Origin of the sequence: Kitasatospora sp. NPDC097691 (genome assembly GCF_040302665.1) — a bacterium.
Taxonomy (GTDB): Bacteria; Actinomycetota; Actinomycetes; order Streptomycetales; family Streptomycetaceae; genus Kitasatospora.
The window spans coordinates 1-56,595 of sequence record NZ_JBEORY010000028.1; the positions used below are offsets into that span (position 1 = coordinate 1).

At 74.5% G+C, this 56,595-nt stretch carries 50 protein-coding genes and 2 pseudogenes; 33 read left to right on the top strand and 19 right to left on the bottom strand.

Translation table 11 applies throughout. The annotated features are described in order from the left end of the window. The coding region (locus tag ABTY56_RS20615; protein WP_350630385.1) for a putative bifunctional diguanylate cyclase/phosphodiesterase at positions 1 to 2,804 on the bottom strand (2,804 nt) is incomplete at its 3' end. Positions 2,805 to 3,090: 286 nt separating this feature from the next. On the opposite strand from ABTY56_RS20615, the gene ABTY56_RS20620 reads away from it, so the two are divergent. The 9 genes from ABTY56_RS20620 to ABTY56_RS20660 all read left to right on the top strand — a co-directional run bounded on the left by ABTY56_RS20620 (position 3,091) and on the right by ABTY56_RS20660 (position 14,245). Next, the gene (locus tag ABTY56_RS20620; RefSeq protein WP_350630386.1) at positions 3,091 to 6,630 is read left to right on the top strand and encodes a thioester reductase domain-containing protein; all 3,540 of its coding nucleotides are present in this window, start codon (positions 3,091 to 3,093) and stop codon (positions 6,628 to 6,630) included. After that, complete coding sequence (locus ABTY56_RS20625) at positions 6,627 to 7,622, top strand: leucyl/phenylalanyl-tRNA--protein transferase (RefSeq protein ID WP_350630387.1); 996 nt, start codon at positions 6,627 to 6,629, stop codon at positions 7,620 to 7,622. The genes ABTY56_RS20620 and ABTY56_RS20625 overlap by 4 nt, the downstream gene beginning before the upstream one ends. Before the next feature lie 100 nt (positions 7,623 to 7,722). Then, positions 7,723 to 9,261, top strand: coding sequence for a hypothetical protein (locus tag ABTY56_RS20630; RefSeq protein ID WP_350630388.1), 1,539 nt, complete (start codon positions 7,723 to 7,725; stop codon positions 9,259 to 9,261). A 110-nt stretch (positions 9,262 to 9,371) separates the two neighbouring features. Continuing rightward, on the top strand, positions 9,372 to 9,833 hold the full coding sequence (locus tag ABTY56_RS20635; protein WP_350630389.1) for a hypothetical protein: 462 nt from the start codon (positions 9,372 to 9,374) through the stop codon (positions 9,831 to 9,833). Next, positions 9,830 to 10,345: a hypothetical protein gene (locus ABTY56_RS20640; protein WP_350630390.1), complete on the top strand. Its 516-nt coding sequence runs from the start codon at positions 9,830 to 9,832 to the stop codon at positions 10,343 to 10,345. Before ABTY56_RS20635 ends, ABTY56_RS20640 begins: the two co-directional genes overlap by 4 nt. Before the next feature lie 71 nt (positions 10,346 to 10,416). Continuing rightward, on the top strand, positions 10,417 to 11,832 hold the full coding sequence (locus tag ABTY56_RS20645; RefSeq protein ID WP_350630391.1) for a hypothetical protein: 1,416 nt from the start codon (positions 10,417 to 10,419) through the stop codon (positions 11,830 to 11,832). Between the two features lie 112 nt (positions 11,833 to 11,944). Beyond that, positions 11,945 to 12,367: a hypothetical protein gene (locus ABTY56_RS20650; RefSeq protein WP_350630392.1), complete on the top strand. Its 423-nt coding sequence runs from the start codon at positions 11,945 to 11,947 to the stop codon at positions 12,365 to 12,367. Between the two features lie 103 nt (positions 12,368 to 12,470). Then, a complete protein-coding gene (locus ABTY56_RS20655) occupies positions 12,471 to 13,190 on the top strand; it encodes a DUF1707 SHOCT-like domain-containing protein (protein ID WP_350630393.1) in 720 nt (239 codons plus the stop codon). Positions 13,191 to 13,471: 281 nt separating this feature from the next. Further along, the gene (locus tag ABTY56_RS20660; protein ID WP_350630394.1) at positions 13,472 to 14,245 is read left to right on the top strand and encodes a serine hydrolase; all 774 of its coding nucleotides are present in this window, start codon (positions 13,472 to 13,474) and stop codon (positions 14,243 to 14,245) included. 23 nt (positions 14,246 to 14,268) lie between these two features. Here ABTY56_RS20660 and ABTY56_RS20665 read toward each other — a convergent pair whose 3' ends face one another. Then, positions 14,269 to 14,736, bottom strand: coding sequence for a nuclear transport factor 2 family protein (locus ABTY56_RS20665; RefSeq protein ID WP_350630395.1), 468 nt, complete (start codon positions 14,734 to 14,736; stop codon positions 14,269 to 14,271). Positions 14,737 to 14,920: 184 nt separating this feature from the next. Between ABTY56_RS20665 and ABTY56_RS20670 the strand changes: the two genes are divergently transcribed. From ABTY56_RS20670 to ABTY56_RS20680, 3 genes are all read left to right on the top strand, one after another. Next, positions 14,921 to 15,328: a VOC family protein gene (locus ABTY56_RS20670; protein WP_350630396.1), complete on the top strand. Its 408-nt coding sequence runs from the start codon at positions 14,921 to 14,923 to the stop codon at positions 15,326 to 15,328. Between the two features lie 173 nt (positions 15,329 to 15,501). Further along, a complete protein-coding gene (locus ABTY56_RS20675; RefSeq protein ID WP_350630397.1) occupies positions 15,502 to 15,900 on the top strand; it encodes a hypothetical protein in 399 nt (132 codons plus the stop codon). Continuing rightward, complete coding sequence (locus ABTY56_RS20680; protein ID WP_350630398.1) at positions 15,897 to 16,694, top strand: hypothetical protein; 798 nt, start codon at positions 15,897 to 15,899, stop codon at positions 16,692 to 16,694. The genes ABTY56_RS20675 and ABTY56_RS20680 overlap by 4 nt, the downstream gene beginning before the upstream one ends. A gap of 1 nt (position 16,695) precedes the next feature. On the opposite strand, the gene ABTY56_RS20685 is transcribed toward ABTY56_RS20680, so the two are convergent. The 6 genes from ABTY56_RS20685 to ABTY56_RS20710 form a co-directional block, all read right to left on the bottom strand. After that, entirely contained in the window at positions 16,696 to 17,829 is a 1,134-nt protein-coding gene (locus tag ABTY56_RS20685; protein WP_350630399.1) for an FAD-dependent monooxygenase, read from the bottom strand. 169 nt (positions 17,830 to 17,998) lie between these two features. After that, positions 17,999 to 18,607 carry a GTP-binding protein gene (locus tag ABTY56_RS20690; RefSeq protein WP_350630400.1) on the bottom strand — a complete coding sequence of 203 codons (609 nt, stop codon included), beginning with the start codon at positions 18,605 to 18,607 and terminating at the stop codon, positions 17,999 to 18,001. Positions 18,608 to 18,609: 2 nt separating this feature from the next. Beyond that, positions 18,610 to 18,975 (bottom strand): DUF742 domain-containing protein, encoded by a 366-nt coding sequence (locus ABTY56_RS20695; protein ID WP_350630453.1) that lies wholly within the window; start codon positions 18,973 to 18,975, stop codon positions 18,610 to 18,612. A gap of 122 nt (positions 18,976 to 19,097) precedes the next feature. Then, complete coding sequence (locus tag ABTY56_RS20700) at positions 19,098 to 19,562, bottom strand: roadblock/LC7 domain-containing protein (protein ID WP_350630401.1); 465 nt, start codon at positions 19,560 to 19,562, stop codon at positions 19,098 to 19,100. Then, positions 19,562 to 22,567 carry a sensor histidine kinase gene (locus ABTY56_RS20705; RefSeq protein ID WP_350630402.1) on the bottom strand — a complete coding sequence of 1,002 codons (3,006 nt, stop codon included), beginning with the start codon at positions 22,565 to 22,567 and terminating at the stop codon, positions 19,562 to 19,564. The genes ABTY56_RS20700 and ABTY56_RS20705 overlap by 1 nt, the downstream gene beginning before the upstream one ends. A gap of 259 nt (positions 22,568 to 22,826) precedes the next feature. Next, complete coding sequence (locus ABTY56_RS20710; protein ID WP_350630403.1) at positions 22,827 to 23,510, bottom strand: FadR/GntR family transcriptional regulator; 684 nt, start codon at positions 23,508 to 23,510, stop codon at positions 22,827 to 22,829. A gap of 180 nt (positions 23,511 to 23,690) precedes the next feature. Here ABTY56_RS20710 and ABTY56_RS20715 point away from each other — a divergent pair, with 180 nt between their 5' ends. Next, positions 23,691 to 25,457 carry a 2-isopropylmalate synthase gene (locus tag ABTY56_RS20715; protein WP_350630404.1) on the top strand — a complete coding sequence of 589 codons (1,767 nt, stop codon included), beginning with the start codon at positions 23,691 to 23,693 and terminating at the stop codon, positions 25,455 to 25,457. Positions 25,458 to 25,988: 531 nt separating this feature from the next. Here ABTY56_RS20715 and ABTY56_RS20720 read toward each other — a convergent pair. Continuing rightward, a complete protein-coding gene (locus ABTY56_RS20720) occupies positions 25,989 to 26,801 on the bottom strand; it encodes a nucleotidyltransferase domain-containing protein (RefSeq protein ID WP_350630405.1) in 813 nt (270 codons plus the stop codon). Positions 26,802 to 26,994: 193 nt separating this feature from the next. Here ABTY56_RS20720 and ABTY56_RS20725 point away from each other — a divergent pair, with 193 nt between their 5' ends. After that, on the top strand, positions 26,995 to 28,212 hold the full coding sequence (locus tag ABTY56_RS20725; RefSeq protein ID WP_350630406.1) for a glycosyltransferase: 1,218 nt from the start codon (positions 26,995 to 26,997) through the stop codon (positions 28,210 to 28,212). 404 nt (positions 28,213 to 28,616) lie between these two features. On the opposite strand, the gene ABTY56_RS20730 is transcribed toward ABTY56_RS20725, so the two are convergent. After that, positions 28,617 to 29,522: a hypothetical protein gene (locus ABTY56_RS20730; protein ID WP_350630407.1), complete on the bottom strand. Its 906-nt coding sequence runs from the start codon at positions 29,520 to 29,522 to the stop codon at positions 28,617 to 28,619. Next, positions 29,519 to 30,052 (bottom strand): SigE family RNA polymerase sigma factor, encoded by a 534-nt coding sequence (locus tag ABTY56_RS20735; RefSeq protein ID WP_350630408.1) that lies wholly within the window; start codon positions 30,050 to 30,052, stop codon positions 29,519 to 29,521. Before ABTY56_RS20735 ends, ABTY56_RS20730 begins: the two co-directional genes overlap by 4 nt. Positions 30,053 to 30,258: 206 nt before the next feature. Between ABTY56_RS20735 and ABTY56_RS20740 the strand changes: the two genes are divergently transcribed. From ABTY56_RS20740 to ABTY56_RS20785, 10 genes are all read left to right on the top strand, one after another. Then, positions 30,259 to 31,017 (top strand): alpha/beta fold hydrolase, encoded by a 759-nt coding sequence (locus ABTY56_RS20740; protein ID WP_350630409.1) that lies wholly within the window; start codon positions 30,259 to 30,261, stop codon positions 31,015 to 31,017. A 195-nt stretch (positions 31,018 to 31,212) separates the two neighbouring features. Then, on the top strand, positions 31,213 to 31,974 hold the full coding sequence (locus ABTY56_RS20745) for a dienelactone hydrolase family protein (protein WP_350630410.1): 762 nt from the start codon (positions 31,213 to 31,215) through the stop codon (positions 31,972 to 31,974). Between the two features lie 222 nt (positions 31,975 to 32,196). Then, entirely contained in the window at positions 32,197 to 33,156 is a 960-nt protein-coding gene (locus ABTY56_RS20750; protein ID WP_350630454.1) for an urea transporter, read from the top strand. A gap of 57 nt (positions 33,157 to 33,213) precedes the next feature. Continuing rightward, positions 33,214 to 33,519, top strand: a complete 306-nt coding sequence (locus ABTY56_RS20755; RefSeq protein ID WP_350630411.1) for an urease subunit gamma — start codon at positions 33,214 to 33,216, stop codon at positions 33,517 to 33,519. 3 nt (positions 33,520 to 33,522) lie between these two features. Beyond that, positions 33,523 to 34,464 (top strand): sirohydrochlorin chelatase, encoded by a 942-nt coding sequence (locus tag ABTY56_RS20760; RefSeq protein WP_350630412.1) that lies wholly within the window; start codon positions 33,523 to 33,525, stop codon positions 34,462 to 34,464. A 23-nt stretch (positions 34,465 to 34,487) separates the two neighbouring features. Then, positions 34,488 to 35,021, top strand: coding sequence for an urease subunit beta (locus tag ABTY56_RS20765; RefSeq protein WP_350630413.1), 534 nt, complete (start codon positions 34,488 to 34,490; stop codon positions 35,019 to 35,021). Then, complete coding sequence (gene ureC, locus ABTY56_RS20770) at positions 35,021 to 36,745, top strand: urease subunit alpha (protein WP_350630414.1); 1,725 nt, start codon at positions 35,021 to 35,023, stop codon at positions 36,743 to 36,745. Before ABTY56_RS20765 ends, ureC begins: the two co-directional genes overlap by 1 nt. Next, positions 36,742 to 37,467 (top strand): urease accessory protein UreF, encoded by a 726-nt coding sequence (locus ABTY56_RS20775; protein WP_350630415.1) that lies wholly within the window; start codon positions 36,742 to 36,744, stop codon positions 37,465 to 37,467. The genes ureC and ABTY56_RS20775 overlap by 4 nt, the downstream gene beginning before the upstream one ends. A gap of 127 nt (positions 37,468 to 37,594) precedes the next feature. After that, complete coding sequence (gene ureG, locus ABTY56_RS20780) at positions 37,595 to 38,215, top strand: urease accessory protein UreG (protein ID WP_350630416.1); 621 nt, start codon at positions 37,595 to 37,597, stop codon at positions 38,213 to 38,215. Further along, positions 38,212 to 39,225 carry an urease accessory protein UreD gene (locus tag ABTY56_RS20785; RefSeq protein ID WP_350630417.1) on the top strand — a complete coding sequence of 338 codons (1,014 nt, stop codon included), beginning with the start codon at positions 38,212 to 38,214 and terminating at the stop codon, positions 39,223 to 39,225. The genes ureG and ABTY56_RS20785 overlap by 4 nt, the downstream gene beginning before the upstream one ends. On the opposite strand, the gene ABTY56_RS20790 is transcribed toward ABTY56_RS20785, so the two are convergent. Next, entirely contained in the window at positions 39,222 to 39,692 is a 471-nt protein-coding gene (locus ABTY56_RS20790; protein WP_350630418.1) for a MarR family winged helix-turn-helix transcriptional regulator, read from the bottom strand. The two genes, ABTY56_RS20785 and ABTY56_RS20790, sit on opposite strands and share 4 nt — an antisense overlap. Positions 39,693 to 39,771: 79 nt before the next feature. On the opposite strand from ABTY56_RS20790, the gene ABTY56_RS20795 reads away from it, so the two are divergent. The 4 genes from ABTY56_RS20795 (at position 39,772) to ABTY56_RS20810 (ending at position 42,226) form a co-directional block, all read left to right on the top strand. Further along, positions 39,772 to 40,641, top strand: coding sequence for an NmrA family NAD(P)-binding protein (locus tag ABTY56_RS20795; protein ID WP_350630419.1), 870 nt, complete (start codon positions 39,772 to 39,774; stop codon positions 40,639 to 40,641). A 16-nt stretch (positions 40,642 to 40,657) separates the two neighbouring features. Then, a complete protein-coding gene (locus tag ABTY56_RS20800) occupies positions 40,658 to 41,074 on the top strand; it encodes a hypothetical protein (protein ID WP_350630420.1) in 417 nt (138 codons plus the stop codon). A 235-nt stretch (positions 41,075 to 41,309) separates the two neighbouring features. Then, positions 41,310 to 41,597: a hypothetical protein gene (locus ABTY56_RS20805; protein WP_350630421.1), complete on the top strand. Its 288-nt coding sequence runs from the start codon at positions 41,310 to 41,312 to the stop codon at positions 41,595 to 41,597. Then, positions 41,594 to 42,226 (top strand): restriction endonuclease, encoded by a 633-nt coding sequence (locus ABTY56_RS20810; RefSeq protein ID WP_502893158.1) that lies wholly within the window; start codon positions 41,594 to 41,596, stop codon positions 42,224 to 42,226. The genes ABTY56_RS20805 and ABTY56_RS20810 overlap by 4 nt, the downstream gene beginning before the upstream one ends. On the opposite strand, the gene ABTY56_RS20815 is transcribed toward ABTY56_RS20810, so the two are convergent. The 3 genes from ABTY56_RS20815 to ABTY56_RS20825 form a co-directional block, all read right to left on the bottom strand. Beyond that, positions 42,207 to 45,170, bottom strand: coding sequence for an NACHT domain-containing protein (locus ABTY56_RS20815; protein ID WP_350630423.1), 2,964 nt, complete (start codon positions 45,168 to 45,170; stop codon positions 42,207 to 42,209). The two genes, ABTY56_RS20810 and ABTY56_RS20815, sit on opposite strands and share 20 nt — an antisense overlap. 4 nt (positions 45,171 to 45,174) lie before the next feature. Further along, entirely contained in the window at positions 45,175 to 45,684 is a 510-nt protein-coding gene (locus tag ABTY56_RS20820) for a protein-tyrosine phosphatase family protein (protein WP_350630424.1), read from the bottom strand. A gap of 140 nt (positions 45,685 to 45,824) precedes the next feature. Next, on the bottom strand, positions 45,825 to 47,360 hold the full coding sequence (locus tag ABTY56_RS20825) for a helix-turn-helix transcriptional regulator (protein ID WP_350630425.1): 1,536 nt from the start codon (positions 47,358 to 47,360) through the stop codon (positions 45,825 to 45,827). Positions 47,361 to 47,508: 148 nt separating this feature from the next. On the opposite strand from ABTY56_RS20825, the gene ABTY56_RS20830 reads away from it, so the two are divergent. Beyond that, positions 47,509 to 48,438 (top strand): NADP-dependent oxidoreductase, encoded by a 930-nt coding sequence (locus ABTY56_RS20830; protein WP_350630426.1) that lies wholly within the window; start codon positions 47,509 to 47,511, stop codon positions 48,436 to 48,438. Between the two features lie 293 nt (positions 48,439 to 48,731). Continuing rightward, a complete protein-coding gene (locus tag ABTY56_RS20835) occupies positions 48,732 to 49,523 on the top strand; it encodes an SDR family NAD(P)-dependent oxidoreductase (protein ID WP_350630427.1) in 792 nt (263 codons plus the stop codon). Positions 49,524 to 49,563: 40 nt separating this feature from the next. Here the strand turns inward: ABTY56_RS20835 and ABTY56_RS20840 are convergent. Further along, a pseudogene (locus tag ABTY56_RS20840) lies at positions 49,564 to 49,884 on the bottom strand (imine reductase family protein); the annotation flags it as partial. A gap of 395 nt (positions 49,885 to 50,279) precedes the next feature. Between ABTY56_RS20840 and ABTY56_RS20845 the strand changes: the two are divergent. The 3 genes and pseudogenes from ABTY56_RS20845 to ABTY56_RS20850 all read left to right on the top strand — a co-directional run bounded on the left by ABTY56_RS20845 (position 50,280) and on the right by ABTY56_RS20850 (position 51,627). Beyond that, positions 50,280 to 51,056 (top strand): GNAT family N-acetyltransferase, encoded by a 777-nt coding sequence (locus ABTY56_RS20845; RefSeq protein ID WP_350630428.1) that lies wholly within the window; start codon positions 50,280 to 50,282, stop codon positions 51,054 to 51,056. 137 nt (positions 51,057 to 51,193) lie between these two features. Then, a pseudogene (locus tag ABTY56_RS38870) lies at positions 51,194 to 51,247 on the top strand (hypothetical protein); the annotation flags it as partial. A 29-nt stretch (positions 51,248 to 51,276) separates the two neighbouring features. Then, entirely contained in the window at positions 51,277 to 51,627 is a 351-nt protein-coding gene (locus ABTY56_RS20850) for a hypothetical protein (RefSeq protein WP_350630429.1), read from the top strand. 344 nt (positions 51,628 to 51,971) lie between these two features. Here the strand turns inward: ABTY56_RS20850 and ABTY56_RS20855 are convergent, their stop codons facing one another. From ABTY56_RS20855 to ABTY56_RS20860, 3 genes are all read right to left on the bottom strand, one after another. Next, a complete protein-coding gene (locus ABTY56_RS20855; protein ID WP_350630430.1) occupies positions 51,972 to 52,643 on the bottom strand; it encodes an ABC transporter ATP-binding protein in 672 nt (223 codons plus the stop codon). After that, a complete protein-coding gene (locus ABTY56_RS38875) occupies positions 52,643 to 53,422 on the bottom strand; it encodes an ABC transporter ATP-binding protein (protein ID WP_502893153.1) in 780 nt (259 codons plus the stop codon). Before ABTY56_RS38875 ends, ABTY56_RS20855 begins: the two co-directional genes overlap by 1 nt. A 197-nt stretch (positions 53,423 to 53,619) precedes the next feature. Continuing rightward, entirely contained in the window at positions 53,620 to 55,626 is a 2,007-nt protein-coding gene (locus ABTY56_RS20860; RefSeq protein ID WP_502893154.1) for a branched-chain amino acid ABC transporter permease, read from the bottom strand. Between the last annotated feature and the right edge of the window lie 969 nt (positions 55,627 to 56,595).

Below are 56,595 nucleotides of genomic sequence, written 5' to 3' on the forward strand. Positions count from 1 at the left end.
TCGGCGTGGATGCGGTCGTCGCGGCGCATCAGGACGGACTCGGTGAGCTCCAGCACGAGGGTGTGCGGGTCGATGCCCGAGGTGGCGATGGCCTGGCGGACGACGTCGACGAACCCGGCGTCGCGGAACTGCCGGGCGGAGACGTTGACGTTGACCCGCAACGAGGGACGGCCGGCCCCGGTGCGGGTGGTGGAGCTCACGGCGTGCCAGGCGGCGGCCTCCTGGGCGGCCCGGTCCAGGACCCAGGCGCCGAGCGGGACGATCTGTCCGCTCTCCTCGGCGAGGGCGATGAACTCGTCGGGCAGCACCATGCCGCGCCGGTCGTGCGGCCAGCGGACCAGGGCCTCGAAGGCCACCAGGTCACCGGTGCGCAGGTCGACGATCGGCTGGTAGTACAGCTGGAACGCCGATTCCGCGATCGCGGAGTCGAGGTGCTCGTTCAGCTCGTGCCGCTCCACCAGCCCGGCCTGCAGGGCCGGCCGGTAGTGGCACCACTGGCGGCGGCCGGCCGCCTTGGCCGAGTAGAGCGCGAGATCGGCGTGGGTGAGCAGTTCGGCGGAGTCGACGCTGTCCTCGGTGGTCGCCACGCCGATGCTGGCGCTGACCCGGACCGCGCCCGCCCTGAGCTTGAACGGCTCGTTGAAGACCTCCAGCACGCCGGCCGCGATGGTGTCCACGTCGGCCGGGGCCAGCGCGTCCTCGACCAGCACGGCGAACTCGTCGCCGCCGAGCCGCGCGGCGGTGTCGGAGGAGCGCAGCGCGGTGGAGATCCGCAGTGAGACCGCGACCAGAAGTTCGTCGCCGACCGCGTGCCCCTGGGTGTCGTTGACCACCTTGAAGTCGTCCAGGTCGAGGAAGAGCACCCCGGTGACGGACCCGCTGCGCTCGCCGCGCGACAGCGCGTGGCCGACCCGGTCCTGGAACAGCACCCGGTTGGCGAGGCCGGTGAGGGAGTCGTGGAAGGCCCGGTGGGTCAGCTCTCGCTCCATCTGCCGCTGCTCGGTGACGTCGCGCAGGGTGAGCACCAGGGCGCCGACGGTCGGGTCCGCACGCAGGTCGTCGAAGCGGACCTCGGCCTCGATCGGGGTGCGGTCCTGGCGCAGCAGCCGCCAGTGCTCGCGGGGCTGCTCGCCGGCGGCCGGGGACGCGGCGTCGCGCATCCGGGCGAGCGCCTTGCCGACCGCCCGGATGTCCTCGGGCGGGACGAGCTCGGTGAGGTGGGTGCCCTCCACCGCGGGGTGGCCCAGCACGGACGCGGCGGAGGGGGATGCGTAGCGCACGCCGTCGTCGGCGTCGAGGATCAGGATGACGTCGCTGGCGTTCTGGACGAGCGTGCGGAAGTACAGCTCGCTGTTGCGACGGTTGACCTCCCTGCTCAGCACGACCCGCTCGACGGCGAGGGCGGCCTGAGCGGCGAGGATCTCCAGCGAGCTCCAGAGGCTGGCCAGCTCCTGCTCGGTGCCGGTGACGATGAGCGCACCGATCAGCGGGTCGCCGGAGGGTCGTTCGGCGAGGGTCAGCGGGCAGATCAGGGCGTACGACATGCCGTCGAGGTGCCCGGTCAGCTCGCTGGCGGGCAGGTCGACGGCGTCGACGGGCAGCAGCCGGCTCTCGCGGTAGGCGGCGAGCGCCAGCACCTGGTCGGAGTCGGAGGCCGTGCCCAGCCGGTGCTGGGCCGCGCCGTGCTCGGCGTGCCGGACGTGCAGCACGCCCGCCTCGGCGACGGCGAGCAGGGCGACGTGCCCGGGCTCGGCGGGCATCAGGGCCGAGGCGGCGGACTGGACGGCGTCCGCGACCTCCTCCACGGTGACGGCCGCGGTCAGCCGGGCGCCCGCCTCGCGCAGCGCCCGCTCGCGGGCGATGGCCTGTCTGCGGGCGGAGACGACGACCGCGAGGCGGGCCAGCACGAGTAGGTAGAGCACCGCGGAGAAGGCGCCGATCACGCCCGCGTTGTCGGTGTTCCCGGCCAGCGCCTCGATGATCAGGATCGCCGGGGCGATCAGCGAGGCGAGGGTGAGCAGCACCAGCCGGGCGGTGCTCAGGTCCGGCTCCTGGGTGGGGACGGGCTTGGTCAGCTCGACCATCGACGGATGCAGCGCGGCCGCGCCCCACGCGGTGTAGTAGGCGGCCCAGCCGAGTTCGACGGGCGTGCCGATGCGCCAGGTGCCGTGCAGTTGGATCAGCCCGTACAGCACGTCGGAGACCAGCAGGCCGACGGTGCCGACGGCGAGCAGCTGCAGCGAGCGGGAGCTGCCGCCGCGTGGGGTCAGCAGGCGCAGCAGCAGGGCGAGCACGACCACGTCGCCGAGGGGGTAGGCGATCGAGACGGCCCGCTGGAACCAGGTGAGGTCGGGGTTCTGGGTGTACGGGACGATCAGGTAGATCCAGGAGAGCAGGGCCAGCCCGATGGTGAGGATCAGCGCGTCGAGCAGCCCGGCGCGGTCCTGACGGGCCGTGCGCCAGCGGATGAAGCCGAGCAGGCCGATCGCGTACAGGACGTACTCGGCGAGGTAGAAGCCGTCCGCGATGGAGGGGAAGGGATTGGCCAGGTGCAGGATGTCCAGCTGGATGGCCTGCACCACCTCGCCCGCGGTGAAACTCAGGTTGGCGAGCGCAAGCACGTACCAGAAGCGTGCGTGCGCGGGGCGGTTGAGGCGGACACCGAGCACGATGGCGGCGACGCCGCCGAGGCCGATGCCCGTCCACCAGATGATCCGCTGGCCGGGATTGGCGTAGTAGATGCCGGTGAACAGCACCATCCAGAGCAGGTAACAGACCATCAGGCGTTGTCGCCGGCGTGTCAACGAGGCTACCTCCTCCGCGACATCACCCCGCCGGTCGGGCGGGGGAGTTCGGGCGAGGGTGGGGTCCGGGAGCTCGGGGTGTCACCGGGCGTCTCCGGACGGGGGACTTGGCGCGGGTCGGAGCCCGGGGCCGGTCGCGCGACCGCGTTCGGGACGGGCGCTTCCTCGCGTGCGTGTGCGGCGTCCGGTCGGTGTGCGACCGGACGTTCTCAATGTGCCCTGAGTGCGTATAGTCGGAAATGTCGCACTCCCAAGCATTCTGCCGCCACAGCACGAGGTCAAGCCGGTGGACGACGCACCAGACAGCGCACAGGGCGTACCAGCGGATGTGAGCTCCGGGCGTCACGCCGTGGTCCGCAACGACAACGGTCAGTACGCGCTCTGGCCCGGGGACTTGACCGTTCCGGCAGGTTGGCGGCAGGTGTACGGGCCGGCCGCGCGGGCCGACTGCCGGGCGTGGGTGGAGCGGGAGTGGCGGCCGACCGGGCTGGGGTTCGCCGGCCCCGCGAGCCCCCGCCGGGTCTCGGCCGGGTTCGCCGACACGGTGCACGGACTGTTCCGCACACGGGCGGCGCACGACCCGCAGGCGCTCGCCGTCGTCGCCGAGGACGCCACGCTGAGTTACCGCGAACTCGACCTGCGCAGCGACCGGTTGGCAGCGGCGCTGCGGGCGCACGGGACCGGGCCGGAGCAGGTGGTGCCGGTCTGCCTGGAGCGCGGGGGCGGGCTGGTGACCGCCTGGCTGGGCGTGCTCAAGGCGGGCGGGGCCTTCCTGCCGCTGGACCCGGCGCACCCGGAACAGCGCCTGGCGCGACTGGTGGAGGACTGCGGAGCGCGCGTGGTGGTCACCGACGGTCACGGGTTTCCCGGGGTGGAGGTGGTGCGGCCGGCCGGTCGGCCCGGCCCCGGAGAATTCGGGCCGGGGGGCCGGGGCGGGGAGATCCCGCCGGAGGGCGGGGTCGGGGCCGGGGTCGGGGGCGGGGCCGGGGCCGGGGCCGGGGAGTTCCCGCCGGGGGGCGGGGCCGCGGATGGGGGGATACCGCAGGACGAGGGCGCCGGCCCACGGGAGTTCCGGCTGGACGACGGCGCCGTGCCGGACGACCTCGCGTACCTGATCTACACCTCCGGCACGACCGGCCGCCCCAAGGGCGTCCCGGTCACCCACCGTGCGCTGGTGTTCACCCTCGACCGGATCGTCCACGCGTACCGGCTGGCGCCCGGCGAGCGCGTCCTGCAACTGGCCGCGCTGGGCTCCGACACCGCGCTGGAACAGATACTGGGCGCGCTGCTGGCGGGCGCGACGGTCGTCCTGGGCGGCGGGCACGGCGGCGGCGGCACCTGGGCGCCCACCGAGCTGGTCGGCCGGCTGCCCGGGCTCGGCCTGGCCGTCGCCGACCTCACCCCCGCCTACTGGCACCACGTGCTCGACCTGCTCCCGCCCGGCGGCCCCGGCCCGGACGGGCTGCGCCTGCTGGTGGTCGGCGGGGACGTCGTGCACACCGGCGACTGCCGCAGCTGCCTGGAACGGCTGCCGGGCGCGCGGCTGCTCAACGCGTACGGGGTCACCGAGGCGGCCGTCACCTCCACGCTCTGCGAGGTCACGGCGGAGCTGCTGGACGGCGGGAGCGCCGGCGGGAGCGCGGCCGCCGCCCCGGTGCCGATCGGGCGGCCGCTGCCGGGCGTGCGGGTGCACGTGCTGGACGCGCTGCTGCGCCCGGTCCGGCCCGGCGAGAAGGGGCAGATCCACCTCGGCGGGCCCGGCCTCGCCCGGGGCTACTGGCGGCAGGCCGGACTCACCGCCGAAACCTTCCTGCCCGACCCGTACGCGCCGCTGCCCGGTGAGCGGATGTATCGCACCGGCGACGCCGGACGCTGGCGGGCGGACGGGCAGCTGGAGATCCTCGGCCGCTTCGACGACCAGGTGAAGGTGCGCGGCCACCGGGTCGACCCGGCGGAGATCGAGGCGGTGCTGGCCGCGCACCCGGACGTCCGGCAGGCCCGGGTCGCCGCCGACGGGTCGGCGGCGGACGGCAGCCGGGTGCTCACCGCGTACTACACGCTCGCGGCCGGGGCGGACGGCGGCGCCGAGGGGATCCGGGCGTTCCTGGCCGAGCGGCTGCCGGAGTACCTGGTGCCGGCCGATTTCGTGCCGGTGGAGGCGATGCCGCTCACCCCGGCCGGGAAGATCGACCGGCGCCGACTGCCGCACGCCCCGGTGCGCCGGGCGCCCCGGACGCCCGGCGGGGCGCCCGGCGGAGCGCCGGCCGGTCCGACGCCCGGACGCCGGGCCTCGGACCGGGTCGGGCAGGACGCGCTCCAGGCGGCGGTCGGGCACCTGTGGGCGGAGCTGCTCGGCGTCGAGACCGTGGGCCCCGACGCCGACTTCTTCGCCCTCGGCGGCACCTCGCTGCTGGCGATGGAGATGCTGGCGCGCGCCCGGATCATGTTCGGCATCGACGTCGGCCGGGTGCGGACGCTCACCCGGGCGCTGCTGCGCGAGCCCGTGCTGCGGGCCTTCGCGGGGGCGCTGCAGGAGGCGCGCACGGGCGCGGCGCCCGGTACGGCCACCGGGGCCCGCACCGAACCCGGCCCCGGTGCGTACGCGGCCCGCGGCGAAGCACCGGTCGACTGGTTCGAGGAGGCCCGGCTCACCGACCCCGTCGGGCAGTCCTGGAGCCCCGCGCCCTCCCGGGCGGAACCCGCCGAGATCCTGCTCACCGGCGCCACCGGCTTCTGCGGCGCGCACCTGCTGCACGCGCTGCTCGCCACCACCCGAGCCCGGATCCACTGCCTGGTCCGGGCCCCCGACGAGGAACACGCGCTGGAGCGGCTGAGAGCCACCCAGCAGCGCTTCCTGCGGCACGACCTCGCCGACAGCCGGGTGGTGCCGCTGGTGGGCGACCTCACCGAGGCCCGAATCGGCCTGACTGACCGTCAGTTCGACTGGATGGCGGGCAACCTGGACGCGATCCACCACCTCGGCGGGCAGGTCAACTTCCTCTACCCGTACCACCAGCTGCGCGACGCCAACGTCGGCGGCACCCGGGAGGTCGTCCGCCTCGCCGGGCACAGCCGGGGCATACCCGTGCACTACCTCTCCAGCCTCGCCGTGCTGGCCGGCTTCGGCGCGGCGGGCGTCGACAAGGTCACCGAACGGACCCCGCTCGCCTACCCCGAACGGATCGGCGTCGGCTACGTCGAGAGCAAGTGGGTGGCCGAGCAGCTGCTGCACAACGCCGCCGCGGCCGGGCTGCCGGTCACGGTGCTGCGCACCAACGACGTCACCGGGGACCTGGCGAACGGCGTGATGAACACCGGCACCGAGCTGTGCGCGCTGATCAAGTACCTGGCGGACAGCGGTACCTGCCCGGACGTGCGACTGCTGCTCGACTTCGTGCCGGCCGACCGCTTCACCCGCGCCATCGCCCACATCGCCGCCCACGCACCCGCCGACGGCGAGGTCTACCACCTCACCTCGCCGCAGCCGGGCATCCTCGCCGACCTGGCCGACCGGCTGCGGGAGCGCGGCCACCGGATCGACCGGCTGCCGTACGAGGACTGGGTGCAGGGGCTGGTCCGGTTCGCGGCCGGGAACCCGACGCACCCGATCGCGCCGTTCGTCCCGCTGTTCGTGGACCGCGCACCGGGATCGGAGCTGTCGATCAGCGAGATGTACTTCCGGCCGACGTTCCCGCTCTTCGACCGGGCGAACACGGACGCCGCGCTGACCGGGAGCGGGATCGAACTGCCCGCCGTGGACGCGGTGTTGATCGACCACTACCTGGCCGAGCTGGAACGGGAGGGGTTCCTGGGGGCGGCCCGGTGAGCGCCCTCGACCCGGCCGGCGGCCGCGACGGCCGCGACGGCCTCGACCCGGCACCGGCGCTCGACGGTCGCGACCCGGCCCCGGTCTTCGAAGCGGCACCGGCCCTCGAAGGGGCGCCGGTCTTCGAAGGGGTATCGGCCTTCGAAGGGGCGCCGGTCTTCGAAGGGGCATCGGCCTTCGAGTCCCTCGGCGGCGAACTCGCCCCCGGCGACGGTCCGGTGGCGTTCGGCGGCACCCTCGGGCCGGGGGAGCTGCTGGCGGCGTACCGGCGCGGGCTGTTCCCGCTGCCGGCGGCGGACGTGTACGCGAGCGCGTACAACGAGGCGGTGTACGGGGACGCCGTCGAGGCCGGGCAGGTGCCGCTGCTGCCGGGCGGGGAGGACCCGTACGCACTGGCGTGGTGGTCGCCCGACCCCCGGCCGGTGATCGCGGCCGACGGCGTACGGATCGGGAGCCGGCTGGCCCGGCGGCTGCGCAACCGGTCGGCGTGGTGGACGAGCGCGGACCGGGCCTTCGGGCAGGTGCTGGCGGCCTGCGCCGAGCGACGTCAACCGGTATGGCTCACCCGGGAGTTGGCGGCGGCGCTGACCCGGCTGCACGCGCTCGGAGCGGCCCACAGCGGGGAGGTGTGGGAGGGGGAGGAGCTGATCGGCGGAGTGTTCGGGGTCGCGGTCGGTGCGGTGCTGAGCCTCGACTCGATGTTCCACCGCCGTCCGGACGCCGCCCGGGTCGCCGTCGCCGACCTCGGCGCCCGGTTCGGCGCGGTGGGCGGGCGGCTGCTCGACGTGCAGTGGGACGGTCCGCACGTGCGCAGCCTGGGGGCGCAGCCGATGCCGCGCTCGCGGTACCTCGCGGAGCTGGCCGGCGCGGCGGGGGCGATGGGGGCGACGGCGGCGGCGGGGGCGACCCGGGTGGCTGACGGGGCCGGGGCCGGCCCGCGGTCGGCGGGGCTGCTGCCGACCGAGCCGCTGCCGGTGTCGCGGCTCGGGTGACCTGTGGTTGACGATCAGGTGTCCTGCGGTTGAACAGGCGCCGGCCGACAGGTTGGCCTGTCTTCGACAAACTTATTCCTCGTCAGTAACATGACGCGGCGTGCTCAAGAGTTCGATAGGCAGGGCCGCGGGCCCCGCCGTCCTCACCCTCATCCTCGCCGGGGCCGCCGCGTGCGGGCCGACCAGCCCCGGCCCCTCCCAGACCGGCGCCGCCCCGGCGGCCGCCACCACCGCCGACGCCGGCACGCCCGCCGCCGGGGGCAGCCCGGCCGCAGTCGCGTCCGCCGCCGGCACCCCGCGCGCCAAGGCGGCCTCGCCCGCCGCGGGCCGCCCGACCACGGCTGCGTCGGTGCCCGTCACCGCCGCACCCGCCGGGGACAAGCAGGCCGCGATCGGCAGCCCCGGCAAGGACGGCGCCGCCGTCACCGCGGCGACGAAGAGCCTGCAGCTGACCGCGTACGACCCGGCGGGCGGCACGGCCGTCCTGACGGCGGCCGGCGCTCCGGCCCCGACGGCCCCGACGGCCACGACTGCCCCGGCCTCCCCGAGCGCCGCGCCCAGCGCCTCCGTCCCGGCCGCGGCCGCCGCCGTCCAGCCCGGCCAGCTGATCGCCAGCCCGCCCACCGCGGCCGCGCCGCAGGGCGCGCTGGTCGCCGTCACCGGCGTCCACCCCGGTGCGGGCAACACCGTCAACCTGACCACCCGTCCCGCCACCATCGCCGAACTCCTCGGCGGCACCGAGGCCGACGGCAACGTGCCCGTCGACCCGCACGGCATCACGGTCACCCCGCTGGTCAAGGACCTCAAGGCGACCGTCGGCGCCGACCTCAACGGTGTCAAGGCCGACGCCTCCGGCACCCTGGAGGTGAACGTCAAGGCCCCCGTGCCGCTGCCCGAGGGCGCCAGCCTGGACGCCTCCGGCTCGCTCCAGCTCCACCCCGCCGTCCACTTCGCCTACCACGGCGCCGCCGCGGGCAGCCCGCGCACCGCGTCGATCGGCTTCGACCTGGGCGCCCACGCCCAGTGGAAGGTCACCGGCGACGTCGCCCGCAACACCGGCGCGGCGCCCATCCGGGTGCCCTTCGCCAAGCTGCAGGCCAGCCCCGTACTGACCGTCGCCGGCCTGCCGGTGGTCGTCAACCTCGGCCTGACCTGCTACCTGGAGGTCAGCGCCGACGGCCAGGTCCACCTGGAAACGGAGCAGGACGCCGCCGGCACCTGGTCCGTGCGCGCCGACTACACCGGCGGCAAGGGCTGGACCCCGGTCACCAACGCCGAGACCAAGGTCACCCCGGTCCACGTGCGCCTCAACGGCAAGGCCGGCGTGCGGGCCGCGCTCGGCGCCGAGATCAGCGTCGGCCTGTACGACACCGTCGGTGTGGAGACCACCGTCGCCCCCTACCTGAAGGCCCAGGCCGAAGGCTCGCTGATCGCCGACTCCTCCGGCAACCCGCCGCAGGTGCAGGGCAGTTGGTCGCTGCTCGGCGGCGTCGACCTGAACGGGGCGCTCACCGCTCACCTGAAGATCTTCGGCACCCCGATCATCGAGGGCAAGCTGCCACTGCCGCCGTTCCACCGCGAATGGCCGCTGATCGGCGGCTCGGCGACCCTGCCGGCGCCGAAGCCCAGCGCCGGCTGACGCGACGTCATGTGTGCCCCCTGGCCGGTTCCCCGGTCAGGGGGCCTTTTCATGGGTACTCTCTGATCCGACCGGAGGAGGTGAGGGGCATCAGGCGGGTCCTGGGAATCGTGGCTTCACTGATCCTGCTGGTGGCCGTGCTGCTGATGCTCGTCAAGGCGGCCGGCTGGGCGACGGCGGCGGCGTGCCTGGGGGGCGGAGCGGTGGCGGTGGTGGGCATGGCGGCCACGGTCTTGTCCGGCGAGCGCAGTCGGCGGGGCCGGGTCGACCGCTGGTCGCGTCGACGTGATTCCCCCGACCCCGCGGCTTTCGGCTCGGGCGGTCTGCCGATGTCCCGGGGCGGGATCGTCATCGGGTCGATGAGCGGCGGTGCCGTGGCTGCCAGGAGCGCGGCGACCGCGGCACCCCCGCACCGCCAACTGCACGAGTATGCCGAGGACCCGCTCACCCCCGCGGCCGCCGAGACCCTCACCCAGGGGCTGGAGCGGCTCTTCCTGCGCCTCGGCCCGCCGCCGACTCCGATGCCCGACCCAGACGGATCCGCGCCCACGCCCAGAGGTGACGACAGGTGAGCACCCCCGAGGAGAGCCGCACCCGGCGCCCCACGGCGCTGGAGATCGCCACCCAGTGGGCCCAACTCCCGCCCGACCACCTGCGGGTGGCGCTGGAGCACCTCGAACTGGAACTCCAGCGCGAACACGCGCGGGACACGGCCCGCGAGCGCCACCAGGCAGGCCTCGACGCGGACCGGATGCGCCAGGAGCACATGACCGAGCGGGCCCGGATCGAGGCCCAGGACCGCAGCGACCAGCGCGCCCACCAGCTCTACCTCGGCGGCCTGGTCGCCGGCTTCGTGCTGGCCGCCGGGATGCTCGCCGGCTCGGTGATCGTCGGCCTCGACGGACGCCAGTGGCTGGCCGGCCTGCTCGCTGGGCCGAGCCTGGTCGCGCTGCCGGTCGTCTTCGTCCTGCGCCGCAACGACCGCCTCGGCACCCGCGCGCGCATCCCCGCGCCGCCGGCTCCGGGCGGGCTGCCCCCGGATCGACGGCCGTCCGACCAACAGCCCGCCGACCAACCGGCGTAGCTGCGCGGGGCTCTTCCCTTCGCCGCCGTCCGCCTGCATCCTGATGGCCGCAGCGGCCTGACGGGGTGGGGATGGGCGAGCGGGGCGAGCGGTACCGGGTCGAGAGCACGATCCACGACGGGACGTTCCACGGTCCCGTGGTCCAGGCCGGGAAGGTGTGGATGCTGTTCGGCTCCGGGCGGGGGCCGTTGGTGGTCCTGGCGACGGTGATGGCGCTGATCGCCGCCGTCACCACCTACCTGGTGCTGGGCCGGGACGACGGCGCCGAGCCGACCCTCACCGCCCGCTACGACTCGGCCCGGACGGAGACGGCGGCGATGATGCTGCCCCGTCCGTTCGGTCCGACCGCCATCCCGGCCTCGGTCTCCGGCTGCCCGGCCACCTGGGCCTGGCTGCACACCCAGGGCGGCCTCGACGTGGGCACCTCGCACCTGGTGGTCGAGGCGACCGGTGGCCGCGGCCACACCGTGGCGATCCAGTCCGTGAAGGCCACCGTGGTCGGCACGCCGCAGGACCCACCGGCCGGCACGATCGCCTACTGCCCCCCGCAGGGGTTGGGCACCGCGCTGGAGCTGGGCATCGATCTGGACTCCGCCGACCGGGCCGCCCTGATCGGCACGACCACGGGCGAGACCTCGTACGCGCCGTTCTTCACGGACAAGTACCTGTACCTGGAGGACCGGAAGCCCGAAGAGGTGAAGCTCGGCGTCCTCGCGGCGAGCAAGAGCTACGAGTACGTCCTCACGGTCGAGGGCTCGGTGGACGGCAAGCACCGGACCTGGACCCTCAAGGACGGCGACCGGCCGTTCCGGGTCACCGGAATCCGCACCGACCTCCCGTCCGGCCTGCGGGGCGAAGCCACGGTCTGGGTCACCGAGTACGGCGTGCACGTCGCTCCGCCGGTCCGCTGCAACCCGTGCTCCAACGAGGGCGCGCCGCTCCCGGGCACCTCGGTGCCCGGGGCGCCGAAGGGACCGGCCCCGCCGCCGGGCTCCCCGTGGGCCGCTACGGACGGACGCCCGAGCGCGTCCGCACCCCCGCTCACCGTGATCCCGCAGGACCCTGAGTCCGTCGCCCTCGCCTGGATCGTCACCGTCAACAGCTTCGACGTGCGGCGCGGCGACACCGGGCTGGGTGCCGTCCTGCCCCGGCTGCGGCCGTACATGACGCCGAAGGCGGCGCAGGAGGCACAGGCGGAGGCGGCCGGCGGCTCGGAGCCGGACAACCCGGACTGGCCGCCGGAGGTGACCGCCCGCCGGGGCTGGTCGGCGGTCGCCTCGGCCTCGGCGGCCCTGGTGGTGGCGGACAGGCACCTCGCCGGGCAGCAGCCGGGGCAGACCGCGACCGTGCGCGTGTCGGTGGAGGTCACGTACCGGGCCGACGACGGCTGGTCACATCGCGGCCCGGGCCTGTTCGTCGGGCAACTGATCCTGCAGCGGCAGTCCGACGGCACCTACCTGGTGGACGCCTTCCGGCGCGGCGGGTAGGCCGCGCGCCTCCGGCCTCCCCGCCGCGTCGGTGCGTGGCCGTGCCGCCGCCAGACGCCCGGCGCCCGGTGACCTGTCGGGCTTGTCGGACCGGTCGGGCAGAATCGGCGGTATGAGCCACCACTACGAGGTCGTCCTCAGCTGCTTCCTCCGGGACGACACTCCCGGTGAGGTCCTGGACGCCCTGCGGTGGCACCTCGGCCTCGCCGACGAGCGACCGGCCGGGCTCGACCCGGAGGATCACGAGTACCGGATGCTCGCCCCGGACCCGGAAAGCCGCCAGCCCGGAGGGGACTTCGCCGCCCTCCGGCTCCAGGGCCGGGGCTTCACGGCCGACGGCCCGCAGGAAGCCTGGGGCCTGTTCAGCCGCAACCTCTGGCTCGACGACATGATGGGCGACCTCGCCACCCTGCTGGACCTGATCGCGCCGCACGTCAGGGAACCCGGCCACGGCGGCCACGTCCGTGAGGAGTTCGACACCGAGCCGCACGCCATCACCTTCCGGGACGGCACGTACGGGCCACTGACGTTCTGAGCCGGTCCGTGGCGCCCCACCTCGGCGCCCACCGGCTGGACAGACGGTCTGTCAGATGTACGGCTCGGCGGGCGTGTTTGCTTGCCGCCGGGGGTGTGGGCGGATGGAGCGGGTCGTAAGGTACGTGACCATGGGCATCGAGGAGTCGGGCGGCCGAGTCGAGCGGGATCCGAATCTGCTGCGGGTCTCGCACGCGGACCGGGACCGGATGGTGGAGATCCTGCGGGACGCGGCGGCGGACGGCCGGTTGGACGCCGAGGAGTTGGAGGAGCGGGTGGAGCGCGCGCTCACCGCGCGCACCTTCGCGGACCTGGCACCGCTGACGGAGGACCTGCCGGTCGCGCCGCCCGTCCCGCCGACGCTGCCGACGGCGCCGCCCGCCCGGCCCCACGCGCCGCAGTTCCACGCCTCGCTTCCCGCGCCGCTGCAGACGATGCCGGTGCCCGTGCCGGCTGCGGCGGGCGGGGACGCGGAGCGGTGGCAGGTGACCGGTCACCGGTTGCGCCGGGAGGGCGCTTGGGTGGTGCCGCGCATCATCGAGCTGGAGGTGTACGGGGGTTCGGCGCGGCTGGACTACACCCTGGCACGGCTGCCCGAGGGCGGGTACAGCGCGATCCGCATCGACCTGCACGGCGGGAACGTGCGACTGCTGCTGCCGCCGGGCGTCGCGGTGGACCTGAGCGGCATCTCGACGTTCGGCGGCAAGGTCCGCGACCACGCCTCCCGGCACGCGCTGCCGGGGGTGGCGGTGACGCACGTGATCACCGTGACGGGGTCGACGTACGGCGGGAGCCTGCGGGTGGAGGCCTCGCACGCCAAGTAGTCGATGGTGCGCCGGCGGCCATGAGTTCGTCTCATCCATCGTGTACGGCGCAGGCTGGATATCATCACTACAGCTGAGACGTGGAGACGGCAGGGATCATGTCGACCCGCGCGGCATCGGTTCGCCTCATACAGGTCCTTCCATGAGTCCGGCTCATGTCGGCACCCATGAGCTCGACTCATGTCGGCACCCATGAGTTCGCCTCATGTCGCCCGCCCATGAGCCCGACTCATGTCGGGCGGGCGGCCGAGGTGAGACGGAATCTCCCCTACCCTTCCTCCATGCTGTCTGTGGTGGTGGCCCCCTGGGCGGGTGTGGCAGAGCCGGTGTTCATGCGTAACCCGGACGTCCTGCACGACGCTGCGAGCACGATGAAGGTCGCCGTGCTCGCAGCGCTCTGTCGTAGTGGTGTGAACCTCGGCGCCGAGGTCCCGGTGGTGAACCGCTTCACGTCCGCTGTGGGCGGGGAGTTCCGCAACGACCCGGAGTACGACAGCGACCCCCTCCCCTGGGAGTTGCTGGGCGCGCACGTCCCCCTCAGCCTGCTCGCCGAGCGGATGATCACCCATTCCTCCAATCTCGCGACCAACCTCTGCCTGGCTCGTACCACCCCTCAGTCCGTCGCCGAGGTGTGGCGCCGCGCCGGGGCCACCCGCAGCGCCACCCCGCGCGGAATCGAGGACTATGCGGCGCGGGCCGCAGGCGTCAACAACCTGGTCAGCGCCCGTGACCTCGTTCGGCTGCTGTACTCGCTCGCCGGCGAGCCCGAACTCCTCGCCCTCCTCGAAGACAACGACTTCCGGGTGGACCTCGCGGCCGGCCTCCCGCCGAGCACCCGGATCGCCTTCAAGAACGGCTGGATTCCCGGCGCCCGTCACTGCGTCGGCCTCGTCCACCCCTACGACTGCCCGCCCTACCTGCTCGCCGTCTGCTACACCGGCCCGCTCGCCACCGGCGCCGACCGGACCGACCCGGCCGCCCGCCTGCTGGCGCGGGTCTCGGCGGCGGTATGGCGTCGGCGTCATGAGATTCCCTCATCCCCGCACCGGGTGTGACGAGTGGCCAGGCGTGCGAGTGGTCAGGCGCCGGTCCGGCGCAGGTGGCGGCTCACGTCGCCGACCAGGGTGATGCGGATCCGGCGCTCCGCGAACCGCCACCGACCGTCCCGGAGTTCGAACCGGTCGTGGTAGCGGCCGGCGGCGATGGTCTGCAGGGGGAAGTCGGGCAGGGCCTGCAGCACGGTGACGTATGAACGCGCGAACGCCGTGCGTGCCGGTTCGTCGACCTCGACGGCGGTGTTGGTGGTGACGTGCTGGGTGCGCGGGGTGCCGTCGGCGTAGACGATCAGGGCGTCCCGGAACATCCGCTCGATCGCCTCGCGCCCGCGTACGGGTGCGCCGCTGCCGGTGAGGACGGCGTCGGCGAGGAGGGCGCCGAGTCCCGAGAAGTCGCCGTCGTCGACGAGTTCGGCGTAGCGGGCGATCAGGTTCCCGATGGCGCGGTGGCTCGCCGCCGGATCGGTGGACGGGCCGGCGGATGCGGACATCGGTCCTCCTCGGGTGGACGGCTGGTACCACCCTCCCGTGGCCAGGACACCGGCCGCATCGGTCATCTGACTGTCGACGGTCGGCAGAAGGGCCCCCGGCCGGCGGGGGCGCTGCGCTCGTCACACTTCCCGCCCGGGATCCGTCGGTGGAGCAACGCACACCGACACGCGGAAGGACAGCGCGATGCTGACCACCATCATGTACGTCACGCTCTACGTCACCGACCAGGACCGCGCGCTGAGGTTCTACACGGAGCAGCTCGGCCTGGAGAAGCGCGTCGACTTTCCGAACCCGGGCGGACGGTTCCTCACCGTCGGCGTCCCCGGCAGCCCGGTCGAGATCATCCTGTGGGCGCACGCTCCGGCGGCGGGCCGGCCGGCGGAGGTGGGTCCGGGTGGCACGCCCGGTCCGGTCATCCTCGAATCGGATGACCTGCGGGCGGACTTCGAGGTCTTCCGCGAGCGCGGTGTGGTCTTCGACGCGGACGAGCCGGAGGAGTACGGGTTCGGCATCCGCATCGAGGCCGTGGACCCGGACGGCAACCGCATCTCGCTGCGCGAACGCGGCCGGGCGGGCCGCGGCGAGGGCTGACGGGAGGAGTGGGAAGTCGGGTCGGCCGACTTCCCACTCCGTGGTCCCGGGCCGTCGGGGCTCCGAGCCCGACGCCACCGGGACACCCGTGAGTTCGAGAAACCCTCCGTCGGATTCGTGGGCGATCTGCGAGACTCATGGGCCGGCGACCACGATGCGCGGAGGGGCGGCGAGTGGACCTGGTGTCGGCGGCCGGATGGGGAGCGGCCGGCGGGCTGATCGCGGAGTTGTGCATCGGCTTCCAACGTGTGTTGACCTGGCAGCGCAAGCGGCACGCGGCGCGGGTGGCGGGTCGTAGACTCCCGCCGTTCAAACGGTACTTCGATCCGGTGGCGGATCCGCTGGCGGCCGCGCTGCGTGCGCTGATCGGGGCCGGGGCCGGCCTGCTGGTGCACGGGCAGGTGAACGGGGTCCTGCCGATCGTGGCGACCGGCTACGCGGGGATGGAGTTCCTGCAACGGCTGCCGTTGCTCTTCGGGCACGGGCTCACGGAGAGCGAGGAGACGGAGCGGCCCGCGGTCGGGGCCGACGGTCAGGAGCCGCAGAAGGCCGTGGAGCGGAGGAACGCGTGATCGGCTCGCTGGCGACGCGCTGCCTGGCCGCGCTGGCCGGCCGGGGCGCCGGCGTGCCCGAACGGCGGTGGCAGGGCTACTCGCTGGGCTGGCGGCTGCGGGCTTCGCTGTTCAACCTGCCGTTGGGCCCGCTCGCTTCGGCGCCGCCGCAGGCCCGGCCGAGGAAGGAGCGGCCGCAGGCGCCGACGCTGGCGGACCTCGCGGACCGGTGGATGCTCCGGACACCGGTGCAGCGCCTGGCGCACCGTGGGCTGCTCCGCGAGGCCCTGGCGTCGATCCGGCTGCTGGTGGCCGAGGCGACGGGGCTGATCGGTCCGACGATCGCGGGAGGGGACGAGCGGGTCGTGGACTTCGGCCTGTACGCCCGCGCGATGCTGCGGCGGATCCTCGATCCGGGCCTTCCCGCCGGGGAGGGCGTCGCCCTGCTGGAGCGCTTCACGCTCGATGCGCAGGAGATCCTCCGGCGCCGCGGCGTTCCCTGGGGCGTCGTCAACGACCTGTGGTTCGAGCCGGTGGCGGACCAGGCGCGGGCGATGGTGCGGGAGTTCGCGCGGGGGGTCGCCCTCCTGGAGCTGGCGGCCGACGAGTTCCTCGGGGCGGACCTCCAGGCGATGGGGACGCTGGACCACGTCCGGCTCGAAGGCGTGCGGTGGGACGCCGGCACCCGGTGGCCGCCCGGTTGGGCCGGGCGGTTGCACCGGGCGTCGCAGGAGGACCCGGCGGGCTCGGGCGTGTTCGTCGTGGTGGCCGAGCCGTCGGGGGAGCCGGCCATGGCGCCGGGCTCCCCCGACTGACTCAGTACGGCTGGACGAGGACGTGCGCCGCGCCCGGGATGCCGACCTTCAGCAGGTCGTCCTCCTCGGCCGTGGTCGGGGTGCCGGTCTCCTGCTTGAGGACCGCCCGGGACAGTGCCTGGACCCACATGGCGCGGGGGCGGCGCCTGGCCTCCCAGGCGGCGAGCGCGGACGGGACGTCGTCCGCCGCGTCCAGGCTCCGGGCGAGCACCAGGGCGTCCTCGACGGCCATCGCGGCGCCCTGGGCCAGGTGCGGGGTGGAGGCGTGGGCGGCGTCGCCCGCCAGCGCGATCCGGCCGACGTGCCAGGGCGCCTCGACGGTGACCTGGGAGATCCGCGAGTAGACCACGGCGGCCGGGTCGGTGACCTGTGCGAGGGCTTCGGCGATCGGGCCGCCGAAGCCGGCCAGGCGCTCGCGCAGCTGTTCGTGGGCGTGCTCGGGGTCCGGGCGGAAGTCCTCGGCCTCGGCGAACACCGCCCCCAGGTACATGAGTTCCGTGCTGATCGGGGTGAGCAGCGCCTTCGCCCTGAGGTTGCCGGAGGACATCACCACGCCCTGCACCTCGGGCGAACGCGGCAGCGTGACACGCCAGTTGGCGAAGCCGGTGTACTCGGGCGCGTACGCCTCGCCGTACAGGCGCCGGCGCAGCGCGGAGCCGATGCCGTCGAAGCCGACGACCAGGTCGTAGCGGTCGGCGTGGCCGTCGGTGAGGGTGACGTCGACGCCTTCGCCGTCGTCCGCGATAGAGGCGATGGTGGTGCCGAACCGGACGGTGGCGCCGGCCCCGGTGGCCGCGCGGGCGAGGACGCGGGCGAGCGCGGGGCGCGGTATGCCGTTGTTGGCGGGGGCGTCGCCCATCCGGGGCTGCGGGATCGCGGCGAGGGTGGCGCCGGCCGGGTCGCAGATGGTCAGCACCTCCCAGGCGAAGCCGACGGCCAGGCAGTCGTCCAGGACGCCGATCTCGCGCATCACGTGCAGCGCGTTGGAGGGCTGGATGATGCCGACGCCGAGCGCCTCGGGCTGCTCGCGCAGCTCGGCGACGTCGACGTGGTGGCCGCGCCGGGCGAGGGCGGTGGCGAGCGTCAGGCCGCCGATGCCGCCGCCGTGGACGAGGACGCGCAGGGGTGTGGTCATGGTGGTGCTCCCAGGGAAGTGCGGTTCAACCGGGGGACGGGTGAGGCTGGGAAGTCGGGGGCCGCCCGGGAGGGCGGGGTGAGGCCGGGAAACGGGGTTCGGTCGGGAAACGGGGTTCGGTCGGTCCGAGTCGGGCCGAGTCGGAGCGGGCGGGGCGGGGACGGCGGGATCAGCCGGCGGGGGAGACGGTGGCGAGCTCCATCAGGTGGTCGACCAGGGCGAGCAGCAGGTCCCGGCCGAAGGCGCGCTCGCGGACGTCGCCGAGCAGCATCGGGACCTGTGGGTCGAGGTCGAGCGCGGCCCGGATCTCGTCGGGCGTACGGGTGTTGGTGTTGTGGAAGCAGTTGATCGCGACCACGAACGGGATGCCCCGGCTCTCGAAGAAGTCGATGGAGGCGAAGCTGCTCTCGAGCCGGCGGGTGTCGGCGATGACGATCCCGCCGAGGGCCCCGTTGACCAGGTCGTTCCACATGAACCAGAACCGTTCCTGGCCGGGCGTGCCGAACAGGTAGACGACCAGCTCGGGGCTGACGGTGATCCGGCCGAAGTCCAGGGCGACGGTGGTGGTGTCCTTCTGGTCGACGCCGGACAGGTCGTCGACGCCGACGCTGGCCCGGGTCAGGTACTCCTCGGTGCGCAGCGGGGTGACCTCGCTGACCGAGCCGACCAGGGTGGTCTTGCCGACGCCGAAGCCGCCCGCGATCAGGATCTTGACGGCGGCCGGGGCGGTGGCGGCGGTGGGGGTGGGCTCGCCGGTGGCGGAGTGGGGTGTTGCCATGTTCAGAGTCTCCGGAGTCCTTCGCGTACGGCCGTGAGCAGGCCGAGGTCCACGCCCCCGGCGGCGCGGGCCACCGAGAGCGGCGCCCGGGCCTTCAGCAGGCCCTGGGCGACCAGGTCGCCCAGCAGGATCTTGGTGACCGAGACCGGGAGGTCCAGGCCGGCCGCCACCTCGGCGACGGCTGCCGGGCGCCGGCAGCGTTCGAGGATCATGCGGTGCTCGGGCTGGAGGCCGCGGGCACCGGTGCGGCTGCCCCGCGCCGGGGCCGCGGCGGCGGCCTCCTCGACCGTGGTGAGCACGGTGATCAGGGTGAGGTCGTCCCGTTCGGGCGCGGTCCGGCCGCGGGTGATGGTGTACGGGCGCACCATGGTGCCCGTCCCGTCCTCCGCGTCCTCGTCCTCCAGGTCGCTCCAGTGCGGCAGCGCGTCGCGCCGCCGACCGTCGTCGCGGCCGTCCCCCCGGGCGTCGTTCCCGTCCGGGCCCACCCGCGTCAGCCCCGGTTCCGGGCGGCGAAGACGTCGAACCCGGCGGGCGCGGTGGGGGCACCGGACGGGCCCTCGCCGCGGGCCGGGGTGGTGAGCTTCTGGCCGACCTGCTGCACCAGGGTGTGCATCGCGACGGACATCACCTCGGCGTCCACCTCCTGGGAGGCGACCACGGCCAGGTGGGTGCCCTGGGCGGCGGCGATGACGAACAGCCAGCACTCGGAGAGCTCGACGATCACCTGGTGCACCGGCCCGCCGTCGAAGAGCACCCCGACGCCGCGGGCCAGGCTCTGCTGGCCGGTGGCGACGGCGGCCAGACGTTCGGCGTCGGCCCGCTCGATGGTGCGGGAGTGGCTGACCACGAGGCCGTCGTCGGAGAGCAGGACGGCGTTCCTCGTCCCGGGCACGGAGTCGACGAGTCCGTCCAGCAGCCAGTCCAGGTCCTGGTGGGTGGCGATCGTGCGGTTCATCACTGGTCATCCGTTCGTGTGGTTCGGGAGTCCGCGGCAGGCAGGGCCCAGGGCGAGGGGCCGGACGCGGACGCGGGCGCGGGAGCCGGGGGGCCGGCGGGGGCGGCGGGGGTGGGGGGAGCCGGCGGGGTGTGGACGGCGGGCAGCCGGTGCTCGCCGCTGTCCTGGGCTCGGGCGGCACGGGACTGGCGCTGGAAGGCGCCGATCGCCGCACCCGATCGCCGCACCGGGCGGTCGGAGCGCTGGAACGGGCCCGCGGGCGGCGGCACGGCGCCCTCGGCGGGGCGCTCGACCCACTGCGGGCGGGCCGGCGGCACCCGCAGCTCGGCGGCCAGGCTGGCCTGGCGCACGCGCTGCGGCAGCGGGGGCTGCCCGCCCTCGGCGGGGCTGTACGGCACCGAGGTGGGGTACTCGCGGGTGCCGCGGCGCTCGGCCAGCCGGTAGTGGTCGGCCGGGCGGTACTGCTCGTCGGCGTACGGGGCCTCGGCCTCGGTGACCAGGGCGTAGGCGATGTCCGGGTAGACCGGGGTCTCGTGCGCGGTGGCCGGCTCGACCGGGGAGCTGTGCTCGATCGGTTGCTCGGTCCGGCGGGGGCGCCGTCCGGCCGGCCGGACGGGGTGCTGCCCGGTCTGCGGGGCGGGGTGCTGCACGGGGGCGTGCGGCTGGGCCTGCGGGACCGGGGGGTGGGCCTCCTGGAGCGGTGCCGGCAGATACGGGGGCTCCTGGGTCGCCTGGGCCGGCGCCTGCCATGCCTCCGGCGCGGGCGGTACCTGAGCCACCGGCAGCGGCAGCGGCGGGGGCAGCGGCACCGGAACCGTCTGCGGCGCGAAGTCGGCCTGCCCGAAGGACTCCACCGGAGCGACCGGCGGCCCGGCCGGGGCCTGGGCGGGCGCCTCGTCGGAGGCCGAGCGCACCGCCCGGCGCGAGCGCCGGACCAGCGGGATCGGCTCGGCGGGTGTGCCCGTGGCGTCGTCCGGCAGCCCGGTGTCGCCCTCGATGACCAGCTCGTCCGGGACGAGCACGACCACCCGGGTGCCGCCGAAGGCCGACGGGCGGAACTCGATCCTCAGCCCGTGCAGCGCGGCGAGGCGGGCCACCACGTGGAAGCCGAGGCGGATGTCGTCCGCCCGGGCCAGCACGTCGGTGCGCGGCGGACGGCTCATCAGCTCGTTGGCCGCGTCGTACTGCTCCGGGTCCATGCCGAGGCCGCGGTCCTCGATCTCGATCGCGAGCCCGCGGCCGACGATGGCGGCCCGGACCTCGACCGGTGTGGGCGGCTTGGAGAAGGTGGTGGCGTTCTCCATCAGCTCGGCGAGCACGTGGGCGACCGGGCCGACGGCCCGCTCGGACAGCCACGGGTGGCCCTCGACGTCGAGCGTGATCCGGCGGTAGTCCTGCACCTCGCCCTGCGCGGCGCGCAGTACGTCCAGCAGCGGCACCGGCTTGCGCCAGCGGCGCTGCGGCTGGCCGCCGGCCATGATCACGAGGTTCTCCTCGTAGCGGCGCAGGCGGGCGGTGAGGTGGTCGAGGTCGAACAGGCCCTCCAGGACCTCCGGGTCCTCGTGCTTGCGCTCCAGCTCGTCCAGCTTGCGCAGCTGGCGGCCGATCAGCAGCTGGGTGCGGCGGGCGATGCGCTGCAGCAGCCGCTCGAAGCCGCGGTGCTGCTCGGCCTGGCCGACGGCGGCCTGCAGGGCGGAGGAGCGGGCCAGGTTGAGCGCCTGGCCGAGGCGGGCCAGCTCGTCGGTGCCGTTGCCGTGCGGGCCGGCGGTGATGGTGCGGGTCTCGGCCTCGACGTCCACCTGTTCGCCGCGGCCGAGGCGTTCGACCACCTCGGGCAGGGTGCGCTGCATCTCCTCGGCCTGGGTGTGCAGCTCCTTGATGCGGCGGCGCAGCGAGCGGCTGATCCGCCAGGAGGCGATGACCACCGCGACGACCGTGATCAGGCCGATGACGGTGGTCAGCACGACCCGGGTCAGCAGGCCCAGGATCGCTCCTTTGCCGACGTCGACGATGCCGCTGGTGCGGGTCTCGATCGCCTTGACCAGCGGCGGGTTGAGCTGGTCGACGGCCTGGCGCCACTGGTCCTGGGCGGCCGGCAGCTTGACGGTGCCGTTGGAGTCGGCGGCGGTGGGCTTGGTGAGCTGCTGCTCGACGGCGGCCTTGGCCTGCCAGGCCGGGCTGTTCATCAGGTCGTGCCAGGCAGGGGCCTCGGCGTCCGGGACGTACGGGACGACCTGGACGGTGAGCAGGTGGTCCTGCGCGCCGATGGCCTGCTGGACCGCCTGGTAGTCGGCGGTGCTGAGGCGGCCGGTGGGCCAGCCGCGGGCCAGGATGGCGTCCTCGCGGGCGAGCATCTCCTTCGCCCAGAAGGCGTTGACCAGGGTCTTGGAGATCCAGGTGACCTCGCCGGTGTCGACGTGGCTGAGTGCGGTGAACAGCCGGAGGTCCACCGCGATCAGATCGGTGTAGTAGGCGTAGACGGTCTGCTGGTCGATCGAGCCGCGGTCCACGGCGGCGCGCTGTTCGGCCAGCTTGCCCATGGCCTGGCGGGCCTCGGCGACGGCGGTGCGCACCTCCTCGGGTGCGCTGTCGGCGGTCTCGCCGGACAGGACCTGGAACTGGCGCACGGCGTCGTCGGTCGCCTGCCGCTGGCGGCGCAGCTGGTCGGTGCCGGCGCCGGGCCGGGCGAGCGCCTCGGCGCTGAGCCGGCGCTCCTCCTGGAGGTTGTAGTAGACGATGTTCGACGGTTGGCCGGCCTTCTGGGCCAGGAGGCCCTGGTCGGCCAGCCGCTGGAAGTCGAAGACGGTTTCGCCGCTGGTGACCGCCCAGAGGACGGCGAGGGCGAGGCTGGGGACGACGGCCAGGACGAGCAGCGCCGCCCGCAGGGACAGGCGTGGACGCCTGCGGGGGCCCTTCGGCGTCGGGGGCCGCCGATTCGCACGCGCGCGCAGAGCAGACTCCTTGGGGCTGGCGGCCGGCCGGTGAGGGGCGGGCCGTCCGGGCACGGGCTTTTCTGACGAAGCGATACTAGTCATACCGTGTGATTGGAGTGAAAGCCCGTTCGCTGCCTGAGCGGCGCTTGTACACGCCGTGGGCACAATGTCATTCAGTTGTTGACTGTCTGTATGCGGAGCAGGCTGTTCCGGGCTTGCTCGACACAGTGTCAACGAGCCGCGCGGCCACTGGATGGCCCTCGTGTGAAAACTGTGTGATGCCGCCCCATGGGGTCGCCAGGGGGCGGTCGCGGCGGCCCGGGCGCGGTGCTCAGTCCGCCAGGAGGCGGGAGCGGGTGGCCTCCAACTCGGCCGCCAGGACCCGCCCGGCGGCCTCCGGGGTGCCGTCGCGGACGGCGCGGACGAGGGCCGCGTGCGAGTCGTAGCCCTGGTTCGGATCCTCGTCCCGGATGCCGAACAGGCCGACCAGTGCCACCAGTTGCTCCCGCAGGACCGGGGCGAACTGGGCGAAGAGGTCGTCCAGGACGGGGTTGTGGGCGGCCGCCACGACTGCCGTGTGCAGGGCGATGTCGGCGTCCACGAAGGCGGTGTCGTCGGCCCCGCCCGCCGCGCGGCGGGCCGCCAGGGCGGCGTCGAGGGCGGCGAGGTCCGCCTCCGTACGGCGGGTGGCCGCGAGGCGGGCGGCCTGCACCTCGACCATCGTCCGCACCTCGTAGACGTGCGCCAGCTCGGCGCGACGCAACCGGGCGGACCAGTCCCCGGCGGGGCGGTCGGCGGTGACGAACACCCCGGAGCCCTGGCGGCTCTGCACCATTCCGGCCGCGGCGAGCGTGCGCAGCGCCTCCCGGACCGTCGAGCGGCCGACGCCCAACTCCTTGGCCAGCGCCACCTCGCCGGGCAGCTTCCCGCCCACCGGCCACCGGCCGGCCCGGATCTGCTCCTCGATCCGCGCGGCGGCCTGTTCGGCGAGGGGGGAGGGGCGGAGCGGGGTCATCGGGCTCACCTGTCAGGTTGTCTGAGGACTTCTGTCGTGGTTACTCTACCCGGCATGCAGCCGTGGATCCTCCCCGTGGGAGGCCTTCTTCTTGGTGGCCGCAGCGGGGCGTGACCGGACCGGCACCCCGCTGCGGGGCGCCGTCCTGCCGGTCACCGGTACGCGTCATGAGGAACTCGCATGAACTTCCCGACCCTGCACGCCCCCGCCGGGCCCGTCCCGGCCGACGCCCCCGCCTGGAACCCGCAACGCGGCGGCGCCATGCCCTCCCACCGCTACCTCCCCGCCCACCGGCGGGTCCACGTCCCCGCCCTGATGCGGCGCTGGCCCGGCCGGCGCATCGAACGGGCTCCGCTGTGGGTGCCCGTCGACCTGCGGGACGGCAACCAGGCGCTCGCCGAACCGATGGACCCGGCACGCAAGCAGCGCATGTTCGACCTCTTCCTCGCCATGGGCTTCAAGGAGATCGAGGTCGGCTACCCCTCCGCCAGCCGGACCGACTTCGACTTCGTCCGGCAGCTGGCCACCACCCCCGGCGCCGTCCCCGAGGACGTCACGGTCGTCGTCTTCACCGCCGCCCGGGCCGACCTGATCGAGCGCACCTTCGAGGCCGTCGCCGGCCTGCCGCGCGTGGTCGTCCACCTCTACACCGCGACCGCGCCGCTGTGGCGGGACGTCGTCCTCGGCAAGGACCGGGCGCAGCTGCGGGCGCTGATCACCGAGGCCGCCACGCACATGGCCCGACTGGGAGAGGGCCGGGACGGCCTGCGGTTCCAGTTCTCGCCCGAGGTGTTCAACCTGACCGAGCCCGACTACGTCCTGGAGGTGTGCAACGGGCTGACCCGGCTGTGGGACGCCGACCCGGACCGTCCGGTCGTCCACAACCTGCCGGCGACGGTCGAGATCGCCACCCCGAACGTCTACGCCGACCAGATCGAGTACATGGACCGGTACCTGGAGCGGCGCGACTCGGTGATCCTCTCCGTCCACCCGCACAACGACCGGGGCACCGGCGTCGCCTGCGCCGAACTCGCGCTCCTGGCCGGCGCGCAGCGGATCGAGGGCTGCCTGTTCGGCAACGGCGAACGCACCGGCAACGTCGACCTGGTCACCCTGGCGCTCAACCTGCACACCCAGGGCGTCGACCCGATGCTCGACCTGTCCGACATCGACGAGATCCGGCGCACCGTCGAGCACTGCAACCGGCTGCCCGTCCACGAGCGGCACCCCTACGCCGGGGACCTGGTGCACACCGCCTTCTCCGGCACCCACCAGGACGCCATCAGGAAGGGCTTCGCGCAGCACGCCAAGACCGCCGCCGAGCTGGGCATCACCGAACGGGAGGCACCCTGGTCGGTGCCGTACCTGCCGATCGACCCGGCCGAACTCGGCCGGGACTACGAGGCGGTGATCCGGGTCAACAGCCAGTCCGGCAAGGGCGGGATCGCCTACCTGCTGCAGGCCGGCGAGGGGCTGGAGCTGCCCCGGCGGCTGCAGATCGACTTCGCGCGGGTCGTGCAGCGGGCGACGGACGACAGCGGGAGGGAGATGACGGGCGAGGAACTGTACGGGCTGTTCCGGGCGGAGTACCTCGATGAGGGTTCCTCATGGGCCTGGCGGGTGGGCGACGACTGGGCAGAGGTCGACGGACGGCGGGGCACCGGCGCCGGGCCGCTGGACGCGGTCGCGAACGCGGTGGGAGCGGAGATCCTCTCCTTCAGCGAGCACGCGGTGCGCTCCGGGCCGGATGCCGTCGCCTACGTCCAGGCGCGGATCGGGGGAGCCGGCGGCCCGGTCGTCTGGGGCGTCGGCCGGGACGCCTCCGTCCTCACCGCCGGCGTACGGGCGGTCCTGAGCGCGGCCGGTCGGGCGGCGGCGGGCTCCGGTTCCGGCGCCGGCGTCGAGACGGGGGAGGGCATGAGCGGAGTTCATGAGGCGGGGTCATGAGGGCGACTCATGGGGGGGCAGGATCATGAGGGCCACTCATGGGGGCGGGTCATGAGAGGACCTCATGGCGCCCGAGTCATGAGAGGACCTCATGGAGCACGGCGAAGCACGCGTCATGAGTGCGAGTCATGAGCATGAGCATGAGCATGAGTCATGAGTCATGGGCACGGGCCATGAGCGAAAGGCATGATGGGCCGATGACGTCCCCTTCTCTCCCCACTCGAAGCCAGGCGGTCGCCGAGGCGCTGGCAGCGGCCGGCACCTGCGGGTGACGGCCGGCACCGCGTCCTCCGTCACCCCCGACTGGCCCGGGGCGGGCAGCCCGCCGGCGACCGCGGGCAGCCCTCCGACCGGGGAGCGTCCTGGCGCCCGGCCGCGGCGGTAGCGGCGCGAGGAGTCCGGTGCCCGTGTGCGAGGGAGTGGGAAGTCGGCCGGTCCGACGTCCCACTCCCCGGGCGTCGGAGCGGTGGCCTCCGACGATCTCGATCCGGGCCGGCTCAGGCCGGACGGCCGCGGGCGCCCGCGGCAGGCTCAGCGGCCGAGCGCGGCGACGGTCTCCCGGGTCAGCTCCTGCGCCCGGGCGACCGTCGCCGCCAGGTCGTCCGGCGACTCGCCGGGCCCGGCCAGGAGGGCACGGGCACGTCGGCCGAAGTCCGTTGGTGCGGCGGGCAGTTGCGAGGCGACGGCCAGGGCGCCCTTCTCGTTGAGGCACCAGCGCCGGTCATGGGCGTGGAGCGCCTGCACCAGGACGCCGAACGCCCGGGACAGGCAGAGCGAGACGTACAGGGTGTCCGCGCGGGAGGCGCCCTTCGCGGCGACGTCCAGCAGGAACCCGGCCTCCCACGCCGCCGCCGTCAGGGCCGCGCGGAGCGGTTCGGGGTAGGCCGAGGTCTGCTGCTTCAGCGTCGTCAACTCGCCGGTGGGATCGGCGAGTACCTGCCCGCAGGCCACCTCGCCGGCGTAGCAGGGGGACCAGAACCCGAGCGGATGCCCCGGCTGCACCCCCACCTCGTAGCGGCCCTCGCGGCAGTCCGCCCACACCCGCTCGACGCGGTCCAGGTCCCGCAGGATCCAGTCCACGGCGACACCGTCGACCCGCAGCCACGCACCGCCGTTCACCCACGGACCCCACCCGCCCGGCCCGGCCACCTCCGCACCGGGGCCGGCGAGCGCCCGCAGCGCCCCGAGGTCGAGGCCGTCGCCCCGGCTCCGGTAGTACACGCCCAGATCCCAGTCCGAGTCCGCTGCGTGCTCGCCCCGCGCCCGGCTGCCCCCGAGCATCACGCCCACCACGCCCGGTACGGTGGTCAGTTGCTCGGCCATGCCCTCGATGATCGTTCGCATGAGCAGAGCCTGACAGAGAGCCGGAGCCGGCGTGCGGCACGAGGCCCGGAGGAGGAACAGGGGGAAGGGGAGGTGCACTCACTCCCCGCCACGCTCAACGTATAGCGCACGGGGGGCCTTGCCGCAAGGCCCCGGTGATGCCGCAGAATCACCGACTCAACGTCCGGGCCGGCGAACACAGGAGAGTCACGACGTGCGAGTGGTGTTGTCGACGTACGGGTCGCGCGGGGATGTCGAGCCGCTGGCGGGGCTGGCACTGCAGTTGAAGGCGTCGGGTGCCGAGGTTCGGGTGTGCGCCCCGCCGGACGAGGAGTTCGCGGCGCGACTGGCCGAGGCCGGGGTGGACCTGGTGCCGGTCGGGCAGTCGGTGCGCTCGTTGGTGAGCGGGCCGCCCCCGGCGCCGTCGGAGCTCCCCGCGCGGGCGGCCCGGCTGGTCGAGCAGTTCCACGGGGCGGTGCTCGCGGCGGCCGAACCGGGTGGCGTGGTGGTGGCGACCGGGCTGTTCCCGGCCGTGGCCGGTGCGCAGGCGGCCGCCGAGCAGTTGGGCGCGCACTTCGTGTGCGTCGCCCTGCAGCCGACCATGCTGCCCTCCCCGCACCACCGGCCGTTCGAGTACCCGATGCAGCCGTACCCGGCGGGGGTGACCGACAACCGGAAGCTGTGGGAGCTCAACATCGGCGCGATGAACGCGCTGTTCGGCGAACCGGTCAACACTCACCGGGCGGCCGTCGGGCTGCCGGTCGTCGACAACGTCCGCGACCACGTCCTCACCGACCGTCCCTGGCTGGCCACCGACCCGACACTCGACCCGTGGCGGCTCCCGGCCGACAACGAGGTGGTGCAGACCGGCGCGTGGATCCTGCCGGACGACCGGCCGCTCTCCGCCGACCTGGAGGCCTTCCTGACGGCCGGTGAGGCGCCGGTGTACGTCGGCTTCGGCAGCATGCCGCTGCGCGACGCGGCGGGCGCCGCCCGGGTGGCCGTCGACGCCGTCCGCGCCCAGGGCCGCCGGGTCCTGCTCGGGCGGGGCTGGGCCCGACTGGCCGAGGTCGACGGTGCGGACGACTGCTTCGCCGTCGGCGAGGTCAACCAGCAGGCGCTGTTCCCCCGGGTCGCCGCCGTCGTCCACCACGGCGGCGCGGGCACCACCACCACGGCCGCTCGGGCCGGCGTGCCCCAGGTCCTCGTCCCGCAGATCGTCGACCAGCCCTACTGGGCTTCGCGGGTGGCCGAGTTGGGCATCGGCGTCGCCCACGACGGCCCGACCCCGACGACCGGCAGTCTGTCCGCCGCCCTCCGGCAGGCCCTCTCCCCGGAGACCGCCCGCCGGGCCGCCGCCGTCGCGGGCGACATCCGCACGGACGGGGCGGCGGTGGCGGCGAAGCTGCTGCTGGAGGCGGCCGCGCGCTGACAGCGGTCGGCGGGCCGGGCAGGAGCGGGCGGTCGTCGGGTTCGATGGGGCCGACTTCCCGCTCCCGCCCGGGAGTTACCGCCCATCCTGGGAACTACCGCCCAGCCTGGGAGTTACCGCCCAGCCTGGGAGTTACCGCCCCGCCCGCGCCCGGGTGCCGCGGAGGGCGAGGGTGGGCCGGCCACGCCGGCCCGAAGGTGAAGGGCGCGGCGGTGTCCCCGGGCAGGCCGGGGAGCGCGCTGCAGACCAGGGTGACCGCCGGCGATATCCACGGCCGGAGCAGGGCGTGCCGGGCGACCGCGCCCGCCGCCCCTCGGGCGACCGTGCTCGCGGATCCCCGGGCACCGGAACCCCCTGAGCCGTCACCCCGCCAGGACGTCAGCTCCGACGGTAGGCCCGGAAGGTCAGAGCGCCTCCTCGGTGAGGTACGCGGCGCCGCCGTCCGGGATCCGGTTGCCGTTCCTGTCGAAGAACTGCCACGAGGTGGCCCGCAGCGTCCCCGGACGGGCGACCGCCAGGCGGCGGGTGGGGGAGTCGCCGACGGTGACCGGCTGGGGCTCGGTGGTCGTCCCGTCCGTCCAGGTCACCACCACCCGGCCGACGTCGGGGCCGACGGAGATCAGCACCACGTCCACCGGGGGCACGATGCCGTCCTTGCTGCTGCGGCCGACCAGGCCGCCGCCGACGTCGGTCGCGGCGCGCGGGTCGAGCTTGCCCGGGGACGGTGTGGTGCCCTGTGAGTCGTGCGGCAAGCGCACCCCGTCCACGACCAGGTAGGTGTCGACGACGTCGGAGTCCGGGTCCCAGTAGTGGGCGACGAAGTCCGTCGTCGGCTTGGAGACGGCCGAGTCGAAGGGGGCGCGCTCCTGCCACACGGCCAGCGCCTGCTCGTACGCCCGCTCCTTCGGCGCCGTCGGCCAGAGTGCCTGCCAGAGCTCCCAGGTCCGGCCGTTGGCGACGCCCTGCCCGATCCGGACCCGGACCGGCGTGAACGGGTCGCGCACCCCGGGGGTGGGCGCTCCGGCCGTCGGGGCGGGCGCCGGTTCGACGGCGGCCGTGCCGGACCCGGCGGCGGCGAGCCGGCCGGCGACCGCCGGATCCGGGCGCAGCTCCGCCAGCGCCCCGCCCGTCAGGGCCAGCACCGAGGCCAGTGCCACAACGCCGACCACCGCACGGCGGCGGTGCCGCAGGCGGCGGCCGCCCGCCAGGATGTCCGCCACCGGTGCCGGGCCGACCTTCGCGCCCGCTGCGGCCTCGGCCATCCCGAGCCCGATCCACAGGTCCTTGTCGGCGTCCACGTCCGCGCTCATACCGTTCCTCCGATGTGTGTCGTGTCCTTCAGCGCCACCAGCTCGGTGACCTGCCGCAGTCGTGCGATGCCCTTCGCCGCGTGGCTGCGCACCGCGCCCACCGAGCACCCCATGGCGGCCGCGGTCTGGCTGTCGCTGAGGTCCTCCCAGTGCCGCAGCACCACGGCCTCCCGTTGGCGCGGCGGCAGGGTCGCCAGCGCCGCCAGCAGCGCCCCGCGCTGGTCGGACCGGGCGTACCCGTCCTCCGGCCCGGCCGTGTCCGGCACCGCGTCCACCAGCAGCTCCGGCGGGCGGCGCCGCCAGCGGCGGGCGTGCTGGTTGACCAGGATCCGCCGCACGTAGGCGTACGGATCGTCCGCCCGCCGCACCTTCGACCAGGCCGCGCAGGCCTTCTCCGCCGCGGACTGCACCAGGTCCTCCGCCGCGTACTGTTCACCGGCCAGCAGGTACGCGGTGCGGACCAGACGCGGCCAGACCGCGACGATGAACGTCCGGAACTCGTCGTCCCGCCCGCTCTTCGTTTCTCCCATGAGCACCTCCTTCACCCACCAGGAGCCCGCGGGCGGCCGGAAACGCTTACTCCGGTGCGGGCCCCTCCTCCGGAGTCACGGCCGGCGGGGGCCGCGAGGATCGGTCGGCGCGGCGACGGGGCTCCGACGGGCCTCCGTGGAGAGGAGCTGCGCGACCCGGGGGCAAACCTGTTGGGAACGGTGTGAGCGGCCGGTAGCATCCGCCGGTGATCATTTCTCATGACGTATCAGGCAGCGGGCCCGCCGTGGTGCTGCTGCACTCGTCGGTGTGCGACCGACGGATGTGGGACGCCCAGTGGCAACCGCTGGTCGACGCCGGGTACCGGGTGGTGCGGTGCGACTTCCGGGGCTTCGGCGACTCGCCGCTCGCGGACGGCCCGTACAGCGACACCGCGGACGTCCTGGCCCTGCTCGACCACCTGGGCATCGAGTCCGCGGCACTGGTCGGCGCCTCGCACGGCGGCCGGATCGCCCTGACGGCGGCCGCACTGCGTCCGGACGCGGTGCGGGCGCTGCTGCTGCTGGCCCCGGGCATGCCCGGACACCAGCCCAGCGAGACGCTGCGCGCCTTCGGCGGGCGCGAGGACGCGCTGATCGAGGCCGGCGACATCGACGGCGCCGTCGAGCTGAACGTCGAGACCTGGCTCGGGCCGGAGGCGGACGAGACGGTCCGCGCGAGCGTCCGGCGGATGCAGCGGCACGCGTTCGACGTGCAGGAGGAGGCGAAGTTCGGCCCGGACCGGGAGGAGGTCGACCTCTCCCTGATCACGGCCCCCACCCTGGCCGTCGGCGGCGCCCACGACGTGCCGGACTTCCGCGAGATCGCCGCCGCCCTCCCCGGGCTGCTCCCGAACGCCCGTCACCTCGAACTGCCCTGGGCCGGCCACCTGCCGAGCCTGGAGCGGCCGGAGGAGACGACCGCGCTGGTGCTGGACTTCCTGCGGGAGACCGCACCGGCTCGGTAGCGGCCGGGCGGGGAGCGGGCCGGGGCGGACCGGGCCCGCTCCCTTGCGGTTTCCCGCCCGCTCCGGCGCCCCGGGAAGCACCAAGCGGGAAACCGGGAAACCGCAAGGGCTCGCGGCGTCCCGGCGCGGCGGCGACAACCCGCCGACCCGGGGAAACCCGGGACTCGAACGTGTGTCGGGCGCCATCATGGCTGGGTGCACTTCACTTCGGAGACCAGCTCGGACGGCGTCACTCGGCGCGGCTTCACCCTCGAGGGTGTGCCCGGTGTGCTCTGGCAGCCGGACGGACCGCCGCTCGGCGGGCGGCCGTTGGTGCTGCTCGGGCACGGTGGCGGTGGCGACAAGCTGACGGTGGCCGAGCGGGCGCGGCGGTGTGTCGTGCGGTACGGCTTCGCGGCGCTGTCGCTGGACGCGCCGGGGCACGGGGATCGGCCGCGCAGCGCGCAGGACGAGCGGTTCGTCACGGAGATCGGGGAGTTGCTGGCGGCCCGACGGCCGATCAGCGCGTGGGTGGCGCGGCACACGGCGGCCCTCGCGGAGCGGGCGGTGCCGGAGTGGGTGGCCGTGCTGGACGCACTGGACGCCCTGGACGAGCCGGACGTACTGGGCGGGCCGGGGCGGCGCCTCGGGCCGGTCGGGTTCTGGGGGCTGTCGCTGGGGAGCGTGGTCGGCATCCCGCTCACGGCGGCCGAACCGCGCATCGTCGCCGCGGTGTTCGGGTTGACGGGACACACGGCCCAGACCGAGGCGGCGGAGCGGGTGGGCGTGCCGTTGGAGTTCGTCCTGCAGTGGGACGACGAACTGGTCCCGCGCGAGGGGTCATTGGCGCTGTTCGGGGCGTTCGGCTCGCGTGAGAAGACGCTGCACGCCAATCCCGGCGGTCACCTGGAGGTGCCGGACTTCGAGCTGGAGGCCTCGGAACGGTTCCTGGTCCGGCATTTGGGCATCCCTGAGTAAAACTTCGCAAAGAATTCCCCTCTCCGGGGAAGCCGACCCCCACCTCTTTCAACAAAATGTTGCAGTTCAACGACCCTGTGGTCACGCTTCGTCGATTTGACGTAACCCCCCGTAGGTGACCAACTCCGCAATCCGCAGGAGTACGGTTCCGGAGGAATCGCCGGGGGCTGCCTCCAAACCCACCGGCCGTACCGGAAATTGGTGCGAAGCATGGGTCAGCACATGGGTGGGGAGCACGCGGTCGCGCCGGCTCGTCCGATATCCGTCAGAGTGGTCGCCGAAGTCCTGCGCGGCGTCGCTCAGGTCGATTTCATGCCGTCCGCCGTGTGCGGACTCCTCTTCGTGGCCGGACTGTTCGCGGCCGGCCCGCGGTACGGGCTCTACGGTCTGCTCGGCAGTGCCGTCTCCACCGCCGTCGCGTACGGGCTGGGGCTCGACCGGCGGGCCGTCCGCGCCGGGCTGCACGGGTACAACGGGTGCCTGGTGGCGCTGGGTTGCGCCGTCCTCCTCGGGGCCGGGCACCCGGCCACGGTCGCCGTGGCGGTGCTCGGGTCGGCCGTCGCCGTGGTGGTCACGGCGGGGCTCGGGACGGTCCTGGAGACGTGGCGGCTCCCGGCGCTGACCGCGCCGTTCTGCCTGGTCGCGACGGGCGTCACGGTCGCCGCCCCCGGGTTCCGGCGGCTGTGGCGCGGCGCCGAGGCGCCCGCCGCCCTGCCCGCGGCCGCCGTCGGTGAGACCGGGCTGGGCTGGGACGAGCTCTGGCGCGGCTTCTTCGCGAACATCGGTCAGATCTTCTTCATGCCCCAGTGGTACGTCGGCCTGCTGTTCCTGGCGGGCCTGTTCGCGGCGAGCCGCCTCGCGGGTCTGATGGCCTGCGCGGGCAGCGTCACCGGACTGCTCACCGCCTGGGGCCTCGGTGCGCCTGCCGAGGCCGTCGGACAGGGGCTGCTCGGCTACAGCGGTGTGCTGGTGGCGCTCGCGCTGTGCGGGGTCTTCGTCGCCCCGAGCCGCTGGAGCGCGGGCTACGCCCTGCTCGGCGCGGCCACCGCCACCGTCCTGACCCCGGCGCTCGCCGCGATCTGCGCGCCCTTCGGCGGCCACGCCTTCACCTGGCCGTTCGTGCTGACCACGATGCTGTTCCTGGCGGCCGTGCCGGCCGTTCCCCGCCTGCGCCGGGTCTGATTGTCCGTCCAACTCCCTTGCATTTCATCGGATCCTCGGAAAGGAAGAGTGATTCCTGTGAATCTCTCGCCCCGTGAGATGGACAAGCTGTACATCTACGTCGTCGCCGATCTGGCCCGCAAACGCCGGGACCGCGGCGTCAAGCTGAACTACAGCGAGGCCTGCGCACTGATCAGCGAAGCCATCATGGAAGGCGCCCGGGACGGCCGCACCGTCGCCGAATGCATGGAGATCGGCAAGCAGGTCGTCGGCAACGTCGACGTCATGCCCGGCGTGCGCGAGATGCTGCCGCTGCTCCAGGTCGAGGCCGCGTTCCTGGACGGCACCAAGCTCGTCTCCTGCCACGACCCGGTGGGTGCCTGAGCCATGGCACGACCGCAGCCCGCCACCGTGGTGCTGGCCGGTGGGCACGAGAGCGACGGCGGCCGGGACCTCGCCGCGCTGGTGGCGGCCGGGCCCGCCGTCCACGCCGCCGCCCCGGCGGGCCGCCCGCTCGCCGAGGCCGTCCGCTCCGCGCTGGCCGCCGCCGACCGGCCGGTGTGCGTCGTGCCGATGACGCTCGGCCGCGACCCCCGGCTGGTGGCCGACACCGCCCGGGCGCTGCGCCGGCTCGCCGCCGGCGAGGGTCGCGGCCGGCTCGCCCTGGCCGCACCCTTCGGCGCCGCCGAGCACCTCATCGGCTGGCTGCGCGCCGCAGCCCGCACGGCCCCCGACGGCGCCCTGCTGGTCACCGCCCCGGCGGCCGGCCCCTTCGAGGACGCCGAACTGTTCCGGATCGCCCGACTGGTCCGCCAGTACGGACGGCACCGCTGGGTGGAGGTCGCCTTCGAGGGCGGCGATCCCGACCCGGCCGAGGGCGCCGCACGCTGCCGCCTGCTCGGCGCCCGCGAGGTGACGGCCGTTCCGGCCTCCTTCGGCCCGGCCCTGCGGGCGGCGCCGCCCGGCGTCCGGGACGAAGCACGGGACGGTGTTCGGGGCGGCGTCCGGGACACCGGTCGGTCCGTCGTCCGGGACACCGCTCCGGAGGTCGTGCCCGTCGACGGCCGCGGCGGCGTGCGCGACGGAGGCCCGCTGCTGAGGCCGTCGGCGATCGCCGGCGTGATCGCCGCCCGGACGGTAGCCGCGCTGCACCTGCTCGGGCACGGGGAGGACGGCATCCGGGCCGGCCTCGAGGCGGAGCACGGGCACGGCTACCCGCACAGCCACGGACCGGGCGGGGCGCACCACCCCCACGGCCACCCGGACCCCGTTCCGCACCCCCACCGGCACCACCCCCACGCACCCGCACCCGCACACACCCCCCACTGAACCGGCAGAGAGGAAGGCCAGCCATGTCTGGTGGCGCCGCATACCTGTACGGCGACGACCCGGTGGAGATCAACGCCGGCCGCGCCAAGGCCACCGTCACGGTCAGCAACACCGGCGACCGGGCGATCCAGGTCGGTTCCCACTACCACTTCTTCGAGGCCAACCGCGCCCTCGACTTCGACCGCAACGCCGCCTTCGGCAAGCACCTGGACATCCCCGCCGGCACCGCCGTCCGCTTCGAGCCCGGCGACACCAAGGACGTCACGCTCGCCGAGTTCGGCGGCCACCGCCGTCTGGTCGGCTTCAGCAACCTGGTGGACGGCGGCATCACCGCGCCCGCCACCCGGGCCCGTGCCATCGACCGGGCGCTCGCCCTGGGCTTCAAGGGCACCAACCTCGACCTCAAGGAGGACCGGCCCCGGGACCTCCACCCGGACCTCCACCCGGACTTCCTCCCCGACCTCCACGCGGAGATCCACTCCGAGATCCACTCCGAGATCCACTCGGACGTCCACTCGAAGAAGCACTCGGAGCCCCACCAGGAAGGCGCCCGCTGATGGCCATCCTCTCCCGCAGGCAGTACACCGACCTGTTCGGCCCCACCGTCGGCGACCGCTTCCACCTCGCCGACACCAACCTGGTGGTCGAGGTCGAACAGGACTTCAACCAGGGCCACTACGGCGACGAGGCCGTCTACGGCGGCGGCAAGGGCATCCGCGACGGCATGGCCCAGGACCCGGCCGCCACCTCCGTCCAGGGCGCGCTCGACCTGGTCATCACCAACGTCGTCGTCATGGACCCGGTGCTCGGCGTGGTCAAGGGCGACATCGGCGTCAAGGACGGCTTCATCACCGCCGTCGGCAAGGCCGGCAACCCGCACACCCAGAGCGGCGTGCACCCCGAGCTGGTGATCGGCCCCGGCACCGAGGTGGTCTCCGGCGAGCACCTGATCGCCACCGCCGGCGGCATCGACACCCACATCCACTTCATCGCCCCGCAGCAGGTGCAGGAGGCGCTGAGCAACGGCATCACCACCCTCATCGGCGGCGGCACCGGCCCGTCCGACGGCACCAACGGCACCACCTGCACCCCCGGTCCGTGGAACATCGGCCGGATGTACCAGGCCGTCGAGGACCTGCCGGTCAACGTGGGGCTGCTCGGCAAGGGCAACGGCTCGCTGCCCGGCGCGCTGCGCGAACAGGTCGAGGCGGGCGTGTGCGGCCTCAAGGTGCACGAGGACTGGGGCAGCACCCCGGCCGCGATCGACAGCGCGCTGAGTGTCGCCGACGAGTACGACGTCCAGGTGGCCATCCACACGGACACCCTCAACGAGTCCGGCTACTTCGAGGACACCCTGTCGGCGATCGACGGCCGCACCATCCACACCTTCCACACCGAGGGCGCCGGCGGCGGCCACGCCCCCGATATCATGCGGATCGCCGGCGAGCCCAACGTCCTGCCGTCCTCGACCAATCCGACGCTGCCCTACACCGTGAACTCGGTCGACGAACTGCTGGACATGGTGATGGTCTGCCACCACCTCAGCCACGACATCCCCGAGGACGTCTCCTTCGCCGACTCCCGGGTGCGCGCCGAGACCATCGCCGCCGAGACCGTCCTGCACGACGAGGGCGTCATCTCGATCTTCTCCTCCGACTCGCAGGCGATGGGCCGGATCGGCGAGTCCTTCACCCGCGCCTTCCAGACCGCCCACCACTGCAAGGAGCAGCGCGGCAAGCTCGCCGGCGACAGCGAACGCCATGACAACGTCCGGGTGCTGCGCTACCTCGCCAAGCTCACCATCAACCCGGCCCTCGCCTCCGGCACCGCCGACCACATCGGCTCGCTGGAGCCCGGAAAGCTCGCCGACATCGTGCTGTGGCCGATCAACTCCTTCGCCGCCAAGCCCAAGATGGTGATCAAGGGCGGGGTGATCAACTGGGCGCTGATGGGCGACCCCAACGCCTCGCTGCCCACCTCGCAACCGGTCTACTACCGACCGATGTTCGGCGCGTACGGGCGCGCCAGGCAGGCCACCCGGGTCTCCTTCATGTCCCGCGCCGCGGTGGACCTCGGCGTGCCGGACCGGCTCGGGCTGGACAGCCGGGTGCTGCCGGTGCGGCGGTGCCGGACGGTCGGCAAGCAGCACATGGTGCGCAACGACGCGCTGCCGAAGATCGCGGTCGACCCGGAGACGTACCTGGTCACCCTGGACGGCGAGCCCGCGACCATCGAGCCGGCCCGCGAACTGCCGCTCAACCACCTGTTCTACCTCGCGTGAGCGCCGCCTCCGAGGGCTCGGCCGGCGCGTCCGGGGACCGGTTGGACGCCCTGCTGGTCTGCCTCCAGCTGACCGACTCCGCGTTCCCCAGCGGCTTCTACACCCTCTCGCACGGCCTCGAAGGCTATGCGCAGGCCAAGGCCGTCACCCCGGACACGCTGCCCGAACTGCTCGCCGACCTGCTGCGGCACGGCGTCGGACCGTCCGACGCCACGGCACTCGTCCTCGCCCACCGGGCCGCCGCGGCGGGCGACTGGGAGCTGCTCGCCGAGACCGACCAGCGGCTGCACGCCACCAAGCTCAACCGGGAGCTGCGGCTGGCCGCCACCCGGACCGGACGCCAACTCCTGGACATCGCACGGGAATCGGTGGGCGGCGAGCCGCTGGAACGGTACGCGGCGCTGGTCGCGGACAAGCGCGCCCCCGGCTGCCAGGCGGTGGCCGCCGGGGTGGCCTACGCCTCGGCCGCCGTCCCCGTCGAACAGGCCGTCACCGGCGACCTGTTCGCGTTCTGCAGCAGCTTCGTCGGCGCGGCGCTGCGCCTGCGGCTGACCGACCACCGCCGGGCGCAGGTGGTGCTGCGGGCGGTCGCGCCCGTCGTCCGGGAGGTCGTATCGGCCGCCCTGGTACGGGAGTCGGCCGACATGGGCGGCTGCGTACCGGTCGCCGACGCGATGTCCGGACGGCACGAGCGGGCCGATGCCCGGCTGTTCGCGAGCTGAACCCCTGAACCCCTGGCCCTTCGAACCCCTGGCCCTTTGAACCCCTGAACCCCTGACCCCTTGAACCTCTGAATCCCTGACCCCCCTGACCCCTTGACGTACGCAACTTCGCACCAGAGGAGGAGAGTTGACCGAGAACGTGCTCCGCGTGGGCATCGGTGGGCCGGTGGGCTCCGGCAAGACGGCGCTGATCGAGGCGCTCGTCCCGGTGCTGATCGCGCGCGGCCACCGCCCCGCCGTCGTCACCAACGACATCTACACCCAGGAGGACGCCCAGCACGTGCGCCGCACCCTGGCCGGGCTGCTGGACCCCGAGCGGGTGGTCGGCGTGGAGACCGGCGCCTGCCCGCACACCGCCGTCCGGGACGACCCGACGATGAACCTCGCGGCCGGCGCCGAACTCCTGGAACGCTTCCCGGACGTCGACACCCTGCTGTTCGAGTCCGGCGGCGACAACCTCACGCTGACCTTCAGCCCGGTGCTGGTCGACCTCTTCCTCTTCGTCCTCGACACCGCCGAGGGCGAGAAGATGCCCCGCAAGCGCGGACCGGGCATCACCGAGTCGGACCTGCTGGTCATCAACAAGATCGACATCGCCCAGTACGTCCGCGCCGACCTCGGCATCATGGAGTCCGACGCCCGCCGGGTGCGCGAGGGAGGCCCCGTGGTGCTCACCAACTGCCTGACGGGGGAGGGGTTGGAGGAGATCGCGGCGTTCCTGGAGACCTTCCGGAAGGTGCCGGCGTGACCGGGGTGCGGGCACGCGTCGCACCGCCGGCGGTACCCCGGCTCGACCCCCGGCACTACGAGCCCGCCCGCGTCCCGTACGAGGTCCGCCGCCACGCCGGGACGCCCGACACCCTCGCGGTCGGGCGCCCCGGCAAGGTCGGGCTGCTGGAACTGGCCTTCGAGAGGATCGGCGGGCGCACCGAACTCACCGGCCACTACCAGAAGTCGCCGCTGCAGATCATGCGCCCGCTGTACTACGACCCGGCCCGCCCCGACCTCGCCGTCACCTTCCTGATGTCCACCGGCGGCGGCATCCTGCAGGCCGACCGGCTGCGCACGGACGTGCGCTGCGGCGCCGACACGGCCGTCCACCTCACCACCCAGGCGGCCACCAAGGTCTACCGGATGGAGCACGACTACGCGACGCAGCTCCTGTCCCTGGCGGCCGGCCCGGGCGCCTACGTCGAGTACCTGCCCGAGCCGGTGATCCCCTTCGTCGACTCCCGCCTCTACCAGCGCACCGTCCTGACCGTCGACCCGGGCGCGACGGTGTTGGCGAGCGAGACCGTGCTGGCCGGCCGCCTCGCGCGGGGCGAGCGCAACGCCTACCGGGTGTTCGCCTCGGACCTCGAAGTGCGCCGCCCGGACGGCCGGTTGGTGGCCCTGGACACCGTACGGCTGGAGCCCGCGCAGCCCGGGGCCGGTGCCGGGGGCAGGGGCGGAGGCGGGGGCGGAGGCGGGGGTGCCGGTGTCGGCGGTCCGGCCGTGCTGGCCGGCCACGACGTGATGTGCAGCCTCTACGTCCTCACCCCGCTCGCCCCGCCCGCGGCGGTCGCGGACACCCTGCACGAGGCGCTGGCCGGCTGCGGTCTGCTGCACGGCGTCAGCGTGCTCCCCGAGGACAGCGGCGCCTGGCTGCGCCTGCTCGGCTCGGACACCCGCGCCTGCGCGGCCGCCCTGCGCTCGGCCTGGGACGCGGTGCGCCGGCTGCTGATCGGGGCCCCGGCGCCGGAACTCCGCAAGACCTAGCGCCCGTCGCTCCCCGCCAGGCGGGCGATCTGGCGGTGGCTGAGCTCCACCGTGCGGTTCATGTGCCGCAGCAGGAAGGCGAGTTCGTCCTCGCTGTCCTCGGTGAAGGTGGCCGCCCAGTCGGCGCCCAGGGTGCGCCACACCTCCCCGAAGCGCTCCAGCGCCTCGGGGCGGACGGCGACCAGGACGCGGCGGCGGTCGGCCTCGTCGCGTCGGCGGGCGACCAGGCCGGCCTTCTCCAGGCGGTCGACCAGCCGGGTGGCCGAGCCGCTGGTGAGGCCGGTCAGCTCGGCGATCCGGCCGGTGGTGACCGGGCCGTCCTCCAGGGTGAGCAGGTTGAGGCACTGGACGTCGGTGGGGTGCATGCCGAGGTGGTCGGCGACGGCCTGGTTGAACAGCACGTAGGAGGCCAGGTAGCGGCGCGAGACCGGCCACAGCCGCGCCATCAGTTCGTCGCGGGTCGTCATGGGGGAAGGGTAACCGGCCGGCCGTCGCCCGCCGGATAAATAGTTGCGCAACGCAGACATCTCTTTCTATGTTGCCTGCATGACGCAGATAAATCAGCTCCCCGTTGCCGTCACCGGCGCCACCGGCGCCCAGGGCGGCGCCACCGCCCGCGCCCTGCTGGGCGCCGGCCGCCCCGTCCGCGCCCTCACCCGCGACACCGGATCGCCCGCCGCCGCCCGACTCGCCGCGCTCGGCGCCCAGGTGGTGCACGCCGACTTCGACGAGCCGGCCACACTGGCCGCGGCGCTGGACGGCGCGGGCGCGCTGTTCGCGATGTCGACCCCGTTCGGCGCGGACCTCGACACCGAGGTCCGCCAGGGCGCCGCCCTGCTCGACACGGCGGCCGCGGCCGGTGTGCGGCACGTGCTCTTCACCTCCGCCGCCAACGCCGACCGCTCCACCGGCATCCCGCACTTCGACACCAAGCAGCGCATCGAACAGCACCTGGCCGGCCTCGACCTGCCCTGGACCGTCATCGGCCCGGCCGCCTTCCTGGAGAACTACGCCAACGACTGGACCCTCCCGTTCCTGCGCGCGGGTGTCTTCCACCTCCCCATGCCGCCCGGCGTCCCCCTCCCGGTGATCGCCGCCGAGACCATCGGCGCCTTCGCCGCCCACGTCCTCACCCACCCCGACGCGTACACCGGCCGCCGGATCGACATCGCCTCCCAGTGGTGCACCGGCGATCAGATCGCCGCCGCGATCGCCGCCGCGAGCAGGCGGCCGATCCGCTTCGAGGAGGTGCCGCTGACCGTCGTCGAGACCTACTCCGAGGACCTCGCCGCGATGTTCCGCTACTTCCGGGAACCCGGCCTCGACATCGACACCGACGGCCTGCACGCCGCCCACCCGGACATCGCGTGGCAGTCGCTGGAGGCCTGGGCCGCCGCCCGGAGCTGGGACCTCTGACGGGTACCGTGGCGGGATGGCCCCGAGGACACCGCGCAGGATCCACGTCGACGGCGGCGACTACCGCTGGACCGTCCGCTCCCGGGACGCCGGTCACGTCGTGGTCCGGGTCTGGTCGGACGCCCCCGAGTACTCCGAGCGTCCCGAGCGTTCCGAGCGCTCCGAGGGCACCGGCCGTGGCAGCCGCGCCGGCCGGCCGCTGGAGGTCACCGTCCGCTTCGACGACCCCTGGCTCCACTACGGCGTCCTGCTGACCGCCCCCGCCGAACGCATCGCCGAGGTCTTCCGACTCGCCCCGGTCACCCCCGCCCTGACCGCCGCCCTGGTCCGGGCCGGCCTCGCCGCCGGCTGGCGGTCCGAGGAGCCGGGCGCACCACGGCGCTTCACCATGGACGGCGAGCCGGACCGCTTCACGCTCCGCCCGGAGGAGTGAACGGCCGACGGGCGCCGGGAAGTGCACCGTACGAGCCGGGCACCTTCGCGCCAACCTGACGGCACGGCATCGGTGCTGCCCGGCGGCGGTGCCGGGGGCCGCCCGCCCGGGGCGGGCCGGAGTGTCGGGTGGCCGGTTCCGGACGGTGCGGTCGTGCGTGTGCCGAGGAGTCGCTGCTACATCCGATGGACGGGTCGGCGGCGCATCGGGCGCCGTGCCCCGCTCGGGAGGCGCAGTGGCACACCAGGACGACCGGATCTTCGTACGGGCACACGTCCGCCGTCGGCCGAGACCCGGTGGCGCGGCCGCCGCCCGGGGCAGCGGCTGGGTCATCGCCGGGGCGGTCGCGGCGTTCTGGCTCTGGAGCCGCTTCGTCGGGTTCTCCGACACTCCGCCCGCCGCCCCGCCGCCGACCCCGGTGTCCACCGCGGTGCCGACCGCGGTGCCGACCGCCGTGCCGGCCGCGGTGCCGACCGCACCCGGGCCCACGGCCTCCGTGCCCGCCGAGACCGGTGCGACCTGATGGCCCGCACCGTCCGCATCCGCCGCCCGCGCGGTGCGGGGGAACGGCTGGGAGCCGCCCTGGTGGCGTTGGCGGCCGCCGTGCTCGTCGTCGGCGTGGTCCAGTCGCTGCTGCGGTCCTGGGTGTTCCTCGCCGTGGTCTCGGCCGGCTGTCTGCTGTCCGCCGCCCGTGGCCCCGCCCTCGACCGGGCCCGCACCAAGCGGCTCGCCGCCCTGCGGATACCGCTGGCCACCGTCGACGCCATGGACGACCGGGCCTTCGAGTTCGCGCTGCGCGACCTCCTCGTCCGGGACGGCTGGAGCGCGCGGCAGGTCGGCCGGCAGGGCGACCAGGCGGCCGACGTCATCGGCCACCACCCGCGGCTCGGCCGCATCGTGCTGCAGGCCAAGCACACCAGGGTCGCGGCGAAGGTCGGTGTGCACGTGATGTACCAGGTGAAGGGCACCGCCGGCCCGGCCCACGGCGCCGACGTGGCCGTGGTGGTGACCAACGGCGGCCTGACCAGGGACGCCAAGGCCTGGGGCGACCGGCACGCCGTCCACTGGCTGGACCGGGCGCGGCTGGCGGCGTGGGCGGAGGGCGGGGTGCCGCTGGAGGAGGTGCTGCGGCTCAGGAGGCGGCGGAGGTGAGGCGGGCGGCGGCGGCCAAGCCGGACCGGGCGGCGTCGCGGACGGACTCCTCGGCGTCGGTGGCCGCCGCGTGCTCCAGGGCGGCCCGGGTCCCGGGACGGCCGGGCCACTGCCAGGCGAGCATGGTCAGTGCCCGGCGGCGCACCTCCCGGCCGGGATCGCCCTTCGCCCGGGCGTGGATGACCGATTCGGCGTCGTCGGGGGCGAGTACCGCGTAGTGGCCCAGCGCGGCGCCACGGACGCCGTGGTCCGGGTCCGCGGTGACCCGGTCGAGGAGGAGCAGCACCGTCTCGGGGTGCGAACCTCGGTACTGGGCCAGGAGGTTGACGGCCTTCAGTCTCAGTTCGGAGTTCTCCGAGCCCGTTGCGACCCGGGTGAGCAGCGCGGCGGTCGCGGGGTTGTCGGCGTCCAGGTGGGCGAGGCCTTCGAGGGCGCGGCGGCGGGTGCCGGGGCTGCGGTCGTGCAGCGCCCGGTCGAGCAGCACCGGCAGGACGGCCGGGGTGTCGGTCCGCCAACGCGCCAACTCGCGGACGGCCGTCTCCCGGACGCTGTTCTGCAGGTCGCCCGTGGCGCGGTCGAGGAACACCGGCAGCGCCTCGGGGTGTGCGGGCCAGGACCGCGCGAGGGCCTGGAGGGCGTCGCACCGGACGGATCCCGTCAGGCCGTTGGCGGCGAGGTCCAACAGCTGTAGCGGGTCGCCCGTGGCCCCGGGCTCGGAGGTCGTGGGCGGGAGGTCGACGATGTCGCGGCCGACGAACATCGGTGAGGCCAGGGCCGCCTCGACCTCCGGCAGCAGCGGCACGACGTCCGGGTGGTCGGGCCATCCGTCCGCCAGTTCGAACAGCACCCTCATCCGGAGCAGGAAGACGGACTTCTCGGCCGCGAGCGCCAGGAGTGCGGGCACGATGCCGGGATGGCTGCTCCACCGGCGGGCCAGCGCGGTGACGGCGGCGTGCGTGTTGTCCCCGGGGCCGAACGCGGCGAGGGCCAGGGAGGTCTCGACGGCGGTGTGGAAGGCGACCGCCACGGTGACCTTCGCATTGGTCGACGAGGTGAACTGCCCGTGCAGGTGGAACCAGCGGAGGTAGCGCTCGCGCCCCGTCCAGCCGGGAACCGCGCTCAGGGCGGCCAGCGGGGCGAGCAGCGAATCGATCTTGAACGCGACGGTGGTGTACCCCGAGAGACGGCTGGTGAGGCCGTCGATCGCGCGGTCGCTCTGGGCCCGCAGCAGCCCGATCTTCCGCACCTCGGCCAAGGACCGGATCGCCAGGATCAGCGAGGTGTCGTCGCCCCGGTCGAGCAGGTGGTCGATCGCCGTCGCCGCGTCGGGCTCGCTCAGCCGGTTGACCACCAGCAGCAGCACCTCGTGCCACGCCGGATCGTCTGCCCTGCGCGCGAAGACCTCCTCGATCAGGCCCTCCGGCGTCCACTCGCGCTGCACCGTGTAGCGGTGGACGATGTCCTCCGCCGCCAGGTGTTCCAGGAACGCGCGGTGCACGAAGCCGTACACCTCGCCGCCGTACCTCGCCAGGATGAAGTTGCGCTCGCGCAGCTGGTCCCGCAGGGCGCGGGCGGCGGCGAGGCACTGGTGCACCGGGAGACCGAACTGGCCGAAGTAGTCCCGGAACACGCACTCCAGCTCCTGCGCGTGGATGTGGTTGCCCGCGATGCCTCCGGTGCCCTCCTGCATCCGGCGGGCGAGCAGGCGCAGCAGTTCCATGCGCTCGCGGTCGTCGAGGAGGTCGATGGCCTCGGCGGCGCCGGGCTTCAGCGGGGTGCTCAGGTGTTTGGTGTCGCGGTCCCAGTGGGCGACCAGGACCCGGACGGCGTGCTCGTAGACGCCCCGGCGGTCCCTGGGCAGGGTCTGGCGCCGGCCGATGATCGCGAGGATGGTCAACAGCAGTGGATTCCCCGCGAGTTCGCGGATCGGCCGGGAGGCGTCGACCGCGTCGGTGATGCGTTCGACCAGCCGGGCGGCGAGTTCGGGGTCCGCCGGGCAGGCGATCGTGTACCAGCGGCGGGCGAAGTCGGCGATCCGGCCGCGGTCGAGGTCCTGCAGCATGAAGTGCGTGAAGCCGGCGCCGCCGAGGGCCGCGCGCTGGTAGCCGATGACCCGCGAGGTGACGACGACGCGCGCCCGCTCGTAGCGGGCCGCGAAGGCGGCGATCCGTTCGGCGGTGGCGGCGCGCACCCCCGGGTCGAAGAGCTCGTCGAGGCCGTCGAAGACGATCACGACCCGGCCCTCGTCGAGGAGTCGAAGCAGTTCGGGCCGGGGGAGGGACATCCCGGCGACGCGGTGGCGGTGGTCGAGGAAGTCCTCGAACGTGCCGTCGCGCCAGTGCCCTTCGGCGTACTGGCGCAGTTCGACCACCAGCGGGACCAGTCCGTCCAACGGGGCGAGCGGCCCGGCACCCCCTTGGCAGAGGGTGAGGGCCAGGTAGCGGGCGAGGGTGGACTTCCCCGAGCCGGGATCGCCGAGTAGGACGACCCGCCGGCCGCGCGGTCCGGTCAGGACCGACAGGGCGTCCTCGGTCGGCCGGTCCAGGTAGTCGTCGCGCAGCTGCTCGACGGCCGGCCGGCCGAGCCCGGGCGGGAGCGCGTCGCCGGCGAACTCGCCGTACGCCGACAGCCGTTGGACCAGTTCGCGGGGCAACTCCACCGGCGGCGGGTCCTCCCGGACCTGCGGGGTGACGAACACCTCGCGCAGCTCCACCACCGGGTGCTCGCCCTGCTCGGAGAGCGGGGTGAGCACCTCCAGGTCCAGACGGCCGTACGTCTCCCGCACCCGGCGGGCGTACCCGGCGCAGGCGGCGGCCATCGACCCGGCGGTGACCGGCGGCCCGTCGTCGTCGGCGACCAGGTTGATCGTCCCGGCCTGGTAGACCGCGCCGAGGACCGTTCCGGTGACGCGGTTGGTCGTCGTGTCCCGAGGTTCCCCACCCATGAGGTCAGGCTAGCCGCTCCACGAACTTCCTTTGCCACGGCGTCTCGACGGCGTACCGGCTGTAGTGCTCGCGCACGTACGCGACCGCCTCCGCGGCCGGGACGCCGTCCAGCACCGCGATGCAGGCGAGCGCGGTGCCCGTGCGACCGCGCCCGCCGACGCAGGCGAGTTCGACGCGTCCGGTGGCGGCGCGCTCCCAGGCCTCACGGAAGGCGTCGGCCGCGTCCGCGCGGTCGCCGGGCAGCCGGAAGTCGGGCCAGCGGACCCAGCGGTGCTCCCACGCGATGCCCGTCGGCGGGCGGCCCAACAGGTAGAGGCCGAACGTGGGTCGGGGCCCGGGCGGCAGCGGGCGGCTCAGGCCGCGGCCGCGCAGCAGGCGGCCGGAGGGCAGGCGCAGCAGACCGGGGGTGTCGGGCGCCCAGGGGGTCGGCTGATCGGTGTGATCGGCGCGGTCGGACGGGTGGGCCGGGTGGGCCGGGTGGATCGGGTCGGGTCCGCGGGTGGGGTCGGTCATGTGGCTTCTCTCCGGGGGGATTTGTCGGACTCCGTGGGCGCCCGACGAGCACCGGGCGCCGGGCATCGGCCGTCGCACGCAGGGCCGGACAGGGCGGGACAGGGCGGGGGACGGGACGGGACGGGGCGCGGGTGCCGGGCTCAGGACGCCACGTGCAGGCCCACCGTGCCGCCCGGCAGCCCGGCGCGGTGGGCCAGGGCCGCCGCCTCGCCGCGCGAGGCCACGCCCAGCTTCGCCAGGATGTTGGCGACGTGGAACTTCACCGTCGACTCGCTGATGTGCAGCGCGGCGGCGATGTCGCGGTTGCGGCGGCCCTGGGCGAGCTGGTCGAGGACCTCCAGCTCCCGGGGCTGGAGGCCGTCCAGGGGGTCGGTGGCGAGGGCGGGCTCGGGGAGGGCGAGTGGCAGGTCGACCGTCACCGTGGTGCCCCAGCCGGGGACGGCTTCGACGGTGCAGCGGCCGCCGAGGGCGGTGATGCGGTCGGTGGTGCGGTGGACGGCGAGGGCGTCGAGGGCCAGCACACCCATGCCGTCGCCGCGGACCACCGCCCGCAGCGCGGCGCCGTCCGGGGTGAACTGCCAACTGACGTGCAGGCGGCTCGGCTTCTCCTGCTCCAGCATCAACAGGACGGCCACCCGGACGGCGTCCCGGGCGGTGTGCGCGGCGTCGGCCGGGACCGACCGCCCGGCCTCCACCGGGGGCGCCGCGTCCAGCCGCACCTTGGTGTGCCGCAGCAGCGGGCGCAACTCCCGGGCGAGCCGGGCGAAGGCGGCGTCGGCCGGCTCCTCGCTGAGCGTGCGGTCCAGGTCGGCGCCCCGGCGCAGGTCGAGCAGGGCGGTGACGGCCAGTTCGGTGGCGTTGCGGCGCGCGGTCGCGTCGTCCAGGTCGGGCGAGCGCAGCGGCGCCAGGACGGCGCCGAGCGCCGCGCTGTGGGTGCCGGTGAACTCGGCGATCGCGCGGGCACGGGCATTGGCGGAGGCCCGGGAAGCCGCCGCGTGCTTGGGGCCGGCGTCGGTGGCGCGGTGGTCGGAGTGGGCGATGACCAGGTCCCACAGCTGCTGCAGGACGGCGAGCGCCCCCGGCGCCACGGGGTGGGCGTTCGCCCGGACGAGCACCAGGACGGCGCCGTGGCCGGCTCCCGGTGCGGTGCCGTCGCCCGGTGCGGGGCCGTCGCCCGACGTGCCGCTGCCCGAGGTGTTGCCGCCCGAAGTGTTGCCGCCCGCGGTGGTCGAGACGACGACCACCGGGCGGACGCGGCCCGCGAGTTCGGCCTCTCCCTGCCAAGGCCGGCCCGCCGAGGTCGTCGCGGTGGTGTGCTCGGCCAGCCGGGACAGCTCCAGGCTGCTGACCCCCTCGGTCAGCTCTGGCAGACCGTAGGCGTGCGTGGGGGAGTGGGTGCACACACCGCTGAGCTGGGCGACCGCCACGTGCGGGACGAGCGTGCCGAGCATCGTGGAGAGGCGCAGCAGGAGGTCCGGCCGCGGCGTGCGCAGCACCTCGACGGCCCGGGCGAGTGCGTCCTCGGGGCGGCCCCAGGACTCCCGCCACTTCTCGTCCGCGCCGTTCGCACCGTCCGCGCCGTTCGGGTTGCCCGTGTCGTTCCTGCTGCCCGTGCGGCCGGTGCTGCCCTGGTCGTTCCTGCCGCTCGTCCCGCGCACGCCGTTCACACCATCCATGCCGTCGAGCCTAGTCCGGTCGCGATCGGATCCGCCTGGCCGTTCGGACAGGTCGAACCGTCCGAACGGCAGGGTCCCCGGCTGCGACGCCGGGACCAGGATGGGAACCGTCGGAAGTACCGAACCACCAGAACCCCAAGGAGATTCCATGACCAAGGCGATCGCCTTCCACGAGTACGGCAGCGCGGACGTGTTGCGCCCGGTCGACCTCGACCTGCCCGCCCCCGGGCCCGGCCAGGTGCGGGTCGCGGTCCGCACGGTGGGCGTCAACCCGCTGGACCACAAGGTGCGCAGCGGTGCGATGGCCGAGCTCTTCCCGGTCGCCTTCCCGGCCGTGACCGGCTACGAGGTGGCCGGCGTGGTGGAGGCCCTCGGTGAGGGCGTGAGCGGCTTCGCCCCCGGCGACGAGGTGTTCGGCGCCGTGATGGGCGGCGGCTACGCCGAGCACGTGCTGGTGCAGGTCGAGCTGCTGGGCCGCAAGCCGGCTTCGCTCGGCTGGGAGGAGGCCGCGGCGATCCCGGTGGCGGCCGAGACCGCCGAACGGGTGCTCGACGTCCTCGGCGTGCGGGCCGGCGAGACCCTGCTGGTGCACGGCGCGGCCGGCGGGGTCGGCACGGTGCTGCTGCAGTTCGCCCGGGCTCGCGGGATCACCGTGATCGGCACCGCGAGCGAGGCCAACCACGACCACCTGCGCGAACTCGGCGCGATCCCGGTGACGTACGGGGAGGGCCTGGCCGAGCGGGTGCGGGAGGCCGCCCCCGGCGGCGTGGACCGGGCGCTGGACGCGGCCGGACAGGGCGGGGTGCTGCCGCTGTCCATCGAGCTGACGGGCAGTGCGGACCGGGTCCTGACCATCGCCGACTTCGTGGGCGGGCAGCAGCACGGCGTCCGCTTCACCGGCGGCTCCGAGGGCGTCGACCACCTCCACCAGCGCGCCTACACCGCCGCGCTCGCCCTGCACGAGGCCGGCACCCTGCGGCTGCCGCTGCACCGGGTGCTGCCACTGGCGGAGGCGGCCGAGGCGCAGCGGATCAGCGAGCAGGGGCACCTGCGCGGCAAGATCGTCCTCACGGTCTGACGCCGCGTGCGGATGCCGCCCGTACCCCGGCCCCCCGGCCACCCGTGTGGAGCGACGGGTGCTGCTCCCCCGAACGGGCCGGGGTGGGGGCCGGACGCGGGTGGCAACGACAGCTGTCCGTCGCGCCGTTGGCCTCGTGGCCGCTCGTCCTCGCGGGTGCGCGCCACCCGCCGAGGTGCCGCCCGCCGAAGCGTCGCCCGCCGAGGTGCCGCCTGCCGAGGTGCCGACGCGCCGATCGCGGGACGGTGGCGGAAGGCCGCCTGCCGCCCGTTCCGGTCGGTAGAGTCGCGGCCATGGTGACGGTGGACGCGGCGGGAAGCCCCGCGACCGGTCGGCTGGCCGGTCGCTCCTGCGTGGTGACGGGTGCGGCGAGCGGCATCGGACGGGCCGTCGCCGAGCGGTTCGTCCGCGAGGGCGCGTCGGTGGTTGCCGCCGATGTCGACGCCGCGGGGCTGGACCGGCTGGCCGGGCAACTCCCGGGCGCCGTCAGTACGGTGGTCGGCGACGTGGCCAGCGACGAGGATGCCCGCCGGATGGTCGCGGCCGCCGTGGAACGGCACGGCCGGCTGGACGTCCTGGTCGCCAACGCCGGAGTCATCCCGCTGATGGAGATCACCGAGGCCACCGCGGAGGACTGGGACCACGTGATGGCGGTGGACGGCCGCGGCATGTTCCTCACCTGCAAGTACGCGATCCGGGCGATGACCGCCCAGGAGCGGCCCGGCGGCGCGATCGTCTGTCTCTCCTCGATCTCCGGCGAGGCCGGCCAGCGCGGCCAAGCGGTTTACGGGCCCGCCAAGTTCGTCGCCTCCGGCCTCACCAAGCACCTCGCCGTCGAGTGGGCCGACCGCGGCATCCGGGTCAACGCCGTCGCCCCCGGCACGATCACCACCGAGCGGGTCGCCCGCCTGCGCGACGAACCCGGCGGGCCCGAGTACCTCGCGGCCATCGAGAAGCTCCACCCGATGGGCCGCCTCGGCGCACCGGACGAAGTCGCCGCCGCCGTCCTCTTTCTGGCCTCCGACGACGCCTCCTTCATCACCGGTGCCGTCCTGCCCGTCGACGGCGGGTACCTGGCGCAGTAGCGCGGGCGGCAGATCAGGCAGATCAGGCAGATCAGGCGGATCAGCCGGCGAGCAGCTCGACCGGCGCCGACACCTCGTCCGGCCCATGCCCGGCGTCGATCGCCCGGCGGGTGAGGCCGAGTGCGGCGTCCAGGACGGCGGTGTCCAGGCCGCTGGCCCGGACGGTGCGCGCGACGTGGGCCGGGCCGGCTGCGGCGGGGGCCACGCTGCTGCGGTGGCCGGGATGCCGGCGGTCGTCCGCGCGCCGGGCGAAGTCGTCGGTCAGCGGCGGCATGATCCGGGTCAATCCCTGGTCGTACGAGGCGAGTTCGGCGCAGCTGATGCCCTCGGCCCGGGCGGGCGTCAGGGTGTGGACCCATCCGTGTGCGGTGGTCGGAACGGGTCCGGCAGCGCCGCGTCGGCGCCCGGCCCATCGGGCTCAGGCCGGGCACGGCAACGGCGGTACGGGAAGGAAGGGTTGAGGGAGATCGTCCGCCCGGCACGACAGCTACGCCAGGCCTGCTGATGCCGGGGCGCCGCCGCGCCGGACCGACCTGTCCGGAACCGCTCGCGGGCCTCGCCCTGGAGCGCGCCCGGATCACCCGAAGGACAGGCGAACTCGCCGCCGACCGTGCCCTGTTGGACACGGTAACGGCCGCGGAGGCGCCGAGCGAGGTGATCCGCGCCGGTCTACCGCCCGCCGGGCCGCCGAACCCACGGCGCGGGCCCGGCGGAAACCCGGTGGCGTGCGCGTCCGCGCCGTGCTGGAGTGAGCGGATGGATCATGACGAGGTGCTAGCCCTGTTCGACGACCGTGTCCGGCGCAACGCGCAGCCCGACGGGCCCGGTGTCCGGGTCGAGCACGACGGTGCGGTAGTGCGGCTGGTGGGCGGGGTGGGCGACTGGAACGGCGTGGTGTGGTCCGGCCTGGACGAGGCCGTGGTGGACGAGGCGATCGCCGCCCAGGTGCGTCACTTCACCGAACTGGGCCTGGAGTTCGAGTGGAAGGCCTACTCCCACGACCGCCCCGCGGACCTCGGGCGACGGCTGCTCGCGGCCGGTTTCACGCCCGAGCCGGACGAGGCGCTGATGATCGCCCGGATCGCGGACCTGCCCACCGAGGCCGTCCTCCCCGAAGGCGTGCGGCTGCACCCGGTGACCGACCCGGCCGGGGTGGACCTGATGGTGGAGGCCCACACCCAAGCCTTCGGCGCCGACCACCCGGGCCTGCGCGCGCGGATGCTCGGCCACCTCCGGCACGGCAGCGACACGGTCCGCATGGTCGTCGCCCTGGCCGGCGACCGCCCGGTGTCCGCAGCCCGGATGGAACTGAACCCCGGCACCGGCTTCGCCGGCCTCTGGGGCGGCGGCACCGCCCCCGACTGGCGCGGCCGGGGCATCTACCGCGCCCTCGTCGCCCACCGCGCCCGCCTCGCCGCGGACCTCGGCTACCAGTACCTCCAGGTCGATGCCAGCGACGACAGCCGCCCCATCCTGCAGCGCCTCGGCTTCGCCCGACTGAGCACGACGACGCCGTACGTGTACCGGCCGTAGGGCCTGGTCCGCTGCGCGTCCGGCAGATCTCCCCGCCCCGGACCGGAGGCCACCCTGGGCCGTGATCCACTTCCGGTCGTTCCCCCTGATCGACGAGGAGCCGAGGCGATGACCCCTTCACCTGCCCGGACGCCCTGATTCGGTCCGGTGCCACGTTCCGGGAGTACGGGCTGATCATCCATGACGGCGGCACAGCAAGTATCGGGATCGACTTCTGCCCTTGGCACGGACAGCGCCTCCCCGAGTCCAGGGGGACCGCTGGTTCGACGAGGCGCAGCCGCTTGGCGAGCCAGTCGCGCAGGCCCTGCCGCGCGGGGTTCCAGGAGGCGAACGGCACGAGGACCGGGACGGGGTCGGCGGGGCCGAGGCGGTCGATCAGGGCGAGCAGCAGCAGGACGGCGAGCGAGGTCTTGCCGGAGCCGGCGTCGCCGAGGACCACCAGGCGCCGCTGCGGCAGCGCCAGGAAGGCCTCGGCGAACGCGGCGAGCTCGGCGGACGACCCCTCGGGCGGGGCTCCGGCGAGTTCCGTACGGTCGGCGAGGTGCCGGTCCGCTCGCCACGGCACCGGTAGCGGCACGGGACCGAACAGCCCGCGGGTCGCCGCCTCGTCGCGCCACTGGCGGGCGACGACGAGGGCCAGTCGGCGGGCGTCGGGGTCGGCGGTCGTGGGCTGCGGTCCGCCGTAGAGGTTGATCACCTCGGCCTGGTGGACGGTCCGCGCCTGTCCGCCGGAGAACCGGTTGGACGTCACGCTCTGCTTCGCCCTGCCCGGCGTTCCGTCGTGCATGTCGTCGCGTACAGGGTCGCGCACCTCTTCCCGCACGGTTCATCAGCGTACCGGCGGGGGAAGGTATTTGGACCAGTTGTGGGAAGCGGGGCCCTGCCCTCGGCGAGGGGCTGGACCTGGACGTGTCGTCACCGCGTGACCGCGAACCGCCCCGGGAACGGCTCCCCGGGCTCACCCGAGAAGACCACCTCGCCCCGGTGCAGCACGTGCACCACGGCCGCCCCGGCGAGGGTGCGCGGCAGCGACTGCGCGGCCAGCACCACCGTACGGCCGGCGGCGGCGTCGGCCAGCAGGCGGGCGTGCAGCCGGGCGGCGACGGCGGGGGCCAGGCCGCGCTCGGGCTCGTCGAGCAGGAGGAGCGTCGGCCGGGCCGCCAACGCCCGCCCGACGGCGACCAGCTGCTGCTGGCCGCCGGAGAGACTGCCCGCCCGGCGGTCCAGCAGCGCGGTCAACTCGGGGAAGAGCTCCAGCGCTTCGCCCGGGCCCGGTCCACCCAGGCTCAGGTTCTCGGCGACGGTCAGCGACCCGAACACCCCGCGCTCGGCCGGGACGAGGGCCAACCCCCGCCGTACCCGATGGTGCACCGACAGCCCGCCGATGTCCCGGCCCCGCCACAGCGCCTGCCCGCCCGACAGCGGTACGACCCCGGCGAGGGCGTGCAGGGCGCTCGTCCGTCCGGCGCCGTTGCGGCCGAGCAGGACGGTGAGGGCGGCGGAGGGGAAGGCGAGGTCGACCCCGTGCAGTGCCTCCAGCGGGCCGTACCGGACCCGGGCGGCACGGAGTGCGGCTTCGACGGGCATCAGGTCACCGCACCCCAGGCCCGGGTGACCCTGGGATCGGCCAGGACGGTCGCGGTCGGGCCGCCCGCCACCATCCGACCCTCGGCCATGGCGTAGACGGAGTCCGCGAGTTCGCCGACCAGTTCGACGTCGTGCTCGACCAGCAGCAACGCCATGCCGCGCTCGGCCAGGCCCCGCAGCACGGACACCAGACGGGCCGTCTGTGCGGCGTCGAGCCCGGCGGCCGGCTCGTCCAGCAGCAGCACGCGGGGCCCGCCCGCCAGCGCCCGCGCCAGCTCCACCAGCCGCAGCACGCCGGTGGGCTGCGCCCCGGCGGGCTCGGCGGCGATGTCCTGCAGCCCGAACAGCCGCAGTGCCCCGGCCGTCCGTTCGGCCACGGCCCGGGTCTCGGTCCGTCCGGGCCGCCCGGGCCGTTGCGCCGTCCGTTGTTCGGCGCCGACCCGGACGTTGTCGGCCACCGAGAGGGTGGGGAAGACGGCGATCTGTTGGAAGGTCCGCGCCAACCCGAGCCGCACCCGCCGGTGTGCGGGCAGCCCGGTGACGTCCCGCCCGCCCAGCAGCACCCGCCCGGCGTCCGGACGCGCGGTGCCGGCGAGGCAGTCGAACAGGGTGCTCTTACCGGCTCCGTTCGGCCCCACCAACGCCGTGATCCGCCCCGGCAACGCCACCAGGTCCACCCCGGCCACCGCTTCGATCCCCCCGTACCGTCGCACGATGCCCCGGGCGGTGAGCCGGGCAGCGGGGTGGGAGACGGGGCGGCCGACATGAGTGTCGCTCATGGCTGACCGTTCCGTGCGCCGAGGACTGCCGCTCGGTCGATGGGACGCGGGGTGGGATGAGAGTTCCTCATGGCCCGGTGCCGTCGTTGGTCGGTGGGACGGGATGAGAGTTGTTCATGGCTTCTCGCCCGGGTGGTGCGATGAGACTTCCTCATGGCTGCTCCTCCGCATGGCCGGCGGGATGGCATGAGAGTTGCTCATGATGCCCGCTCCTCTCTCTCCCGCCTCGCCGCGATGGCCGCTCGTACCCGGTGCCCCGTCGGGGTGAGGCGGGACGGGGGGAGGGCCGGGGGTGGGCGGCTGTCGCGGTGGTGGTGCAGGGGGAGGGAGGCGAGGCCGCCGGGGAGGCGGCCGATGACGGCGGCGAGGGCGCCGACGGCGACGGCGGAGACGCCGGCGACGGTGCCGGCGTCGAGGCCGATGAGGAGGGCGGCGGCCAGGACGGCGGCGAGGGCGCTGTCGGCACCCGCGACGACGACGGCCGCGAACCAGAGCAGGCCGCGCACCGGGTCGAAGTCGGCGGGGTCGAAGGCGCGTCCGGCGAGGCCGATCAGGCCGCCGCCGAGGGCGGCGAGCGCCGCGCCCGCGACGAAGGCGAGGAGCTTGAGGCCGGGGACGTCCACGCCGGCCGCGACCGCGCCCGGTTCGTGGTCCCGCATGGCGGTCAGGGCCCGGCCGAGTCGATCCCGGTGCAGGGCGCGAACGGCGAGCAGACCGAGGCCGAGGAGCAGGAGTTCGGCGAGGTAGAAGGCACGGTCGCCGGCCAGGAAGGACGGACGGTCGAGGACGAGCCCGGTGGTGGCGTACGGCTGCTGGAAGACGAAGCGGCTCATCGCCATCCCCACCGCGAAGGTGACCAGGGCGAGGGCGAGCCCGCGTCGCCGGATCGCCGGCCAACCGGTGAGCAGGCCGAGTGGCGCGGTGGCGAGGACGGCGATCAGCAGCGCGGGCACGGAGGGCAGTGGCGGGAGGCCGGGGATGCGACCGGACATCAACAGCGCCGTGCCGAGCGCGCCGAGGCCCGCGTAGCCGGCCTGTCCGAGCGAGATCTGCCCGCCGTAGCCGGTGACCACGACGATGGACAGCAGCACGAGCGCGAGCGCGGGGACGAGCAGGGCGCTGCGCAGGTCGTTGCCCCGGAAGCCGAGCGGCAGCAGGAGCAGCACCAGGCAGACGGCCCCCGCGAGGCGTCCGCCCCCGCTCCCCGCACGGTGCAGGTTCAGCGGCGCCGGTCCGGCCCGTTCCCCGCCGGTGCCTGCGCCGTCGATGCCCGGTCCGCCGATGCGTGGCCCGGCGAGCAGGGCGGTGGCGAGAAGCGCGATCACGAACAGGTTGGACTGCACCGCCTGCACCAGCGGCAGCAGCTGCCCGGACGGGTGCAGCCGGGTGAGTTCCGACTGGGCGATGCCGAGGGCCAGCCCGGTGGCGACGGCGACCGGGATGCTGTGCAGCCGGGCGGCGACCGCGACCGCCATGGTCTCCATCACCAGCAGCGGCAGCCCGTACGGGTCGAGCAGCAGGTACGGCGCGAGGGCGATGCCGACGAGCCCGGCGGTGAAGGTGCCGAAGGCCCAGCCGGCGGCCGAGAGCCGGTCGGCGTCGACCCCGGCGAGGGTGGCGAGGTGGCGGTCGTCGACGACGGCGCGCAGATGGAGGCCGAAGCGGGTCCACCGGGTGACGGCGGAGACGGTGAGGCCGAGCACGAGGATGGCGGCGAGCTGGGCGACGGTGTCGGGCCGAAGGTTGTGCCCGCCGGGCAGGTGGATCGGGGTGCCGCCGAGCGGGGAGGGCGCGCCGGCCAGCGGTGCCGCGCCCCACAGCAGCACGGCCACGCCGATGAGCAGCACGAAGACGCCGAGCCCGGCGACCACGGTTTCGGCCGGTCCGGCGCCGCGCCGTTGCAGCGGGCGGTAGACGAGGACGTCGAGCAGCACGCCCAGGGCGGGGGCGACGAGCAGCAGGCAGCAGGCGACGGCGGGCCACACCGGCCAGTGCCGTACCACGACGAGGTCGCGCAGCAGGTAGGCGATGGCCATGGCCTGGGCGCCCTGGGCGATGTTGAGCACGCCGGTGGCGCGGTGGCAGACGACCAGACCGATGCCGCTGAGCGCGGCGGCGCTGCCGACGGTGAGCCCGGCGAGGGCGAGGTCGACGGTGAGGCCGAACGAGTCGGGGGCGGCGGTGAGCAGGGCGGTGGCGGTCATGGGCGGTCAGCCGGTCGGCGGGGCGGATTCGCCCGGACGGGTGGTGGGGCCTCGGCCTGAGCCGGGGCCAGGATCGGGGCCAGGACCTGGGTCGGGGCCAGGACCTGGGTCGGGGCCAGGACCTGGGTCGGGATCGGGGCCAGCGCCGGGGTCGACCACGGGCGGCGAGCAGAGCGGGCAGGGCGTCAGCCCCCGGTCCCGGACGGCGCCCCGGTCCACCGGTCCGGCCCGCGCCTTGCCGGTGACCAGCGGGCAGTCCGGACGGTGGTAGCGGCTGCCCTCGGGAACGGCCAGCCATCCCTCGGCGCCCCCTCCGGCCGGATCCGGCGCAGCGGGCCCGGCACCGGCTGCGGCACTCGGCCCGGCACCCGCTGCGGCAGCCGCTTCGGCACCCGCTGCGGCACCCGGTCCGGCGCGCCGACCGGTGTCGGGCTCGGTGCCCGGTCCTGCGTCGGGCGCTCCCGTGCCGGACGGTTCGACGAGCAGCTCGTACAGCCGCTCCACCCGCCGGTCGGTCAGGTCCTCGCGCTCCGGCGGGGGCGGCGACCGTAGTGCGACCAGGACGGTCCCGGCCACGATCAGGGCCGCGCCCGGGACGGTGGAGGAGGCCAGATAGGGGATCTGCTGCTCGACGAAGCGCTCTCCGGAGACCCCGTACCAGCCGAGTACGCACAGGACGGCCCCGGCCGCGACGAGCAGCCAGCCGACCCATTCGCGCGCACCCCGGAGGGCGCCCCCCGAGGCGCTACCCCCCGAGGCGCCACCCCCCGAGCGGCCGCCCCGGAGTGCGCCGCCCCGACGCGCGCCGCCTCGGACGGGGGAACCCTCTGGGGCGTTACGGGTGATTTCTCCGTCGGATTGCGATTCGTCCATGGATCCGCCTTCATGGTGTCACTTGAGACGTTTCCAGGATTGGCCTGGAACAGCATCCGGGACAGCGAGACAGCGGCCCGGGCGGCGCAGTCGAGA

Excerpts from the sequence above, each read along its gene's own strand:
- ABTY56_RS20645 (WP_350630391.1), top strand. The coding sequence starts at position 10,417 with ATGGGCGAGCGGGGCGAGCGGTACCGGGTCGAGAGCACGATCCACGAC.
- ABTY56_RS20650 (WP_350630392.1), top strand. The coding sequence starts at position 11,945 with ATGAGCCACCACTACGAGGTCGTCCTCAGCTGCTTCCTCCGGGACGAC.
- ABTY56_RS20655 (WP_350630393.1), top strand. The coding sequence starts at position 12,471 with ATGGAGCGGGTCGTAAGGTACGTGACCATGGGCATCGAGGAGTCGGGC.
- ABTY56_RS20660 (WP_350630394.1), top strand. The coding sequence starts at position 13,472 with ATGCTGTCTGTGGTGGTGGCCCCCTGGGCGGGTGTGGCAGAGCCGGTG.
- ABTY56_RS20665 (WP_350630395.1), bottom strand. The coding sequence starts at position 14,736 with ATGTCCGCATCCGCCGGCCCGTCCACCGATCCGGCGGCGAGCCACCGC.
- ABTY56_RS20670 (WP_350630396.1), top strand. The coding sequence starts at position 14,921 with ATGCTGACCACCATCATGTACGTCACGCTCTACGTCACCGACCAGGAC.
- ABTY56_RS20685 (WP_350630399.1), bottom strand. The coding sequence starts at position 17,829 with ATGACCACACCCCTGCGCGTCCTCGTCCACGGCGGCGGCATCGGCGGC.
- ABTY56_RS20690 (WP_350630400.1), bottom strand. The coding sequence starts at position 18,607 with ATGGCAACACCCCACTCCGCCACCGGCGAGCCCACCCCCACCGCCGCC.
- ABTY56_RS20695 (WP_350630453.1), bottom strand. The coding sequence starts at position 18,975 with ATGGTGCGCCCGTACACCATCACCCGCGGCCGGACCGCGCCCGAACGG.
- ABTY56_RS20700 (WP_350630401.1), bottom strand. The coding sequence starts at position 19,562 with ATGAACCGCACGATCGCCACCCACCAGGACCTGGACTGGCTGCTGGAC.
- ABTY56_RS20710 (WP_350630403.1), bottom strand. The coding sequence starts at position 23,510 with ATGACCCCGCTCCGCCCCTCCCCCCTCGCCGAACAGGCCGCCGCGCGG.
- ABTY56_RS20715 (WP_350630404.1), top strand. The coding sequence starts at position 23,691 with ATGAACTTCCCGACCCTGCACGCCCCCGCCGGGCCCGTCCCGGCCGAC.
- ABTY56_RS20720 (WP_350630405.1), bottom strand. The coding sequence starts at position 26,801 with ATGCGAACGATCATCGAGGGCATGGCCGAGCAACTGACCACCGTACCG.
- ABTY56_RS20730 (WP_350630407.1), bottom strand. The coding sequence starts at position 29,522 with ATGAGCGCGGACGTGGACGCCGACAAGGACCTGTGGATCGGGCTCGGG.
- ABTY56_RS20735 (WP_350630408.1), bottom strand. The coding sequence starts at position 30,052 with ATGGGAGAAACGAAGAGCGGGCGGGACGACGAGTTCCGGACGTTCATC.
- ABTY56_RS20750 (WP_350630454.1), top strand. The coding sequence starts at position 32,197 with ATGGGTGGGGAGCACGCGGTCGCGCCGGCTCGTCCGATATCCGTCAGA.
- ABTY56_RS20760 (WP_350630412.1), top strand. The coding sequence starts at position 33,523 with ATGGCACGACCGCAGCCCGCCACCGTGGTGCTGGCCGGTGGGCACGAG.
- ABTY56_RS20765 (WP_350630413.1), top strand. The coding sequence starts at position 34,488 with ATGTCTGGTGGCGCCGCATACCTGTACGGCGACGACCCGGTGGAGATC.
- ureC (WP_350630414.1), top strand. The coding sequence starts at position 35,021 with ATGGCCATCCTCTCCCGCAGGCAGTACACCGACCTGTTCGGCCCCACC.
- ABTY56_RS20790 (WP_350630418.1), bottom strand. The coding sequence starts at position 39,692 with ATGACGACCCGCGACGAACTGATGGCGCGGCTGTGGCCGGTCTCGCGC.
- ABTY56_RS20795 (WP_350630419.1), top strand. The coding sequence starts at position 39,772 with ATGACGCAGATAAATCAGCTCCCCGTTGCCGTCACCGGCGCCACCGGC.
- ABTY56_RS20800 (WP_350630420.1), top strand. The coding sequence starts at position 40,658 with ATGGCCCCGAGGACACCGCGCAGGATCCACGTCGACGGCGGCGACTAC.
- ABTY56_RS20815 (WP_350630423.1), bottom strand. The coding sequence starts at position 45,170 with ATGGGTGGGGAACCTCGGGACACGACGACCAACCGCGTCACCGGAACG.
- ABTY56_RS20820 (WP_350630424.1), bottom strand. The coding sequence starts at position 45,684 with ATGACCGACCCCACCCGCGGACCCGACCCGATCCACCCGGCCCACCCG.
- ABTY56_RS20825 (WP_350630425.1), bottom strand. The coding sequence starts at position 47,360 with ATGGATGGTGTGAACGGCGTGCGCGGGACGAGCGGCAGGAACGACCAG.
- ABTY56_RS20830 (WP_350630426.1), top strand. The coding sequence starts at position 47,509 with ATGACCAAGGCGATCGCCTTCCACGAGTACGGCAGCGCGGACGTGTTG.
- ABTY56_RS20835 (WP_350630427.1), top strand. The coding sequence starts at position 48,732 with ATGGTGACGGTGGACGCGGCGGGAAGCCCCGCGACCGGTCGGCTGGCC.
- ABTY56_RS20845 (WP_350630428.1), top strand. The coding sequence starts at position 50,280 with ATGGATCATGACGAGGTGCTAGCCCTGTTCGACGACCGTGTCCGGCGC.
- ABTY56_RS20855 (WP_350630430.1), bottom strand. The coding sequence starts at position 52,643 with ATGCCCGTCGAAGCCGCACTCCGTGCCGCCCGGGTCCGGTACGGCCCG.
- ABTY56_RS38875 (WP_502893153.1), bottom strand. The coding sequence starts at position 53,422 with ATGAGCGACACTCATGTCGGCCGCCCCGTCTCCCACCCCGCTGCCCGG.
- ABTY56_RS20860 (WP_502893154.1), bottom strand. The coding sequence starts at position 55,626 with ATGACCGCCACCGCCCTGCTCACCGCCGCCCCCGACTCGTTCGGCCTC.